At 67.8% G+C, this 56,624-nt stretch carries 49 protein-coding genes and 1 pseudogene (1 of these 50 running past the window's edge); 15 read left to right on the top strand and 35 right to left on the bottom strand.

Going from position 1 to position 56,624, the window contains the following annotated elements; genetic code table 11:
• On the top strand, window positions 1–266 hold the end of the coding sequence (locus AUL30_RS12775; protein ID WP_062228283.1) for an electron transfer flavoprotein subunit alpha/FixB family protein. Its footprint begins 664 nt before the window's first position; the window shows 266 of its 930 coding nt (coding positions 665–930); its start codon lies beyond the left edge, outside the window; the stop codon is at window positions 264–266.
• Window positions 267–331: 65 nt separating this feature from the next.
• On the top strand, window positions 332–1,210 hold the full coding sequence (locus AUL30_RS12770) for a 3-hydroxybutyryl-CoA dehydrogenase (protein ID WP_062228282.1): 879 nt from the start codon (window positions 332–334) through the stop codon (window positions 1,208–1,210).
• Window positions 1,211–1,264: 54 nt separating this feature from the next.
• Here the strand turns inward: AUL30_RS12770 and fabI are convergent, their stop codons facing one another.
• From fabI to fabA, 3 genes are read right to left on the bottom strand one after another with little or no spacing between them, the layout of a single operon-like run.
• On the bottom strand, window positions 1,265–2,122 hold the full coding sequence (gene fabI / locus AUL30_RS12765) for an enoyl-ACP reductase FabI (protein WP_062228281.1): 858 nt from the start codon (window positions 2,120–2,122) through the stop codon (window positions 1,265–1,267).
• Between the two features lie 26 nt (window positions 2,123–2,148).
• The gene (gene fabB / locus AUL30_RS12760; protein WP_062228280.1) at window positions 2,149–3,363 is read right to left on the bottom strand and encodes a beta-ketoacyl-ACP synthase I; all 1,215 of its coding nucleotides are present in this window, start codon (window positions 3,361–3,363) and stop codon (window positions 2,149–2,151) included.
• Between the two features lie 36 nt (window positions 3,364–3,399).
• The gene (gene fabA / locus AUL30_RS12755) at window positions 3,400–3,918 is read right to left on the bottom strand and encodes a 3-hydroxyacyl-[acyl-carrier-protein] dehydratase FabA (protein WP_062228526.1); all 519 of its coding nucleotides are present in this window, start codon (window positions 3,916–3,918) and stop codon (window positions 3,400–3,402) included.
• 201 nt (window positions 3,919–4,119) lie between these two features.
• On the opposite strand from fabA, the gene AUL30_RS12750 reads away from it, so the two are divergent.
• Window positions 4,120–4,563, top strand: coding sequence for a hypothetical protein (locus AUL30_RS12750; protein WP_157070137.1), 444 nt, complete (start codon window positions 4,120–4,122; stop codon window positions 4,561–4,563).
• Between the two features lie 120 nt (window positions 4,564–4,683).
• Window positions 4,684–5,136, top strand: coding sequence for an iron response transcriptional regulator IrrA (gene irrA, locus AUL30_RS12745; RefSeq protein ID WP_062228278.1), 453 nt, complete (start codon window positions 4,684–4,686; stop codon window positions 5,134–5,136).
• A gap of 36 nt (window positions 5,137–5,172) precedes the next feature.
• On the opposite strand, the gene AUL30_RS12740 is transcribed toward irrA, so the two are convergent.
• Window positions 5,173–5,751 (bottom strand): SH3 domain-containing protein, encoded by a 579-nt coding sequence (locus AUL30_RS12740; RefSeq protein WP_083507911.1) that lies wholly within the window; start codon window positions 5,749–5,751, stop codon window positions 5,173–5,175.
• A 132-nt stretch (window positions 5,752–5,883) separates the two neighbouring features.
• On the opposite strand from AUL30_RS12740, the gene AUL30_RS12735 reads away from it, so the two are divergent.
• Window positions 5,884–6,888, top strand: coding sequence for a 2-hydroxyacid dehydrogenase (locus AUL30_RS12735; protein WP_062228277.1), 1,005 nt, complete (start codon window positions 5,884–5,886; stop codon window positions 6,886–6,888).
• A 5-nt stretch (window positions 6,889–6,893) separates the two neighbouring features.
• On the opposite strand, the gene AUL30_RS12730 is transcribed toward AUL30_RS12735, so the two are convergent.
• The 5 genes from AUL30_RS12730 to AUL30_RS12710 all read right to left on the bottom strand — a co-directional run bounded on the left by AUL30_RS12730 (window position 6,894) and on the right by AUL30_RS12710 (window position 12,017).
• The gene (locus tag AUL30_RS12730) at window positions 6,894–7,658 is read right to left on the bottom strand and encodes a HesA/MoeB/ThiF family protein (protein WP_062228276.1); all 765 of its coding nucleotides are present in this window, start codon (window positions 7,656–7,658) and stop codon (window positions 6,894–6,896) included.
• A 7-nt stretch (window positions 7,659–7,665) separates the two neighbouring features.
• The gene (recF, locus tag AUL30_RS12725) at window positions 7,666–8,805 is read right to left on the bottom strand and encodes a DNA replication/repair protein RecF (RefSeq protein ID WP_062228275.1); all 1,140 of its coding nucleotides are present in this window, start codon (window positions 8,803–8,805) and stop codon (window positions 7,666–7,668) included.
• A gap of 19 nt (window positions 8,806–8,824) precedes the next feature.
• Window positions 8,825–9,949 carry a DNA polymerase III subunit beta gene (gene dnaN / locus AUL30_RS12720; protein WP_062228274.1) on the bottom strand — a complete coding sequence of 375 codons (1,125 nt, stop codon included), beginning with the start codon at window positions 9,947–9,949 and terminating at the stop codon, window positions 8,825–8,827.
• A 119-nt stretch (window positions 9,950–10,068) separates the two neighbouring features.
• Window positions 10,069–11,586: a chromosomal replication initiator protein DnaA gene (dnaA, locus tag AUL30_RS12715; protein WP_062228273.1), complete on the bottom strand. Its 1,518-nt coding sequence runs from the start codon at window positions 11,584–11,586 to the stop codon at window positions 10,069–10,071.
• Window positions 11,583–12,017, bottom strand: a complete 435-nt coding sequence (locus AUL30_RS12710) for a rhodanese-like domain-containing protein (protein WP_062228272.1) — start codon at window positions 12,015–12,017, stop codon at window positions 11,583–11,585. The genes dnaA and AUL30_RS12710 overlap by 4 nt, the downstream gene beginning before the upstream one ends.
• A 703-nt stretch (window positions 12,018–12,720) precedes the next feature.
• Between AUL30_RS12710 and rmuC the strand changes: the two genes are divergently transcribed.
• Window positions 12,721–14,091, top strand: coding sequence for a DNA recombination protein RmuC (gene rmuC, locus AUL30_RS12705; RefSeq protein ID WP_062228271.1), 1,371 nt, complete (start codon window positions 12,721–12,723; stop codon window positions 14,089–14,091).
• 36 nt (window positions 14,092–14,127) lie between these two features.
• On the opposite strand, the gene glpK is transcribed toward rmuC, so the two are convergent.
• From glpK to alr, 12 genes are all read right to left on the bottom strand, one after another.
• The gene (gene glpK, locus AUL30_RS12700; RefSeq protein ID WP_062228270.1) at window positions 14,128–15,639 is read right to left on the bottom strand and encodes a glycerol kinase GlpK; all 1,512 of its coding nucleotides are present in this window, start codon (window positions 15,637–15,639) and stop codon (window positions 14,128–14,130) included.
• 39 nt (window positions 15,640–15,678) lie between these two features.
• Window positions 15,679–16,842, bottom strand: a complete 1,164-nt coding sequence (locus AUL30_RS12695; RefSeq protein WP_062228269.1) for an acetate/propionate family kinase — start codon at window positions 16,840–16,842, stop codon at window positions 15,679–15,681.
• Window positions 16,839–17,819, bottom strand: a complete 981-nt coding sequence (locus AUL30_RS12690; protein WP_062228524.1) for a bifunctional enoyl-CoA hydratase/phosphate acetyltransferase — start codon at window positions 17,817–17,819, stop codon at window positions 16,839–16,841. The genes AUL30_RS12695 and AUL30_RS12690 overlap by 4 nt, the downstream gene beginning before the upstream one ends.
• Window positions 17,820–17,985: 166 nt before the next feature.
• Window positions 17,986–18,309, bottom strand: a complete 324-nt coding sequence (trxA, locus tag AUL30_RS12685; RefSeq protein WP_062228268.1) for a thioredoxin — start codon at window positions 18,307–18,309, stop codon at window positions 17,986–17,988.
• 97 nt (window positions 18,310–18,406) lie between these two features.
• On the bottom strand, window positions 18,407–21,979 hold the full coding sequence (gene addA, locus AUL30_RS12680) for a double-strand break repair helicase AddA (RefSeq protein ID WP_062228267.1): 3,573 nt from the start codon (window positions 21,977–21,979) through the stop codon (window positions 18,407–18,409).
• Window positions 21,976–25,077 (bottom strand): double-strand break repair protein AddB, encoded by a 3,102-nt coding sequence (addB, locus tag AUL30_RS12675; protein ID WP_244490818.1) that lies wholly within the window; start codon window positions 25,075–25,077, stop codon window positions 21,976–21,978. Before addB ends, addA begins: the two co-directional genes overlap by 4 nt.
• Before the next feature lie 10 nt (window positions 25,078–25,087).
• Window positions 25,088–25,819, bottom strand: coding sequence for a nucleotidyltransferase family protein (locus AUL30_RS12670; RefSeq protein ID WP_062228265.1), 732 nt, complete (start codon window positions 25,817–25,819; stop codon window positions 25,088–25,090).
• A 26-nt stretch (window positions 25,820–25,845) separates the two neighbouring features.
• A complete protein-coding gene (gene tsaE, locus AUL30_RS12665; protein WP_062228264.1) occupies window positions 25,846–27,369 on the bottom strand; it encodes a tRNA (adenosine(37)-N6)-threonylcarbamoyltransferase complex ATPase subunit type 1 TsaE in 1,524 nt (507 codons plus the stop codon).
• Window positions 27,370–27,372: 3 nt separating this feature from the next.
• A complete protein-coding gene (locus AUL30_RS12660) occupies window positions 27,373–29,751 on the bottom strand; it encodes a sensor histidine kinase (protein ID WP_244490817.1) in 2,379 nt (792 codons plus the stop codon).
• A 146-nt stretch (window positions 29,752–29,897) separates the two neighbouring features.
• A complete protein-coding gene (ahcY, locus tag AUL30_RS12655) occupies window positions 29,898–31,295 on the bottom strand; it encodes an adenosylhomocysteinase (protein WP_062228263.1) in 1,398 nt (465 codons plus the stop codon).
• A 100-nt stretch (window positions 31,296–31,395) separates the two neighbouring features.
• Complete coding sequence (locus AUL30_RS12650) at window positions 31,396–32,649, bottom strand: D-amino acid dehydrogenase (RefSeq protein WP_062228262.1); 1,254 nt, start codon at window positions 32,647–32,649, stop codon at window positions 31,396–31,398.
• A complete protein-coding gene (alr, locus tag AUL30_RS12645; protein ID WP_244490816.1) occupies window positions 32,646–33,818 on the bottom strand; it encodes an alanine racemase in 1,173 nt (390 codons plus the stop codon). The genes AUL30_RS12650 and alr overlap by 4 nt, the downstream gene beginning before the upstream one ends.
• A 131-nt stretch (window positions 33,819–33,949) precedes the next feature.
• On the opposite strand from alr, the gene AUL30_RS12640 reads away from it, so the two are divergent.
• Window positions 33,950–34,390 carry an Lrp/AsnC family transcriptional regulator gene (locus tag AUL30_RS12640; protein ID WP_062228261.1) on the top strand — a complete coding sequence of 147 codons (441 nt, stop codon included), beginning with the start codon at window positions 33,950–33,952 and terminating at the stop codon, window positions 34,388–34,390.
• Window positions 34,391–34,393: 3 nt separating this feature from the next.
• Here AUL30_RS12640 and AUL30_RS12635 read toward each other — a convergent pair whose 3' ends face one another.
• Window positions 34,394–35,398 (bottom strand): MBL fold metallo-hydrolase, encoded by a 1,005-nt coding sequence (locus tag AUL30_RS12635; RefSeq protein WP_062228521.1) that lies wholly within the window; start codon window positions 35,396–35,398, stop codon window positions 34,394–34,396.
• 226 nt (window positions 35,399–35,624) lie between these two features.
• Between AUL30_RS12635 and AUL30_RS12630 the strand changes: the two genes are divergently transcribed.
• Window positions 35,625–36,125, top strand: a complete 501-nt coding sequence (locus tag AUL30_RS12630; protein ID WP_062228260.1) for a GreA/GreB family elongation factor — start codon at window positions 35,625–35,627, stop codon at window positions 36,123–36,125.
• 27 nt (window positions 36,126–36,152) lie between these two features.
• Here the strand turns inward: AUL30_RS12630 and AUL30_RS12625 are convergent, their stop codons facing one another.
• From AUL30_RS12625 to denD, 7 genes are all read right to left on the bottom strand, one after another.
• Window positions 36,153–36,356 carry a hypothetical protein gene (locus tag AUL30_RS12625; protein ID WP_062228259.1) on the bottom strand — a complete coding sequence of 68 codons (204 nt, stop codon included), beginning with the start codon at window positions 36,354–36,356 and terminating at the stop codon, window positions 36,153–36,155.
• A gap of 158 nt (window positions 36,357–36,514) precedes the next feature.
• The gene (locus AUL30_RS12620; protein WP_062228258.1) at window positions 36,515–37,411 is read right to left on the bottom strand and encodes a carbohydrate ABC transporter permease; all 897 of its coding nucleotides are present in this window, start codon (window positions 37,409–37,411) and stop codon (window positions 36,515–36,517) included.
• A gap of 28 nt (window positions 37,412–37,439) precedes the next feature.
• Window positions 37,440–38,372 (bottom strand): carbohydrate ABC transporter permease, encoded by a 933-nt coding sequence (locus tag AUL30_RS12615; protein WP_062228257.1) that lies wholly within the window; start codon window positions 38,370–38,372, stop codon window positions 37,440–37,442.
• 83 nt (window positions 38,373–38,455) lie between these two features.
• Complete coding sequence (locus AUL30_RS12610) at window positions 38,456–39,772, bottom strand: ABC transporter substrate-binding protein (RefSeq protein ID WP_062228256.1); 1,317 nt, start codon at window positions 39,770–39,772, stop codon at window positions 38,456–38,458.
• A 76-nt stretch (window positions 39,773–39,848) separates the two neighbouring features.
• Complete coding sequence (locus AUL30_RS12605) at window positions 39,849–40,916, bottom strand: ABC transporter ATP-binding protein (protein ID WP_062228255.1); 1,068 nt, start codon at window positions 40,914–40,916, stop codon at window positions 39,849–39,851.
• 96 nt (window positions 40,917–41,012) lie between these two features.
• Complete coding sequence (locus AUL30_RS12600; RefSeq protein WP_062228254.1) at window positions 41,013–41,780, bottom strand: SDR family oxidoreductase; 768 nt, start codon at window positions 41,778–41,780, stop codon at window positions 41,013–41,015.
• Between the two features lie 44 nt (window positions 41,781–41,824).
• The gene (gene denD / locus AUL30_RS12595) at window positions 41,825–42,814 is read right to left on the bottom strand and encodes a D-erythronate dehydrogenase (RefSeq protein WP_062228253.1); all 990 of its coding nucleotides are present in this window, start codon (window positions 42,812–42,814) and stop codon (window positions 41,825–41,827) included.
• Window positions 42,815–43,222: 408 nt separating this feature from the next.
• Here denD and AUL30_RS12590 point away from each other — a divergent pair, with 408 nt between their 5' ends.
• Window positions 43,223–44,242, top strand: a complete 1,020-nt coding sequence (locus tag AUL30_RS12590) for a LacI family DNA-binding transcriptional regulator (RefSeq protein WP_244490815.1) — start codon at window positions 43,223–43,225, stop codon at window positions 44,240–44,242.
• 234 nt (window positions 44,243–44,476) lie between these two features.
• Here AUL30_RS12590 and copM read toward each other — a convergent pair whose 3' ends face one another.
• Window positions 44,477–44,899, bottom strand: a complete 423-nt coding sequence (copM, locus tag AUL30_RS12585; protein WP_062228251.1) for a CopM family metallochaperone — start codon at window positions 44,897–44,899, stop codon at window positions 44,477–44,479.
• Window positions 44,900–45,105: 206 nt separating this feature from the next.
• Between copM and AUL30_RS12580 the strand changes: the two genes are divergently transcribed.
• On the top strand, window positions 45,106–45,756 hold the full coding sequence (locus tag AUL30_RS12580) for a hypothetical protein (RefSeq protein ID WP_062228250.1): 651 nt from the start codon (window positions 45,106–45,108) through the stop codon (window positions 45,754–45,756).
• Here AUL30_RS12580 and hemN read toward each other — a convergent pair.
• Genes hemN through AUL30_RS12560 form a run of 4 tightly spaced genes read right to left on the bottom strand, consistent with a single transcriptional unit; the run spans window position 45,740 to window position 49,999 of the window.
• Window positions 45,740–47,071 (bottom strand): oxygen-independent coproporphyrinogen III oxidase, encoded by a 1,332-nt coding sequence (gene hemN, locus AUL30_RS12575; protein ID WP_062228249.1) that lies wholly within the window; start codon window positions 47,069–47,071, stop codon window positions 45,740–45,742. The genes AUL30_RS12580 and hemN overlap by 17 nt on opposite strands.
• Window positions 47,068–47,223, bottom strand: a complete 156-nt coding sequence (gene cydX / locus AUL30_RS12570) for a cytochrome bd-I oxidase subunit CydX (protein ID WP_062228248.1) — start codon at window positions 47,221–47,223, stop codon at window positions 47,068–47,070. Before cydX ends, hemN begins: the two co-directional genes overlap by 4 nt.
• Window positions 47,224–47,236: 13 nt before the next feature.
• Window positions 47,237–48,385 carry a cytochrome d ubiquinol oxidase subunit II gene (gene cydB / locus AUL30_RS12565; RefSeq protein WP_062228247.1) on the bottom strand — a complete coding sequence of 383 codons (1,149 nt, stop codon included), beginning with the start codon at window positions 48,383–48,385 and terminating at the stop codon, window positions 47,237–47,239.
• A 27-nt stretch (window positions 48,386–48,412) separates the two neighbouring features.
• Window positions 48,413–49,999: a cytochrome ubiquinol oxidase subunit I gene (locus tag AUL30_RS12560; RefSeq protein ID WP_062228246.1), complete on the bottom strand. Its 1,587-nt coding sequence runs from the start codon at window positions 49,997–49,999 to the stop codon at window positions 48,413–48,415.
• 156 nt (window positions 50,000–50,155) lie between these two features.
• Between AUL30_RS12560 and cydD the strand changes: the two genes are divergently transcribed.
• The 4 genes from cydD to AUL30_RS12540 all read left to right on the top strand — a co-directional run bounded on the left by cydD (window position 50,156) and on the right by AUL30_RS12540 (window position 55,192).
• Window positions 50,156–51,925, top strand: a complete 1,770-nt coding sequence (gene cydD / locus AUL30_RS12555; RefSeq protein WP_062228245.1) for a thiol reductant ABC exporter subunit CydD — start codon at window positions 50,156–50,158, stop codon at window positions 51,923–51,925.
• The gene (gene cydC, locus AUL30_RS12550; RefSeq protein ID WP_062228243.1) at window positions 51,922–53,586 is read left to right on the top strand and encodes a thiol reductant ABC exporter subunit CydC; all 1,665 of its coding nucleotides are present in this window, start codon (window positions 51,922–51,924) and stop codon (window positions 53,584–53,586) included. The genes cydD and cydC overlap by 4 nt, the downstream gene beginning before the upstream one ends.
• 96 nt (window positions 53,587–53,682) lie before the next feature.
• Window positions 53,683–54,414, top strand: a complete 732-nt coding sequence (locus AUL30_RS19430; RefSeq protein WP_083507909.1) for a DUF1428 domain-containing protein — start codon at window positions 53,683–53,685, stop codon at window positions 54,412–54,414.
• Complete coding sequence (locus AUL30_RS12540; RefSeq protein WP_062228242.1) at window positions 54,401–55,192, top strand: VOC family protein; 792 nt, start codon at window positions 54,401–54,403, stop codon at window positions 55,190–55,192. The genes AUL30_RS19430 and AUL30_RS12540 overlap by 14 nt, the downstream gene beginning before the upstream one ends.
• Window positions 55,193–55,214: 22 nt before the next feature.
• Here the strand turns inward: AUL30_RS12540 and AUL30_RS12535 are convergent, their stop codons facing one another.
• Window positions 55,215–55,961, bottom strand: a complete 747-nt coding sequence (locus tag AUL30_RS12535; RefSeq protein WP_062228241.1) for a Crp/Fnr family transcriptional regulator — start codon at window positions 55,959–55,961, stop codon at window positions 55,215–55,217.
• A 470-nt stretch (window positions 55,962–56,431) separates the two neighbouring features.
• Here AUL30_RS12535 and AUL30_RS12530 point away from each other — a divergent pair.
• Window positions 56,432–56,624 (top strand): annotated as a pseudogene (locus AUL30_RS12530) (outer membrane protein); the annotation flags it as partial.

Below are 56,624 nucleotides of genomic sequence, written 5' to 3'. Positions count from 1 at the left end.
CTGCCGTCGGCGCGTCGCGCGCGGCGGTGGATGCGGGCTTTGCGCCCAATGATTGGCAGGTGGGCCAGACGGGCAAGGTCGTGGCCCCCGCACTCTACTTCGCCGTCGGCATTTCCGGCGCCATTCAGCATCTGGCCGGAATGAAGGATTCGCGTATCATCGTGGCCATCAACAAGGATGGGGACGCGCCCATCTTCCAGGTGGCCGATTACGGACTTGTCGGGGATCTGTTCCAGATCGTTCCGGAACTGAAGGACAAGATCTAACGGCCATGGGCGAACGGGGCGCCGGCGGGGCGCCCGGCGGACACAGGCTCGAGGGGGCACGGACAATGCTGGAAATCCGCACGGTGGGCGTCGTCGGCGCGGGGCAGATGGGGATCGGCATCGCCCACGTCGTCGCCTTGGGCGGTTACGACGTTCTGCTCCTGGATGTCAGCCTGGAGCGTGCGCGGGCCGGCGTGGAGCGCGTCGGCGCCAATCTGGCCCGGCAGGTGGCCTCCGGCAAATTGTCGGAGGAACAGCGCGCCGCCGCCCTGGCGCGGATCACGCCGGCCGATGGCGCCACCGCGCTGAAGGATGCCGACCTCGTCATCGAGGCGGCCACGGAAGAGGAGGCCGTCAAGCGCCGGATCTTCCAGCAGATCTGCCCGGAGCTGAAGCCCGAGGCAATCCTGGCCACCAATACCTCCTCCATCTCCATCACGCGGCTTGCCTCGGCCACGGATCGGCCCGAACGGTTCCTGGGCATTCACTTCATGAACCCGGTCCCTCTCATGAAGCTGGTCGAGCTCGTGCGGGGCATCGCCACCGAGGATGCGACCTTCCAGGCGGCCCGGACCTTCGCGACCCGCCTCGACAAGGTGACGACCGTTTCGGAGGATTTTCCGGCCTTCATCGTGAACCGGATCCTCATGCCGATGATCAACGAGGCCATCTACACGCTGTATGAAGGTGTCGGATCGGTCGAAAGCATCGACAACTCGATGCGGCTCGGCGCCAACCATCCGATGGGGCCGTTGCAGCTCGCCGACTTCATCGGGCTCGATACGTGCCTGTCCATCATGCAGGTCCTGCATGACGGCCTGGCCGATTCGAAGTATCGGCCATGTCCGCTGCTAGTCAAATATGTCGAGGCCGGCTGGCTCGGACGCAAGGCGGGGCGCGGCTTCTACGACTATCGCGGGGCATCGCCCGTACCCACGCGCTAAGGCCGTGGCGGGTGCGGCCCGCCATGGCTTCGACAGGGCCCCGCTGAGCGGAGGCTACTTGACGGCGGGCGCCTCGGCGCTGGCCTCGACCTCGCCGGTCAGGACCGCGCGGCGCTCCTGTTCCTTTAACTCGTCCAGCGCCGGCATCGACATGATGTTGTAGCCGCTGTCGACGTAATGGATCTCGCCTGTCACGCCGTTGGCAAGATCCGACAGGAGGTAGAGCGACGCGCCGCCGACCTCGTCGATCGTCACGTTGCGGCGCATGGGCGCATTGCGCCGCTGATAGTTGAGCATCAGCCGGGCATCCGACACGCCCGCGCCCGCCAGGGTCCGGACGGGGCCGGCCGACACGGCATTGACGCGGATGTTGCGCGGGCCGAAATCGGCCGCCAGATAGCGCACCGACGCCTCCAGCGCCGCCTTGGCGACACCCATGACGTTGTAGTTCGGCATGACGCGCTGCGAGCCGTCATAGGTCAGTGTCAGGAGCGCGCCGCCATTGTTCAGGATGCGCGCCGCCCGCCTGGCGACCTCCGTGAAGGAGAAGCAGGAAATCACCATGGTCCGCGTGAAATTTTCACGCGTGGTGTCGGCATAGAGCCCCTTCAACTCGTTCTTGTCGGAGAAGGCCACGGCATGGACGACGAAGTCGATCCGGCCCCAGCGCCGCTCCAGCTCGTCGAACACGGCATCGACCGTGGCGACATCCTCCACATCGCAATTGATCAGGATGTCGGAGCCGATTTCCTGGGCGAGCGGGCGGACGCGCTTGCCGAAGGCTTCGCCCTGGTAGGTCAGGGCGATCTCCGCGCCATGGCCGGCCAGGGTGCGCGCAATGCCCCAGGCGATGGAATTGTGGTTCGCAACGCCCATGACGAGGCCGCGCTTTCCCTTCATCAGGTCGCCCATGGCCGATCCCTCACTTCCCATTCTCGTCAGACCCGGCGGAAGACCAGAGTCGCGTTTGTCCCGCCGAACCCGAAGGAATTGGACAGGACGGTGGTGAGACCGGCATTGTCGACCCGCTCCCGAACGATCGGCAGGTCGGCGAATTCGGGGTCGATCTCGTCGATATGCGCGCTCTTGGCGATGAAGTCGTCCCGCAGCATCAGGAGGCTGTAGATCGCCTCCTGCACGCCGGTGGCGCCGAGCGAGTGACCGGTGAGCGACTTGGTCGCCGAGATGGGCGGAACCTTGTCGCCGAAGACCTCGCGGATCGCCATGATCTCCTGCCGGTCGCCGACCGGCGTGGAAGTGGCGTGCGGATTGATGTAGTCGATCGGCGTATCGACGGTGGCGAGCGCCTGCTGCATGCAGCGCACCGCGCCCTCGCCCGAGGGGGCCACCATGTCGTAGCCGTCCGAGGTCGCGCCGTAGCCGATGATCTCGCCATAGATGCGCGCGCCGCGCGCCAGCGCATGCTCGTATTCCTCGAGCACCAGGACGCCCGCGCCGCCGGCGATCACGAAGCCGTCGCGGTTCTTGTCATAGGCGCGCGAGGCGACGGCCGGCCGGTCGTTGAAGCCGCTGGACATGGCGCCCATGGCATCGAACAGGCAGGACAGGGTCCAGTCGAGCTCTTCGCAGCCGCCGGCGAAGATGATGTCCTGGCGGCCGGCCATGATCGTCTCGTAGCCATTGCCGATGCAGTGGTTGGACGTCGCGCAGGCGGACGAGATCGAATAGTTCACGCCCTTGATCTTGAACCAGGTGGCGAGCGTCGCCGAGGCGGTCGAGCACATGGCCTTGGGCACGCTGGTGGGGCCGATCCGCTTGGGGCCGCCCTTGTTGCGCGTCACGTCGGCCGCCTGCACGATGGCGTGGGTCGACGGGCCGCCCGAGCCCATGATGATGCCGGTGCGCGGGTTGGAGACGAGATCCTCGCCGAGCCCGGCATCGGCGATGGCCTGGTCCATGGCGATATGGTTCCAGGCCGTGCCGCCGCCGTGGAACCGCATGGCGCGGCGATCCAGCACCGTGTTCGGATCGAGCGTCGGCATGCCGTGCACACGGCAGCGGAAGTTCAACTCGGCATAGTCTTCGGCAAAGCTGATGCCGGACCGCGATTCCTTGAGGGCGGTGGCGACCTCCTCGACATCGTTTCCGATGGACGAGACGATTCCCAAGCCTGTAACGACAACCCGCTTCATGATGCCGGCCTCCTGACGATATGCGCCGTTTCCGGCTTAAGCAGCGTCCGTATCCTGGAACAAGCCCACGCGCAGGTCGCTGGCCCGGTATATGATCTCGCCATCGGCCTTCATCCAGCCCTCGGCGATGCCGAGCTTCAGCCGCGAGCGCATGACCCGCCGGAACTCGACGCCGTATTCGACCAGCTTGACCTTGGGCGTGACCTGGCCGGAGAACTTCACTTCGCCCACGCCGAGGGCGCGGCCGCGTCCCGGCTCGCCCAGCCAGCCGAGATAGAAGCCCGTCAACTGCCACAGCGCGTCGAGGCCGAGGCAGCCGGGCATGACCGGATCACCCTGGAAGTGGCAATCGAAGAACCAGAGGTCGGGCGACACGTCGAACTCGGCGCGGATCGAACCCTTGCCGAACTGGCCCCCGTCTTCGGTCACCTCGGTGATGCGATCGAACATCAGCATGGGCGGCAGCGGAAGCTGGGCGTTGCCTGGCCCAAACAGTTCCCCCCGGCCGCAGGCGAGAATCTCCTCCTTGCCGAACTGCGTCTGTCTGGTCTGCATCATGCTGTCCGTTTCTCTTCCCGCTTCTTGATCCGGCATGCGTCGGCCACCCGGGACGACCGTTTCTGGAGTGCCCCTTACCATGCACGGGCCGCGTGGCAAATCCCGAGCCTTGGCCCCAAAGCCATATGTGCCGCCTTTTCTGCATCGCCCCCGCTGGCCGGATCCTGTAGATTGGCGGCGCGGGAGGCTTTCCAGGGCATGTGGCGCATCATCGTCTGCATTATCGGTTTTTTTACGATGGGGGCCGCCGTACCGGCCGAGGCCGCCGGCTGGCGCTTCGACGGGAGGCAGGGCGCCCTGTCCTTCGATGAGGGCGATTTCCGGCCGTCGCTGCGCTGCGTGGGGTCACGCCAGATCGCGATCCTGGTGCCGGGAAACGGCGCCCGCTTCGATCCCGAGCGGTCATATACGGTATCCCTGTCGGTCGACGGGCTTGCCTTCATCCTGTCCACCGCGCCCGCCTTCGGCTCCGGCGCACGCACCGACTTCATGGCGGTGGCGCCCATGACAGCCATCGAGCCGCTCCTTGCCGCGCTCGCGAAGGGCCGGGAGGTCGAGGTGGCCGGCCCGACCGGGCGGTGGCGGCTCCCCTTGTCCGGCAGCGCGGCCGGTGTGTCCAGGCTGCGCCAGGCCTGCGCGTAAGCCGCTTGAGCCATTGTTCCCGTTTGTCTTTCGCTTTTAGAAAGACTATCTCTTGAACAGGGATCGGAAACTCCGTAAAAGTGGATCATCCCAGTCAAGTTATTAGATGGTGTCTGAGTGATGGAACAGCGTGCGTTTGCGAAATCCGTAGCCGGTGGGCACGCGTCCTCCTTCTGCGTGTTCGAGCGCCTGCGCGCGGCGGGCCTGCGGCCGACGCGCCAGCGTGTGGCGCTGTGCAACCTCCTGTTCGGGGCGGGGGATCGGCACCTGTCGGCCGAAGAACTCCACGAGGAAGCGCACAAGGCCGGCGAGCCCGTGTCGCTCGCCACCGTCTACAACACGTTGCATCAGTTCACGGATGCCGGCCTTGTCCGGCCGCTCTCCGGCGAAGGGCAGCGCACCTATTTCGACACCAACACGTCCGACCATCATCACTTCTTCCTGGAAGAGGAAAACATGATGATCGACATTCCGGACGGCACGATCGCCATTGCCGACCTGCCGGCGCCGCCGGACGGTATGGAGATCGTCAATGTGGATGTGGTGGTTCGGCTGCGCCGCAAGCGCTCCTGACCGCCTAGGGCCTGCGGCTTCCCGCAGGCCGTCCGCTCAGCGGAAGCTTTCGCCCGGATAGACGCCCCAGAGCTGATTCTGGTCCATCCATCCTGTCCGATCGGCGACCTGCACCCGGCAGACCGTGCCCGTGCATTCTTCCACCCGCACGACGACGCCCGGCTCCAGCAGCGCCACCGGCGCACTTTCGGCCGCAGCCGCACGGCGGACATTGAGCTTCACGTCCTCGCCCTTGCGCCAGGGTGCGGCAAGCGCCGTGCGCTGGCCGGACAGGAGCGAGTAATAGACCCAGCCTTCTGATCCTTCCGAATCCCGCACGCGCCGCCACTGCTCGAACTCCTGGATGATCTCCATCGGCAGGCCGCGCTTGGCATAGCGCCAGGCAATGGGAAAGTCGCGGCCCGGGCCGACGCGCAGATTGACCGGCTCCGACTTGAAGGACACGAAGCGCGGCAGGGGGAGGCGGTCGGGATCGGCGGCATCCTCGTTCGCCTGCTGGGCGGCGACCGGCAGCGCGAGCGCCAGGACGCTCAAGGCGACGAGAAGAGGTTTGGTCAGGACACGGTTCCGGACGCGGAACCGAAGGGGCGCGAGCGCGCGGTGGATCAGGGACATTTCAGGCACGTCTGCGATTCATCCCGAAGCTTGTCCGGCGGGCCGGACGGTCTTTTCGCTGCCATTATCCAACGGTTCAGGTTAACAAGCTTTCACTGAGCAAGGCACGGCGAGGGAGGACAGGCGAGCGACATGACGACGGACCGTCCAGCATGGGTTGTTGCGCTGACACGTCGGCTGCCGGAGGAGATCGAGCGCCGCATGGCGGAGCTCTTCGAGGTGATCGTGCATCCGCACGACCGGCCGATGACGCAGCGGGAACTGGCCGCCGCCATGGACCGGTCCGACGTCCTCGTCACGACGCTCAGCGACAAGATCGACGCCCGCCTTCTGTCGGAGGCGCGCCCACGGCTGCGGCTGATCGCGCAGTATGGCGCGGGCATCGACAATATCGACATCGAGGCGGCGCATCGGGCGGGCATCACCGTCACCAACACGCCCAATGTCCTCAACGAGGACACTGCCGACATGACCATGGCGCTGATCCTGGCCGTGTCGCGGCGGCTGGTCGAAGGCAGCCGCGAACTTCTGGACAAGGGAACCTGGCCCGGCTGGGCGCCCGACGCCATGCTCGGCAGCCGCCTGTCCGGCCGGCGGCTCGGCATTGTCGGCATGGGGCGCATCGGCACGGCCGTCGCCCGGCGCGCCCGCGCCTTCGGGCTGGAGATCCACTATCACAACCGCTCGCGCGCCAGCGCCCGGACCGAGGCCGAACTCGGCGCCACCTATTGGGACAGCCTGGACCAGATGCTGGCGCGGGTGGATATCCTGTCGGTCAATTGCCCCTATACCCCGGCCACCTATCATCTCCTGTCGCGGCGCCGGCTGGCCCTGCTGCAGGCCGGCAGCTTCATCGTCAACACCGCGCGCGGCGAGATCATCGACGAGCCGGCGCTGATCGATATTCTGGAAGAGGGACGGCTGGCCGGGGCCGGCCTCGACGTCTTCGAGGCGCAGCCGCGGCTCGACGAGCGGCTCGTCCGCCTGGCCGCCCAGGACCGCGTCATCCTTCTGCCGCACATGGCATCGGCCACGCGTGAGGCGCGGCTGGACATGGGCGAAAAGGTCATCATCAACATCCGCACCTTCATGGACGGGCATCGCCCGCCCGACCGGGTCCTTCCCGGCCGCCCCTGACGCTGTCAGCCCTGCGTGCCCGGAGGGCCGGAGCGGCGGTAGCGGATGGTCGTGAACCGCATGGCCAGAACATCCACCATCAAGAGGCGGCCGATCAGCGGCTCGCCGATGCCGCAGACATGCTTGATCGCCTCGGCCGCCGCCAGCGTGCCGAGGATTCCGGTGGTCACGCCGAGGATGCCGGCCTCTGCGCAGCTCGGCACCGTTCCGTCCGGCGGAGGGGACGGGAAGAGATCCGTCAGCCGGGGCGCCGGGGCGCCATCGAGCGTGGCGAAGGGGGCCAGGAGGGTGAGCGAGCCCGAAAAGCGCTGGACGGCGGCCTGGACGAGCGGGCGCTGCATCCGCTCGCACAGTTCGGCCGCCGCATAGCGCGTGTCGAAATTGTCCGATCCGTCGATGACGAGGTCGTAACCCGCCAGAAGATCGGCGCCATTGTCCCGCGTCAGGCGCAGCGAATGGGCCACGACGCTCACATGCGGGTTCAGGGCCGCGATCCTGTCACGCGCGCTGTCGAGCTTGGAGCGCCCGACATCGGCCGTGCCGTGCAGGATCTGGCGCTGCAGGTTGGACAGGCTCACCGTATCGTCGTCCACCAGGCCGAGCGTGCCGATGCCGGCCGCGGCCAGATAGAGCGCGGCCGGGGAGCCGAGACCGCCGGCGCCGATCAGGAGGATGCGGGCCTTGCGCAGGGCCTGCTGGCCGGGCCCCCCGATTTCCGGCAGCATCAGGTGGCGCGCATAGCGCTGCAGTTCCGCGTCGGTGAAGCTCATCGCACCCTCATGTCAGCATGCCCTGCGACGCGGTCAGGATCTGCGCACGGCCTTCAAGGGCCGCGAACAGGGCACGATCGGTCCCGGTCATGAAGCTTTGTACGCCGAGCGCATCGAGTATGTCGAAAAGCGCGGCGCGCCGTGAGGGATCGAGATGGGCGGCGATCTCGTCCAGAAGCAGGATGGGCGGCAATCCGGACACCTGGCGTGTCAACGCCGCATGGGCAAGGATCAGGCCGATCAGAAGCGCCTTCTGCTCCCCGGTGGAGGCGAGCGCGGCGGGCATGGCCTTCATGAGATGCGTCACGATGAGGTCGGCCCGGTGCGGGCCTTCCAGCGTGCGCCCGGCGGCCCTGTCCTGGCCGCGGCCGGCGCGCAGCCGCGCCGCGATTTCGTCTTCCACATCGACCCCCGGCCGGGACAGGTCGAGGCCCTCATAGCCGCTCGCCAGATCCAGCCCCGCCTGCGGGAAGGTGCCGTCCACCGTGGGGCCGGAGCGGATGGCCATCGCCAGGCCATGCACCGTTTGCGCCCGCGCCAGCGCGATGGCAAGGCCGAGTTCGGCAAGCTGCAGCTCGATCCCGGTCAGCCAGGCATCGTCCATCCGGCCATCCGCCAGAAGGCGGTTGCGGCCGCGCATGGCCTTTTCGTAATCGAGCGCCCGGCGCCCATGTTCGGGATGCAAGGTCAGGACGAGCCGGTCCAGGAAGCGCCGGCGGTCGCCCGCCGGGCCGCCGAAGAGCCCGTCCATGGCCGGCGACAGCCAGATGAGACGGCAAAGCGCCAAAAGATCGTCGGCACTGCGGGCGGTGACATCGTCGATCCGCACCTGCCGCTGCCGCCCCTCGCCGGCATCGGCCCGCACCAGCGTCAGCACATCGGCCGGCGCATCGTCTTGCCGGTGAATAGCGGCGCGCACCGAAAAGCCGAGCTGGCCGCCGACGCGGGCCATATCGCCATAGGTGGCGCGGCGCATGCCACGCCCCGGATTGAGGAGCGAGATGGCCTCGAGGAGGTTCGTCTTGCCGGCGCCGTTGTCGCCCGCCAAAACCACGAAGCGCGAGGTGACGGGCAGGCGCAGGCTCGTATAGTTGCGGAAATCCGCCAGCCGGAGTTCGCCGATGGAGCCCGGCCAGAGCGCGTCCATGGCGTCACGTTCCGTAGGGTCAGACCCGCATGGGCATCAGCACGTAGAGCGTGCCGGTGTCGCCCCCGTCGCGGATCAGCGTGGGCGAGCCGGGATCGGCCAGCATGAAGACGGCCTCCTCGCCCGCGAGCTGCCCGGTGATGTCCAGGAGGTACCGCGCGTTGAAGCCGATTTCGATGTCGTCTGCCTCGTAGCCGACGGCCAGTTCCTCGGTGGCGGTGCCGGCATCGGGGGAGTTCACCGTCAGGACGAGCTGGCCGCCGCCGACCGCCAGCTTCACGGCGCGCCCGCGCTCCGACGAGATGGTCGATACGCGGTCGACCGCCTGGGCAAAGCTCTGCCGGTCCAGCGTCAGGGCCTTGTCGTTGCCGGTCGGAATGACGCGCTGGTAATCCGGGAAGGTCCCGTCGATCAGCTTGGAGGTGATGACCACGTCGCCGATGGTGAAGCGGATCTTGGAATCGGAGAGCTGGATCTCGACCGCGCTGTCGGCCGCGGCATCGCCGATCAGCTTCTGCAATTCACTCACCGTCTTGCGCGGCACGATGATGCCGGGCATGCCCTCCGACCCGCTCGGAGCGCGGGTCTCCGCCCGGGCGAGGCGGTGGCCGTCGGTGGCCACGGCGCGCAGCTGCAGATCGCCGCCGGATTCGATCGTGTGGAAGAAGATGCCGTTCAGGTAGTAGCGCGTTTCCTCGGTGGAAATGGCGAACTGGGTGCGCTCGATCAGCCGGGCAAGATCGACCGCCGGCACGGAGAAGCTGTGCGACATGGCCCCGGCGGTGATGTCGGGAAAGTCGACCTCCGGCAGGCATTGGAGGCGGAAGCGTGAACGGCCCGACGAGACGACGAGCTGGGCGCCGTCCTCGCTGGTGGCAAGGCTCACCTCGGAACCGTCGGAGAGTTTGCGCACGATGTCGTAGAGGAGATAGGCCGGCACGGTCGTGCCGCCCGGCTGCTCGTCGATCGCCGTCACGCGCTCGGTCACTTCGATGTCGAGATCGGTCGCCTTCAGGCGCAGGGCCCCGTCCTCGCTCTTCAGGAGAACGTTGGACAGGATCGGGATCGTGTTCCGCCGCTCCACGACACGGTGGACATGGCCAAGAGCCTTGAGGAGATTGGACCGCTCGATGATGATACGCATGACGTCAGGACAGACCGTTCGGTTCGGGCACCGGGCATCTGCGCCCGGCATGGCAGGAACCTGTATTAGAACAAGGGCGTGGCAATTGGAACCGTGATGGTTTCACGGCAGGGCAGCGCCTATTCCTCGATCATGCGGCGAATGATGTCGAGCTCGTCCGACAGCTTGGCGTCGCCTGCGCGCTCGGCTTCGATCTTGCGCACGGCGTGAAGCACGGTCGTATGATCCCGCCCTCCGAAACGCCGTCCGATTTCCGGCAGCGAGCGCGGCGTCATGGTCTTGGCCAGATACATGGCGATCTGGCGCGGCCGCACGATGGTGCGCGTGCGGCGGGCCGAGAGAATATCGGCGCGCGACACGTTGTAGTGGCGCGAGACGAACTTCAGGATATCCTCGATCCGCACGCGCTTCTCGACATTGTTGCGCGTAAGCTGGTTCAGAAGATCGTTCAGATGCTCGCTGGACAAGGGCTGTCCGACCGAGTGGCGGAAGGCGATCTGGTTGAAGGCGCCCTCCAGATCCCGCCCGGACCCGGTGATCCGCCGCGCAATGGTGTCGACCACCTCGTCCGGAATGTCGAAGGAAGCATCCTCGGCGCGCATGTCGCTGGCGCGCTTGTTCAGGATGGTGCGGCGCATCTCGTAGTCGGGCGCCGCGATCTCCACCGAAACGCCGCCCGTCAGGCGTGAGCGCACGCGCTGGTCGAGGGATTCCAGTTCGAAGGCCGGCCGGTCGGCCGCCACGATCACCTGCCGTGCGCTGTCGATCAGGGCATTGAGCAGGTGGCAGAATTCCTGCTGGATCGAGCGCCCTTGCAGAAACTGCATGTCATCGATGATCAGGATGTCGATGCCACGCAGGTTCTGCTTGAAATCCAGCGCCTGGTTGTCGCGGATCGCCGCCGCGAAGCGCCACATGAAATATTCGGCCGTCAGGTACACGACGCGCGGCCGGTCGGCGCGGGCGAGGGCCCCGTTGGCGATGGCCTGCAGGAGATGCGTCTTGCCGAGCCCGACCGAGGCATGGATGAAGAGCGGATTGAAGCGGACAGAATGCGGGCCGTTCTCGGCCACGGAGCGCGCCGCCGCCAGCGCCACGCGGTTGCTGGCGCCCTCCACGAAACCGTCGAAGACATAGCGCGAATCGAGCGGCGAGCCGAACTCGCTCGCCGGCCGCTCGATCGCGATGGCCGGCAGGGCCTGCGGGCGCGGCGCGGCGCTCGCATCGCCGTCATTGGCGGCGGCCGGCACGGGCATGATCGGCTGGACGCCGGCGGGCGGCGCGGCGCGGGCCGCACTGCGCACCTGGACATCCACCCGGATCGTACCCGGCACCTCCTCGGCGAAGATCTCCTGCAGGAAGTCCTTATAGTGGCCGTTGATCCAGGTCTTCAGGAAGGCGGTGGGAACCGAAAGCTGCACGGAGCCACGCTGGATCGCATCGAGTTTCATGCGCTGGAACCAGGAAGCGTAGATATCCTGCCCAAGCTGAGCCTTGATGCGCGCACGCACGCGCTCCATGACTTCGTCTTCGCTGCGCGCCGGCATCGTCCGCATCGAGCGTTCCGTTCCTTCGTGATGGCCCGCCGCAGCGGCCGGATGGGGGATGCGGCCAAAGCCGCCCGTCGCCAGACTCATTTCTGCACCCAGGACAGGCCGGCAGCCTTCCACCCGGCCACGCGGCCACGATGGCCTTCCTCGTCGGCCGGACCTTCGAAGCCATCCAGTATGTTGAACGCGTTCTGAAAGCCCGCTGCGGTCAGCGCGGCAGCGCTGGCCATGGACCTGGCCCCGGAGCGGCACAGGAAGTAGAGGCGGGAGGACTCCGAGCCGCCACGCTCGCGCACCGTCGCGGCGACACGTTCGGCGAAGGCGGGGTTCACCGACATGGTGGGAAAGCTCTGCCACTCCATGAAGATGGGCTCCTGCGCGCTGTCGGGCGCCAGCGGAAAGCCGACGAAATTCCATTCCGCCATGGTCCGCACGTCGATCAGGAACGCGTCCCGGCTGGCTGTGAGGTCGTCCCAGCATTGCTGGACCGTCACATCGTCCTTGTAGGCCTTGTTCACGGCGATAGTCTCCACGGGCCTGTCGACAGGGCCGACAGGCATGAAACAGAAAACAGAACACGGGTCGGCATCGCCGCAACGAAGCGCGGATGCCTGTTCGGGGATAGCGAGAGCTTATGCGACGGTTGGTTCAGACCTGGAGTTGTTCCAGATTTTGTACTTTGTTCTGGAAAACACGCGTTGTCCCCACACTTCGTTTTCGCCAGCTCTTGTCGCTGGGAGGAAGCTACGCATTGCGACAGGTTGGGGCAAGCTTCGAATCGCGCAAAGTGACTCGGCGGGGGTGGCACTGTGGCGGAGACGACAAAGCCACATTGCAGCCGGTTTGATTAATGGGCTGATTCCGCAACGGATTCGTTAGGGCGCCATCCCGATCTCGTCGCGGCGTGATTTTTTTGACTTTATTTCGCCGCCGCTTGCTTGACTCTCGTGAACCCGCTGGACGCCCGCAAGATGACAAAACAGAGTCGCGGCGACCTTCGGTAAACCATTGACACTGTTCGCTTATTTTTGCTGCGCGTGACGTGGGCAGAATCGTGCCGGATTCAACTTGTCGTATGTGTGACGCTTTGTTCCATGGCCTCGGACCCCCCGCTCGATTCGGCTGGACCGTCACCCACAGGAATCGCACTCCTTGACGCAGCAAGCGATCGGAGAGAGAACAAAACAGGATCAGATCGCGTCGAAGCCGGGGCCGCACTTTATGTCGTTTGTCGATACGGACCTTCTCGTTGCGGCGCTGGCCGGCGTGAACCTTATTCTCCTGTGCTGGATGATGGTCCGGCTGAGCCGACAGGAGACCGCAGCCGACAGCGTGGCCGAAGCGCTCGACCAGCTCGATGCGCGGATTGCCGAAACGCAGAGCGTCGTCCAGGCCGGGCTGACCGCGGTCCGGGAGGATGTCTCGCTCAATGCCGGGCATGCGCGCGGCGAAGGCCGCGCCCTGCGGGAGGAGGTCGGCGCCTCGCTCCACCGCCTCGGCACGCAGATGATGACCACACTGGATGCGGCGACGCTGCGGCAGGCCGAAGCGCTGCGGGCGGTGACGGGACGGCTCGATGCCCTGGCCGAAGGCAACGACCGCCGCCAGGAGGCTCTGCGCCAGTCGGTGGAGGCGCGGCTGGACAGCCTGCGCCACGAGAACGCGGCCAAGCTGGAAGAGATGCGCCTGACCGTGGACGAGAAGCTGCAGGGCACGCTGGAACAGCGGCTCGGCGCGTCCTTCAATACGGTCAACGAGAATCTGGAGCGCGTCTTCCGCTCGGTCGGGGAGATGCAGGCCATCGCCACTGGCGTCGGCGATCTGAAGCGTGTCCTGACCAATGTGAAGTCGCGGGGCGGCTGGGGCGAGGCGACGCTCGGCATGCTTCTGGAACAGGTCATGACGCCGGAGCAATATGCGCTGAATGTCGAGGTGCGCCCGCATTCGGGCCAGCGCGTCGAATATGCGATCCGCCTGCCGGGCGATGGCACGGAAACGGTCTGGCTCCCCATCGACGCGAAGCTGCCGACCGAGGATTACGAACGTCTGGTACTCGCCTCCGAACGCGGCGATGCCGCCGGGGTCGACGAGGCCGGGAAGGGCCTCGAGCGCGCCATTCGCAAGGCCGGCGCCGACATTGCCGCCAAGTATGTCCAGCCGCCGCATACGACCGACTTCGCCGTCATGTTCCTGCCGACGGAGGGGCTCTTCGCCGAGGTCGTGCGGCGCCCCGGCCTGATCGACCATCTGCAGCGCGAGTGCCGCGTGGTGGTGACCGGTCCGACGACGCTGATGGCGCTCCTGACCTCGCTGCGCATGGGCTTTCGCTCGCTTGCGATCCAGAAGCGCTCGAGCGAGGTGTGGCAGGTCCTGGCGGGCGTAAAGTCGGAGTTTTCGCGCTTCGGCGACGTGCTCGACAAGGTTCAGAAGAAGCTCGGCGAGGCGCAGAATGCCGTGGATGGCGCCCGGACGCGCGGCCGGGCCATGGACCGGCAGTTGCGCGCCGTCGAGGGCCTGCCGGAGGCGCGGGCGGCCGACCGGCTCCCCTATGCCACCGGCCTGATGGACGGGCTGGACGACGCCGCGGAATAACTCCGCAGTATTGCTAAAGGGCGCCTGACGCCCCGGTCAGGCTTCTGTCCGGGCAGAATCGGGACGGGACAAAGTGCGCCGGACCGCATCGCGCCAGCCGGCCAGGCGCGCGTTCCTTTGCCCGGCCTCCATGGCCGGCGTAAAGCGCTTCTGCAGCTGCCAGAGCTTGGAGAAGCCCTCCATGTCGGGCCAGACGCCGGCCTCGCGCCCGGCCAGCCACGCCGCGCCCAGCGCCGTCGTCTCCAGAATCATGGGCCTGTCCACCGGCGCGCCGGTGATGTCCGCCAGGAACTGCATGGTCCAGTCGGATGCCACCATCCCGCCATCGACGCGCAGCACCGTATCGGCCGCGGCGGGGAAGTCCCGGTGCATGGCCGAGATCAGATCGGCGGTCTGGTACGAAACCGCTTCCAGCGCAGCGCGGGCCAGTTCGTCGGGCCCGGTCTTGCGCGTCAGCCCGTAAATGGCCCCGCGCGCCTCCGAATCCCAATAGGGTGCACCGAGCCCGGTGAAGGCCGGCACCAGATAGACCGCTTCGTCCGGGTCCGAGCGGGCCGCCATCGGTCCGGTTTCGTCCGCCCGCCGGATCAGCCCCAGCCCGTCCCGCAGCCACTGGACCGAGGCGCCGGCCACGAAGATCGATCCTTCGAGCGCATAGGTGACCTTGCCGTCCAGCCGGTAGGCCACGGTGGACAGAAGGCGGTTGCCGGATCGGGCGCGCTTCTCCCCGGTGTTGAGGACGGCGAAGCAGCCGGTGCCATAGGTGCTCTTGACCATGCCGGGGGAAAAACAGGCCTGGCCGAGCGTGGCGGCGTGCTGATCTCCGGCCATGCCGAGGATCGGGATGGCGGCCCCGAACAGATCCTTGTCCGTCTGGCCGAAGCTTGCGGCGCAGTCCCGCACGTCTGGCAGAAGGGCGGGCGGAATGCGGAACAGGCGCAGGAGATCGTCGTCCCAAGCCTGCCGGTCGATGTCGAAGAGGAGCGTGCGGGCGGCATTGGTGGCGTCGGTCGCATGGACGCGGCCGCCGGTCAGCCGCCACAGAAGGAAGCTGTCCACCGTTCCGAAGGCCAGTTCGCCCGCTTGTGCCCGCGCGCGGGCCCCGTCCACATTGTCCAGAAGCCAGGCCAGCTTGGTTGCCGAGAAATAGGGGTCGAGCAAAAGGCCCGTCCGCTCCGTGACGTCCGCTTCGACCCCGTCCGCCGCCAGGTCACGGCACAGGCCGGCCGTGCGCCGATCCTGCCAGACGATGGCGCGGTGAAGGACCTTGCCGCTTTCCCGCTCCCAGAGAAGGACCGTCTCGCGCTGGTTGGTCATGCCGATTCCCGCCACATCGGCAGCGGTGATCGCCGCGTCGGCCAGTGCGGCGCGGATCGTGGTGCAGGCGCTGGCCCAGATGTCGTCCGCATCGTGTTCGACCCAGCCGGGGCGGGGGAAGTGCTGGGGAAATTCCTGCTGCCCGACGCCGCGCACGCGCAGGCGCCCATCGAAGACGATGGCGCGGGTGGATGTCGTGCCCTGATCGAGCGCGAGCACATAGTCGGACATGGCGTCTCTCCTCCTCCCATTTCGTGCGGCGGGCCGAGATTACGCCAGGCAGGCGTCCATCCCCTCCGCCACGACACGCTCCTCGTCCGTGCGCAGGACATGAAGCGCCGGCACACCATCGCGATGGCCAATATCCTCTAGCCCGGCGCGGTTCGCCGCAGGGTCCAGTTCGATCCCGAGCCAGCCGAGCTTGCCGGCGATCCGCGCCCGGACCTCGGGCGCATTCTCGCCGATGCCCGCCGTGAAGACGAGCCTGTCGACCCCGCCAAGCGTGGCCACAAGCGCCCCGATCTGGCGGCAGACGGTCAGGACGAAATAGTCCAGCGCCTCCTGCGCCTGTGGCGCATCGCTCGCGACGAGTTCGCGCATGTCGCCGGTCAGGCCCGACAGGCCGGCCAGGCCCGCCTGGCGATAGAGCATATCCTCCACCGCGGCGGCATCCATGCCCTGGCGCCGGATCAGGTGCAGGATGACGCCGGGATCGATGGCCCCGCACCGTGTGGCCATGACGGGCCCGTCCAGCGGGGAGAACCCCATGGTCGTGGCCATGCTGCGCCCCTCTGCCAGGGCGCACAGGCTGGAGCCGCCGCCGAGGTGCAGGACGATCACCCGGCCGCCGGCCGCCTCTCCGAACCGCGTTCGCAGGCGCCCGGCAATGGCATCGAAGGACAGGCCATGGAAGCCGTAGGATTCCACCCCCGCCTCCAGGATCGCGCGGGGCAGGCCGTAGAGGCGCTGGAGCGGCGGCCGCGTCGCATGGAAGGCCGTATCGAAGGCGCCCACCTGGGGCAGGTCCTTGAAGCGGCCGCGCGCGGCGTCCACGATGGCCAGATTATAGGGCTGATGCAGCGGGGCCAGTGGCGCCAGGGACCGCAGATAGGTCAGGACAGCGTCGTCGAGCAGCGTCGGCGCGGTGAGCTTGCGCCCGCCATGGACGATGCGATGGCCAATGGCCCCGAGCCCGTCCAGCGCGCCGGCCCGGCCGAGTTCGGCAAAGACGAAATCGAGCGCCTCATCCATGTGCAGGGCAGTGACGTCGAAGCTGTGGCGCAGCGCTTTATCGCTGCCCGCCCACTGGAATTTGAATGCCGGCTCGTGGCCGAGGCCGGTCAGGGCGCCGCGCCCGACCTCGACGGCGCCTTGATCGAACAGCGCGACTTTGAGGCTGGACGATCCGGCATTGAGGACGAGGCGACGGGTCATGCGGGGCGGTCCTCATTGTTCAGCCCTTCCCGCCGGCGGCGCGCCACCAGAAGCGCGGCAGCGGCGGAGGCCAGGCGCGACATGCGCCCATCGGCCCGGCTGGTCAGCATGATCGGCACGCGCGCGCCCATGACGATGCCCGCCGATTCCGCCCCGGCCAGGTAGAAGAGCTGCTTGGCCATCATGTTGCCCGACTCGATGTCCGGCACGATCAGGATGTCCGCAGCCCCCGCGACGGGCGAGCGGATTCCCTTGCGCTCGGCGGCTTCCGGCGAAACCGCATTGTCGAAGGCCAGCGGCCCGTCGAGGATGCCGCCAGTGATCTGCCCGCGATCGGCCATCTTGCAGAGCGCGGCGGCATCGAGCGTCGCCGGCATGCTGGCATGGACGGTTTCGACCGCGGCCAGAAGGGCGACGCGCGGCATGCCGACGCCCAGCGCCCGGGCGCAGTCGATGGCGTTGCGCACGATGTCGGCCTTGGCGGCCAGATCGGGAGAGATGTTGATGGCCGCGTCCGAGATGAAGAGCGGGCGGGGATAGGTCGGAACGTCCATGATGAAGACATGCGACATGCGCCTGTCCGTGCGTAAGCCTTGGCTGCGGTCGACCACGGCGCCGAGCAACTCGTCGGTGTGCAGGCTGCCCTTCATCAGGGCCTCCACCGCGCCGGACCGCGCCAGACGACAGGCGGTTTCCGCCGCCGCGTGGCTGTGCTCGACATTTTCGATGGGCAGTGCGGATATGTCGATTCCCGCATCCTCGGCGGCGCGGACGATGCGGCTTCGCGGGCCGACGAGGATAGGCTCGATCAGCCCGATCCGCGCCGCTTCCACCGCGCCTTCCAGGGAAACGGCGTCCACCGGGTGGACGACAGCCGTGCGTGCCGGTGCGGCGGCATCGGCCAGGCCCAGCAGCCGATCGAGCTGCGGTACGCGCGAGGGCGTGGCACTCCTGTCCGGCATCGCTATTCCCTTCATGACAGCCCGGCGATCCGCGACCGCGATGGCCTGCAACTTGCCGTTGCCGGGGCCGGCGCACAAGCCATGATCGTTCGGCCAACGCAAGCGTTAGGGCCATACGACAAGGCCCCCGCATCCGGCCTGGATGCGGGGGCCCTGATGACAGCGTGAAGGCGGCGAGCCCTCAGGCGGCGAGGTTGGAGTTGATCCAGGCCACCAATTTGGACTTGGGCGCGGCGCCGACCTGGACCGAAGCCTGCTGGCCATCCTTGAACAGCATCAGCGTGGGGATGGACCGCACGCCGAACTGGGCCGCGAGATCGGGATTCTCGTCGATATTGACCTTCACGATGGCCACGGCGTCGTTTTCCTCGGAAATTTCCTCGAGGCTCGGCGCGATCATCTTGCAGGGGCCGCACCACTCCGCCCAGAAATCCACGACGACGGGCTTGGAGGACTGGAGGACGTCTGCCTGAAAGGAGGTCTTGTCGGTTTTCTTCGTTGCCATTTGGGGCTCCGCTATCGCACGCCCGCAGAGTGCGGCGTGCCGGTGAATGCGCATTCGGCCGTCTGGCGATTCCTTGTGGACGCCCGGCCATTCTGCCTCAATATCTAGAACCTTCGACGGTCGCATTCAAGCTGAGCGCCTCCTGCGGCAGCGGCATCAGGACAGGCCCTTCGGTATAGAGGAGCGCCGGTTCGATCCGGGCCTCGGGGTAGAGCGGCGCAAGCAGCGCCGTATAGAGCGCCATCTGGCGCAGATGCGCCGGCGGCACCTCTGCGAGCCGTTCCGGCACAGGGCGGCTCGTCTTGTAATCCACCAGAAGAACCCTGTCCCCGTCGATGGCGAGCCGGTCGATCAGGCCGTTGACCGGGACGGAGCGCGTGTCGATCGTGACCATGCCGGTGATCGCCACCTCGGCCCGGCTGCCCGGGCGGAACAGGTCGGCATAGTGCGGCGCGGCCAGAATATCGAGGATGCGTGCGGCCAGAGCGTCGCGGTCGGCGACCGTCCAGTCCGGTGCGGAACGGGACAGGAAGCGCGCCGCGGCGGCTGCGCGCGCCGCTTCCGGCAGGTCCGGCAGGACCTGCAGGAGGCGATGGGCCATCTGCCCGCGCCGGATCGCACGGCTGGAGTCCTCCTGCGGTTCGAGAACCGGCGAGCGCCAGGCGCGCCCCCCGAAATCGACGATGCTCTGCGGCCCCGGCCCCGACGGGACCAGGGGGCGCGGGCCGATCTCTTCCGGCGGCAGGGGTGTCAGATCGATGGCGCGGGGTGGCAACTGCGGGGCGGCCGGTGCCGCTGCAGGCCCCAGCGGCTCGATCTGCGCCAGCGCCCCGAAGCGCAGCGCGATCACCTCTCCCGATGCATCGTGGACGGGGGTGCAGTCGGGCCCCAGCGCTTCATGGACATGGCGGGCCCAGGTATCGGGCCCCGGATCGCGCGAGCCGGCGGTGCCGCAGACGACCAGCCGGTCCGCCGCGCGGGTCAGGCCGACATAGAGAAGGCGGCGATACTCGTCCTCGGCACGGTCCCTTTCCTGCGCCCGCAACCCATCGACCACGCGGTTGCGGCAGGCGGCATCGGGGCACCAGAGAAGGCCCGGGGGCGCCTCGGACGGCAGTCCCGGCATCCCATCCCAGCTCATCAGCCGCGCCGCATGCGTGGCCGAAAAAGGCTCGGAGCCCGGATCGACCAGAAAGACCACCGGCGCCTCGAGCCCCTTGGCGGCATGTACGGTCATGATCCGGACCTCGCCCGGCTGGGCCGTCATTTCCCGGCGGATCACCGGCGGGTTGGCGGCAAGATCGGCCAGGAAGGCGTCGAGGCCCCGGCGGCCGTCCGAATCGGATGCGAGCGCCAGGTCCAGAAAGGCGTCGACAACCTCTGCCGTGTCGCGACCGAGCCGCGCGGCCAGGGCGGCCCGCCCGCCTTCGGGGCCGAGAAGCCGGGCATAGAAGCCATAGACACCGAGATAACCCGCCCTGTCGCGCAGTTCCTCGAAGCGTTCGACGGCCCGGCCGATGCGCTCGGCCAGGCCTTGCCGGTCGGCCAGGGTGTCGGCAAGGAGCGCGGCGCCGTCCGGCTCGGCCAGGCGGCGAAGCTGGCGATAGAGTGGCCCCGGCTGCGGCCCGGTCCGCGACAGGGCGATGGCCATGAGTTCGTCGTCGCTGAAGCCGAAGAGCGGGCTCTTCAGGACGGCGGCGAGCGAGAGCTCGTCTTCCGCATTCGACACGGCCCGCCCCAGGGCCACCAGATCCTGTACGGCCAGATGCTCGGTGATGGTCAGCCTGTCGGCGCCCGCCACGCGGATGTCCGGTGCACCGAGCGCGCGCAGGGCAGCGCCCATGGCCGCCACGAAGGCCGACCGCTTGCGCACCAGGATGATGATGTCGCCGGCATCCAGCCGCCGGACGCCGTCGCGTGCGGCGATCGGCGTTCCGACCCAGTCCCGCACGGTCTGGGCGATGCGGGCCGCCAGGCGATGGATCGGCGCATCCTGAGGCTGGTGGTCGATGGGCGCGAGCCAGTCATCCTCTGCCGCCACGGGAAGCGGGCGGACCGTCGGCCACAGTTCCACAAGGCCCGGGGCCTGCGCTCTGGCCGAAACATGAACCGGCGGCTGCCCTTCGCTGGACAGGCCGCGGCGATGCGCATCCTGATGGAAAATGCGATCCACCGCCGCCAGGATATCGGCGGCCGAGCGGAAGGACTGGTGCAGTCCGACATGATCGAAGGGCTTGCCCGACTGGCGCGCCATGGCTTCGAGCCGCCGCCGCTCGGCGGCGAACATGGCGGGCGAGGCACCCTGGAAGGAATAGATGGACTGCTTCTCGTCGCCCACGGCGAAGACCGTCCGCCTGCGCCCGGTCTCCTCGGCATCCTGGAAGAATTCGTCGACCAGGGCCCGCACGACCTGCCACTGGCGCCGGCTCGTATCCTGCGCTTCGTCCACCAGCACATGGTCGATCCCGCGGTCGAGCTTGTAATGGACCCAGGCCGAGGCTTCGCGCCGCAACAGAAGTTCCGCGGTGCGTACGATGAGATCCTCGAAATCCAGCCGGCCGCGGCGCTGCTTGAGATCGCGGTAATCGCGCTCCAGCCGGTCGGCGATGGTCAGGGCCGCGCGGCTGGCCGCAAAGAGCCGGGCCGTCGCTACGCGGTCGGCGACGTCCTCCAGCGCATCGGCAAGGGCCCCCACGCGCTCCACCAGATCCGGGAACCGGTCGACGACGGCCTTGGTGGCGACGCTGCGCAGACTGCAGCGCTCCCCCTTCTGGGTGAAGACGATGGCGCTGAGCGCGGCGCAGCGCGCTTCCCCGTCGCGCGCAGCCGCAAAGGCAGCGAGCTTTTCAACCAGTTTGGCGTCGGTGGACGCGTGGCTCCGCGCAGCCGCGTCAGCCAGTTCCGCACGGAACTCGGCGTCGAAGCCGGGGGGCGTGTCGATCCCGGCATAGGGGTCGGCGGCCGGGTCGACGCCGAGCGCTTCCTGCAATAGATCGATCGCATCGGGCAGGCCGCCGCAAACGGCGATGAACTCGCCGATCCGGTCACGCGCGGCGATGCATTCGCCCACCAGCCGATCGAGGCCGGCTTCGCCGCCATGCGCCAGCGCATCGGCGAAGGCTTCGGCAAGGCCCGCATCCTCCGGCCGAGCGGTGCCTGGGCGGGCATTGACGATCAGCATCCGCCGCGCTTCGGCCAAAAGCAGCGCACTTTCGCTGTCGTCCAGCACCTCGAAATGGCCGGGCACGTTCGCTTCCAGCGGGAACTGGTGCAGGATCGCCTCGCAAAAGGCGTGGATGGTCTGGATCTTCAGGCCGCCCGGTGTTTCCAGCGCGGTCGCGAAAAGCTGGCGCGCACGGGCAAGCGTGACAGGCTCGTCCGCCCCGCCAAGGGCGGCCAGCTCCGCCTGCAACTCCGCATCCGAAAGGCGCGTCCAGCGCGACAGGCGCGCGAAGACGCGGGCCTGCATCTCGGCGGCCGCGGCCTTGGTATAGGTCAGACACAGGATGCGGCCGGGCTCCACGCCGGACAGGAGCAGCCGCACCACACGCATGGTGAGGACATGCGTCTTGCCCGAGCCGGCATTGGCGGCCACGAAGACCGACCGGCCGGGATCGGAGGCGCGGTCCTGCGCATGCTGCGTCTCGCGGGAAACAGAAAGCGGGCTCATGCCTCGTCCTCGCCGCCATCCTCGACGACCGCCCATTCGCGGGCCCGGGCCAGATGGTCGTAATCGCCGTCCATCACGCCGGCGCGGAAGGGGCGCGCGCGTGACAGATAGCCCTTGTCGGGATTGCGGTAGGCGGCGGCAAGGCCGCGGAAGCGGGCCAGTGCGTCATCGGCCAGCATATCGACGCTGATGGCTTCGCTGCGCGCCGTGCCGGGCTTGTCCAGCCCTTCCTCGTAGAGGTCGCGCTCGCGCAGCCGCACATAGGTCAGCGCGCCGAGCGGGGTTTGCGCCGGAATACCCTCGAAGGCGCCGAGCCGCAGCATCGCACCCTCCAGCGGCAATTGCGGCGCCATCAAGCTGCGTGCCTGCTTGATCGACGGCTCGGTGCCCGTCTTGAAATCGATGATCTCGGCAGAGCCGTCCGTCTGGATGTCGATGCGGTCGGCATAGCCGGTCAGCGTGATGCCGAGATCGGCGAAAGCGTGGCGCCCCCCGGCCTCGGCGATGCGCGCCGCCACGCGCTCGTCGCGGGAGCGCTCCCAGTCGAGATAGCGGGCCGCCATGGCCTCCATGCGCGGCCACCAGACTGCCTCGACCTCGGGCGGCAGGTTGGCTTCCGTGAACCCCTCCCGGGCGGCGGCCAGGAGGCGCTCGAGCGCGTCGTCCTGCTGCGGCGATATGCCAAGCGCCACGGCGCGGGCGAGAATGTCGTGGAAGAGCGTGCCGCGTTCGGCCGCCCCCGGCGCGCGGATCAACGGCTCCAGCGGTTCCAGATGCAGGATGCGGCGGGCGTGGACGGCGTAGGGATCGCGCACCAGCCGCTCCACCTCCGTCACCGACAGCGTGGCCGGCCGCGCTGCTAGGGGCGGACGGGGCTCCGGGCGCGGATGGCGGGGTGCTTCCGCCGTCCGGTCCAGGCGCGCTGCGGCCGACAGGATGGCCGCGCCGTCCTGGCGTGCCCGGGCGATGGCCGCCTCGTCCGCCACCGCCAGGAGGCGCTGGAGCCAGCGCGAGGCGATGGCCGGCGCACCGCCCTTGCGTTCGGCGCGCGACAGAACGAGCCGCCGGCTGCCCAGCGACATCCAGATATCGTGCGCGGCCAGCCCGATCCGGCGTTCGGGCGGGTCCAGAAGAATTTCCGCACGCATGAGGCGTGACAGGAACGCGTCGGCGCGGGCCGCCTGCGGCCAGCTCCCTTCGTTCAGGCCACCCAGGATCAGCGTATCGGCATGCTGCAGCCGCGCTTCCAGGGCACCCCAGATGAAGACCCGCCGGGACAGGCCGCCCCGTGGCGCCACCCGCATATCGGTCATCAGCGCGGCGGCGACGTCAGGTAACTCGTCCGGGCTGAAGGGAAACTCCACGCTGGGCGCTGCGATCAACCCACGCAGCCAGTCGGCGAGCGCGATGCCGGCCTCTTCCGCATAGAGCACATCCGGCGCGCCGTCGGTGCCCGCCGCCAGGGCTTCGAGGGCCAGCGTCAGCGCGCGGGCCTGCGGACCGACCTCCAGCGCCGGCTCGTGGCGCAGCGCGATCAGCGGCTGCAAGGCCGCAGCGAGCCCTTCGGCCATGCGCTGGCCGAGGGCGAGGTCATCGGCACCGAGCAGTCGAACGGCACGGGGCATGCGGCGGCCCTGTGCCTGGCGCGCCGACAGGCGCCGGGCATAAAGGGCGGGGAGCTCGGCCGCGTCGGCAACGCCCGTGCCGCCGCGCAGCGCCACGAGCTCGATGGCGCGGGCACCGCGCCGCGCCGCCGCGGGGTCGAGGCCCATGCGCGTCAGCGGGTGCTTGAGGAGCGAGATCAGCACCACCGGATCGCCGGGGCGGAGCGCCGCCTCCAGCGCCAGCCGCGCCAGCTCGCCGGGCGGCGTCGCCCCGAGCGGCCGGCCGGCCGAGTCATTGGCCAGGATGCCGAAGCGCTCCAGCTCGGCCGCCACGCGCTGGGCCAAAGCGCGGTCCGGCGTGGCGAGCGCCACCACCGTATCGGCTGCTGCCAAGGCATCGCGCATGGCGACGGCGATGGCCCGGGCTTCCGCCGCCTCGTCGGGGGCTTCCATCAGGACCACGCCGTCGAGCGCCGCGCGGGTGGCGTCGTCGATCAGGCGCCAATGGTCCGTCGTCTGCGCGGGGCGCATCGCTTCCGAAAATAGCGTCTGGCGCGCTGTCAGGAGGGGATCGGGCGGCGGGCCGATCTCGGCCACGTCGGCCCGGTCGATCCCCATTCCCGCCAGCATGCGCGACAGCGCATATTGCGGATGCCCGGCCGCCGCCGGCGCCGCGCGCAGGGCGATGGCCCGGAAGCTTTCATCGTCGAGCCGCGTGTCGAGGCCCGGCAGCACGACGGCGCCGTTGGTCAGCTGCGCGACCGCCCGCATCAAGGACAGGGTCGGGCCGACCGTCGTCAGCGCGCCGGCGATCACGATGGGCTCGGCGCTGCCTTCGGCATCGAGCCGGGCGGCCATCCGCTCCGCGCCGGCCAGGCGCAGGCGCGCGGCATCGGCAAGGCCGAGCCGCTCCAGCTCGGCCGGCCAGTGCTCGGTGACGATGCTGAGGAAAGTCCGGGTGAGCTGCCACCAGCCGGTCAGGCGATCTTCCAGATCCAGCCGGGCGAGCGCGGCCAGATCGACGCCCTCGTCGGTCGCCTCGTCCATCAGCGTCGCCAGATCGCCGGCCAGCCACAGCGCGTCGGAGGCCGAGGCCGGCAGCACGATATCGGCATCCCCGAACATGTCGAGTGCGGCGCCGGCCAGTTGCGCCTTCCAGAAGCGGATGAGCCGCGCCAGGATGAGGCGGCGGTGCAGCGGCGTCATGGCCGGCAGGAGGGCGTCCGCCGCAGGGCCGAGGAAACTGTCCTGTTCGTCTTCCTCGCTTAAGGTGCGGATGCGCGGCAGGATGGCGGCAGCGCCGCCCAGCCGGGCGGAGAAGGCTGCGGCGAGCGTGCGGCCGGCACGGCGTGTGGGGACATAGACGGTCAGCGCGGCCAGCCGCAGCGGGTCGGCCTGTGGCCCCGGAAAGCCCGGCAGGAGCCTGCCGCTGAGGATCTCCTCCGCCAGGGTCGGCAGAAAGGGCAGGCTCGGCGGGATGGAGGTGACGCGCAAGGCCGGCGCCTCAGGCCGCACTGGCCATGAGCACGCGCTCCGCATCGACGATGGCAGCCGGCGTGCCGACCGTCAGCCACAAGCCGTCCAGGCGCACGCCGAACAGGCGGCCTTCTGCGATGGCGCGGTCGAAGATGCGGTTGAGGGAAAAGGTCTCCACGGCCTGGCCGGCAAAGACGCGCGGATGGATGATCGCCGCCCCGCCATAGATAAAGGGCGACATATCCCGTTCGCCCACCCGGGTCAGCCGGCCTTCCACGTCCATATGGAAATCGCCCCGCCCCTCATAGCCGGTCGAACGCTTCATATCGGCGATCAGAAGCAGCACGTCCATGCGGGACGCGTCCCACATCTGGGCCATGAGGTCCAGATTGTCGCGGTAGCCGTCGATCCAGAACGTATCGCTGTTGATCACGTAGAACGGGTCCGGCCCGAGCTCCGGCAGGGCCTTGACGATCCCGCCGCCGCTTTCCAGGAGCATGTCGGTTTCGTCCGAAATGACGATCTCGGCCCCACGCCGCTTGCGCATGTGCGCACGCAGGAGATCGGGCAGGTAATGGACATTGACCACGATGCGGCTGACGCCGTTGCGCAAGAGCGCGTCCACGCCATAGTCGATCAGCGCCTTGCCACCCACCTCCACCAGGGGCTTGGGGATCATCGCGGTGACCGGGCGCATCCGCTTGCCCAGCCCTGCCGCCAGCACCATCGCCGTTCGCGGCTTGCCTTGCTTGTGTTCCATGTGTCGACTGTCTTTTGCCGGCGCCGTCAGACAACGCCCCATTCGTCATAGATCGCCTTCAAGCCGGCATTGACCGGATGGGCGAGCGATCGGCTCAAGTAATCCTGAATACGCGGAATGTGACGCAGATATTGCGGTTTTCCGTCACGTTCATGGAGCCGCACGAAAAGACCGAGAAGCTTGGTCGCGCGCTGGGCGGCCATGATGGCGTATTGTGCGGTGAAGGCATCCCTGTCCAGCGGGGTGCCGATCCTGTCGCATTCCGCGATATAGGCGTTCACCACGTCCTTTTCGAGATCGGCCGGCACGTCCACCCGTGCGTCCTGCGCCAGCGAGGCGAGGTCGTAAGCCGCAGGACCGATCATGCTGTCCTGGAAGTCCAGGAGGCCGATCCGCGCGGCGCCGGCCTTGTCGGCCTGCCAGATGATGTTGGGCGAATGAAAGTCCCGCAGGACCAGCGTCTGACGCCCTTTCGCCGCCTTCTCGAACAGCGCCGCCCAGGCCGTGCGGAAAGCTTCCCGATCGGCCGGGGCCGGGCTTTGGCCGCGGGCCCGCGGCCAGAACCATTCGGGCAGAAGCTCCACCTCGATGGACATGGCCGCCCGGTCGAAGGGGGGGATCTGCCAGTCAAAGCCGTGGCGGGTGGCGATGGGCCGGGTGAAGTCCCGTGCGTGGATCTGCGCCAGCGCCTGCGCACTGGCCAGGTAACGCTCCGGCAAGGGCCGGCCTTCCTGCGACAGGATGCCCTCGGTCCCGAGATCCTCCAGGAGGAGAAGCCCGTTCTCGATGTCGGCGGACAGGATGGCAGGCGCGGTGAAGCCTTCACCCGCCAGGGCTTGCGCGACGGCGACGAAGGGGCGCACGTCGCGCGCGATATGGGCGATCTGCGTATAGGCCAGCCCATCGCGGACGGGCGGCCCGGGCTCCTGGGCCGGCGCATCCATCAGGATCATGGAGCGGGGCCCGGCCAGGATGCGCTCATAGCGCCGCACGCTGGCATCGGCCGGAAAGGGCCTGCGCACGGCGTCCATGTATCCGGCGCGGTCGAGGAAGCGGCGGATCGACAGGCTGTGTCCGAGCCGGAGCGCCAGCTCCGGCGTCGTCTCCAGCTGCGCCACGCGGCCGCCGCCCGGCGCCATGTCGAGGGACAGGCGCAGATTGGCGTCTTCCAGAATGGCCGGCGCCCGCTCGGGCCATTCGACGATGACGATGCCGGTTTCCGCAGCTTCCTCAAAGCCCAGTTCTTCCAGCTCCGATGCATCGCCAAGGCGGTAGAGATCGAAATGGGTGATCTTGGGCTGCGTCTCATAGGTCTGCGCCAGCGTATAGGTGGGCGAGGGCACCTCGAGCTCCGGCTCGCCGGCAGCCTGCCGGATCAGGGCGCGGGCCAGCGTGGTCTTGCCGGCGCCCAGATCGCCCGACAGGGCCACGATGTCGCCGGTGCGCAGGATCGAGGCCAGGTCCGCAGCCAGACGCGCGGATGCCGCCTCGTCGGGCAGTTCGATGGTGCGGCCGGTGGCCGGCTCGGCGACAGCGGCGTGAAAACGCATGTTTCAGGCCTCCTCGATGGCGGGGAACCGGCAGGTCACGATGGTGCCGCTGCCCTGGCTGCTGTTGATCTCGACCTCGCCCTGGTGCAGCTCGACGAAGCTCTTGACGATGGAGAGGCCGAGGCCCGCGCCCGACTTTCGGCCGCCCACGGCGTTCTGCTCGAAGCGCTCGAAGGCGCGCGCCAGGGCATCGGGCGCCATGCCCGGCCCTTCGTCCGCCACGGCGAACTCGGTCACGCCGCCGGACTGGCGCACCGTCAGGCGCACCGTGCCGCCGGCCGGCGTGAAATTGACCGCATTGGACAGAAGGTTGAACAGGATCTGGACCACGCGCTTGCCGTCGGCGCGCATGGTGGTTCCCGCGCCGGCAAGATCGGTTTCGATGCGGATGTTGTTGTGCTGGAGCTTGTCCTCCACCGCTTCCACGGCCTGTTCCAGCGTGCGCGCAATATCGACGTCGGACAGGTCGAGCTGGAGCGTGCCGGCATCGATGGAGGCAAGGTCCAGAATGTCGTTGACGATGGTCATCAGCGCGCGGGTCGAGGTGATGATGTAGTCCAGATACTCGCTCTGGCGCGCGTTCAGGGGGCCCGTATCGAAGGAGCGCAGGAGCTGCGAGAAGCCGATGATGTTGGTCAGCGGCGAGCGCAGCTCGTAGCTGACATGCTGGACGAAGTCGTTCTTGATCCGGTCGGCTTCTTCCAGGGCTTCGTTGCGCTCGCGCAGCATGCGCTCGGCCTGGCGCGCCACCGACACGTCCGAGAAGGTCAGCATGGTCTGCCCGTTGGGCAGCGGCACGATGCCGTAGCTCTGCATGCGCCCGTCATCCAGGGCGAACTCGCCGCTTTCGGTCAGGCGCGCGCCTTCCTCGAAGGCGGTGACGGAATTGGCAAAGCGCCCCCAGGACACCGCCTCGTCGCGGATCGCGTAAGGGGTGGCCGCGGCAAAGGCCCGGATATGCGGCTTGGCCGCCAGGAACTCGCGCGAGAAGTCCCACATTTCGGCGAAGGTCGGGTTGGACAGGCGCAGCCGCCCGTCCTGGCCGAACACCGCGACGGCTTCCTTCAGATAGTCCAGCGTTTCGCCCTGCAACCGCACCAGGGCGTTGAGGCGGCTTTCGAGCTGGAACTTCTCGGTCAGATCCTCGAAGACCCAGGTCGCGCCGCCCTGCGGCTCGGGGCTGGCAAAGACGCGCAGCGTCCGCCCGTCGGCCAGGTGCCACAGCGCGTCGGTAGGCCGAGCCGCACGGTAGGCGGCCATGATCTCGTCCTTCAGATCCCGCAGCGGCCGGTCCTCGGGCATGATGCCGCGGGTGCGGAGCTGATCCATGATGGCGACATGGTCGGGCTTGCCGTCCAGGTAGGATTCGGACAGGTCGAACAGCTTCTGGAACTCGGCATTGTAATAGGTGAGCTGCGTCCTGGCATCGAAGCGCGCCACGGCCGTGGTCAGATGGTCGAGCGTTTCGGAATGGCTGCGCAGCGTCTCCTTCAACTCGCGCCGGACGGCCTCCACCGCCGATACGTCCACCGCCAGCCCGGCCGAGCCGAGCGGGCCGGCAGCCTCGATCACGTCGAAGTTGCGGCGGTCCCCCTCCACGACGGCGGTGAGTCCGCCGCGAAAGGCGCCTTTGCCGCCGACTGCCGAGGCGATGGCGGCCCGGTCCTGGGCATTGAAGAACTCGACCTGGCGGTCGATCGCGGCGTCCACGCTTTCGGCCTCGACGCTGCGGGCGAAGGCCGTGTTGACCCAGACGAGCGCGTTGGTGCGTGCGCGCAGCCACATGGGCATGGGCGCGGCATCGAACAGGCTTTGCATGGTTTCGATGGTGGCGGTCGTGCGCTGGCGCTCGATGCGCAGCGAGGCCAGCTCCTCCCGCATGCCCGACATGGGCGTGAAGCGGACCACGGCCAGCGCCCCGACCGTGCGCCCGACCACTTCGAGCGGGCGGCCATTGGCAAGCTCGACCTCGCGGCGGAAGGGCTCGGCCGCGGCGCGCAGACGGTCGATCTCGCGCTCCAGCGCCATAGCGTCATAGGCCGGCATCCAGTCGCGGAAGGACAGGAAGGCGGCCGGCTCGCGCGGGGCATCGTATTCCCGCGGGATCTGGCCGAGGACTTCGGGCGCCGTGCGGCCGGCATAGGCCACGACACGCTGTTCGGCGGTGGCGATGATGCCGGCCCGCAGCTCGGCCAGGCTCTGCGCATCGGCCAGCTCGCCGCGCAGCCGCTCCGCCTCTTCCAGGAGGCGGGCGCGCTGGCGGATATGCCAGACGGCCATCAGCAGGGCCCCGGCGAGGACCAGCGCCGCCAAGGCGAGCGCAAGTACCATCTCCGGGCTGGCGTTGGCCGCCAGTTGTCCCGCCTGCGTCTGACCCTGCATTCACCGACCCCTTGCGCCGCGTCCCCGTGCGATGATCATGGCGCCGCGCGAGGGGCCCCATGATTCGACGATCCTAGACGGTTTCCCGGCAGGGTGGAATCGCTGGCGCCCCATGTCGTCGACAAGGTTCGCCCGAGCGCGGGCGATCAGTAGCGGTACTGGTCGCTCTTGAACGGTCCCTGCGGCGAAACGCCGATATAATCGGCCTGTTCCTGTGACAGTTCGCTCAACCGCGCGCCGAGCTTGGCCAGGTGCAGCCGGGCCACTTTCTCGTCCAGGTGCTTGGGCAGGACATAGACCTGGTTCTGGTAGACATCGCCCTTGGTGAAGAGCTCGATCTGCGCGAGCGTCTGGTTGGTGAAGCTCGCCGACATGACGAAGGACGGATGGCCCGTCGCATTGCCGAGGTTCAGGAGCCGCCCTTCCGACAGGAGCAGGATGCGCTTGCCGTCGGCAAACTCCACCAGATCGACCTGCGGCTTCACGTTGGTCCACTTCAGGTTGCGCAGGGCGCCGACCTGAATCTCATTGTCGAAATGGCCGATATTGCCGACGATGCACATGTCCTTGAAGCTGCGCATATGCTCCAGCCGGACGACGTCCTTGTTGCCCGTCGTGGTGATGACGATGTCGGCGGTGGGGCCGGCCTCTTCCAGCGTGACGACCTCGAAACCGTCCATCGCCGCCTGCAGGGCGCAGATCGGGTCGACCTCCGTCACCTTGACGCGCGCGCCGGCGCCGGCGAGCGAGGCAGCGGAGCCCTTGCCCACATCGCCATAGCCGCAGACGATGGCGACCTTGCCAGCCATCATCACGTCGGTGCCGCGGCGGATGCCGTCCACCAGGGATTCCTTGCAGCCATACTTGTTGTCGAATTTCGACTTGGTCACGCTGTCATTGACGTTGATGGCGGGGAAGGGCAGGAGGCCCTTCTTCTGCAGCTGGTAGAGGCGGTTGACGCCGGTCGTCGTTTCCTCGGTCACGCCCCGGATGGCATCGCGCTGGCGGGCGAAGAAGCCGGGTGTCTCGGCCATGCGCTTGCGGATCTGCCGGAAGAGGATTTCCTCCTCCTCGTTGCCGGGATTGGACAGGACGTCCTCCCCCGCCTCGGCGCGGGCGCCGATCAGGATGTACATGGTGGCGTCGCCGCCATCATCCAGGATCATGTTGGCGGGCTGGCCGTCCGGCCACTGGAAGATCCGGTCCGTATAGGTCCAGTATTCTTCAAGGCTTTCGCCTTTGATGGCGAAGACGGGCGTGCCCGTGGCGGCAATGGCCGCCGCGGCATGGTCCTGCGTGGAAAAGATGTTGCAGGAGGCCCAGCGCACATCCGCACCCAGGACTTTCAGCGTCTCGATCAGGACGCCGGTCTGGATGGTCATGTGCAGCGAGCCGGCGATGCGGGCGCCCTTCAAGGGCTGATCGGCACCGAACTCGTCGCGGCAGGCCATCAGGCCCGGCATCTCGGTCTCGGCGATGGTGAGTTCCTTGCGGCCCCAGTCGGCGAGCCCGATGTCGTGGACGACGTAGTCTTGTGCGGTCATGGCGAATGAATCCCGATCTTGAAACTGGACCGTGCCTACCAGACTCCGAGACCGACCCGCAAGCCGTATATAACAAAATCCTTATGTCTTTGAGCGCTCGTCAGCGCCCGTAGCGGGCAATCGCCAGGTCCCGGCTGTCGATATCCGTCGGGCGGCCGTCGATGACATCGGCGATCAGCCGGCCGGACCCGCAGCTCATGGTCCAGCCGAGCGTGCCGTGGCCCGTGTTCAGGTAAAGATTGCGGATGGCCGTGGCGCCGATCACCGGGGTGGAGTCCGGCGTCATCGGGCGCAGGCCCGACCAGAAGCGCGCCGCGGCAAGGTCGCCGCCGGGAAACAGATCGCCGACCGAATGCTCCAGCGTGCGCCGCCGGGCCGGCGGCAGATCGGTCGAAAAGCCGGAAATCTCGGCCATGCCGCCCACGCGGATGCGATCCCCGAGCCGTGTGATGGCGATCTTGTAGCTTTCGTCCATGACGGTGGAGACCGGCGCCAGCGCCGCATCGCGGATGGGAATGGTGAGCGAGTAGCCCTTGACCGGATAGACCGGCAACCGGATACCGAAGGGGCGCACCATGCCGGGCGAGTGGCTGCCGAGTGCCACCACCACGGCGTCGTGATCTTCCGCGCCCCGGTCGGTCGTCACGCCGGTGACCGTGCCGCCCGCCTGGCGGATGGCGTGGACCGGGGTGGCGTAGTTCAGCGTGACGCCCCGCTGCTCGGCCATCGCGGCCAGCGCCGTCGTGAAGATATGGCAATCGCCCGTTTCGTCCTGCGGCGTGCGCAGCCCGCCGGCGATCTTGTGCGCCACCCGCGCCAGCGCGGGCTCGGTGGCGATGCAGCCTGCCGGATCCAGGATCTCGTATGCGACGCCGTCGGCGGCCAGCGCCTTGACGTCCTTGGCCGATGCATCCACCTGGGCCTGCGTGCGGAAGAGCTGGAGCGTGCCCTTCTGTCCCGCATCGTAGGCGATGCCTGTCTGCCCGCGCAGTTCGGCCAAGCACTCCCGGCTGTAGCTCGCCAGCCGCAGCATGCGGCTCTTGTTGATCGCGTAATCGCGTGCGTTGCAATTGGCGAGCATGCGCAGCAGCCAGTTCAGCATGGCGAGGTCTGGCTTGGGCCGCAGGATCAGCGGCGCGTGCTCCATGAAGAGCCAGGTCAGCGCCTTGCGCGGAATGCCGGGCGCTGCCCAGGGCGAGGCATAGCCGAAGGAAACCTGGCCGGCATTGGCGAAGCTCGTCTCCAAAGCCGGCCCGGCCTGACGTTCATAGACCGTCACCGTATGACCGGCCGCATTGAGGTACCATGCGGTGGTGATGCCGACGACGCCGCCGCCGAGAACTGCGATCTTCATGGCCTGGCTCCTTGCGGATCGACGAAGCGGCGCTGGAAGCGCGATCCCAGCGACGTCAGGATTTCATAGGATATGGTGCCGGCATCCTGCGCAACGGCGTCGAGGCTGCGCCCCGGGCCGATCAGCTCGACCATGTCGCCGGGTTGCAGATCGGGCGCGTGCGTCGCATCGAGGATGATGCTGTCCATCGAGACCCGGCCGATGAAATCCAGCCTGCGGCCCTGCCACAGGGCGGCGCCGCAGTTCGACTGGCTGCGATGCCAGCCATCGGCATAGCCGACCGGAATCGTCGCCAGGCGCATGGGGCGCTCGGCCCGCCGCGTGAAACCGTAGCCGATCCCCGCGCCGGCCGGCACCGTGCGCAGCTGCGTGACGGGCGCCTCCACGGTGACGACCGCCTCCATGGGATTGCCCACCCCTATGGCAACTTCGGCGCCCGGATGGGGTGCGCCGCCATACAGCGCGATGCCCGGCCGCACGAGGTCGAAGCGATAGTCGGGCCCCAGGAAAAGGCCGCCCGAATTGGCCAGCGAGCGCCGGGCAGGCGGAAAGCGGCCTGCAATCTCGCGGAAGGTGTTGAGCTGCGCATCATTGGCCGGGTGGTCCGGCATATCGGCGCAGGCCAGGTGGCTCATGACGAGGGTCAACTCCAGCCCGTCCAGCCCGTCCAGCCCGTCCGACTGCGCCGCCAGCCATGCGGCGTCCTCGGGCGGGAGGCCAAGGCGCGACATGCCACTATCCAGCTGGATCACCGCGGGAAGGCGCTGCCCGTGCCGGTGCGCCAGGCGGCGCCATGCGGCGATCTGGTGGAGGGCGTTCAGGACGGGCGTGACGCCGGCCCGGTAGGCAAGCTCCTCCGCGCCCGGCTGAAGCCCGTTCAGGACAAGGATTTCCGCCGATCCGCCCAGCGCCTCGCGCAATGCGATGGCCTCGCCAAGCTGTGCCACGAAGAAGCTGGTGCAACCTTCCCGGACAAGCGTCTGCGCCACCGGCACCGCGCCCAGCCCATAGGCATCCGCCTTGACGATGCCGGCGACAGCGGCCCCATGCGCGGCCTGGACGAGCCGCCGGTAGTTGCGGCGCAGCGCCGACAGATCGACCGTCAGGCGGCCCGCACCCGTCACGACGTCAGGCGTCTCGCCCTGTGGCATGTCGCTTGGAATGGCCATGACCCGAACCCCGACCAACGGTTGCTGCACGGGACAGAATGACGGAAGAAGCGGCGAATGTTTTGCCTTCCATGCGACGATTCATCGAATATGATGAGCCAAACGCAACAGTCTGCGAAAGCTGCACAAGAATGGCCCAACTCGACCGGATCGACCGGGCAATCATCCGGGCCCTGCGCCAGGATGGGCGCATGACCAACGCGGCCCTGGCCCAGACGGTCGGCCTGTCGGCATCTGCCTGCCTGCGCCGGGTGCAGCTTCTGGAGGAGCGGCGGATCATCCGGGGCTATACGGCCCTGGTGTCCGGCCCCGCTGCGGCCGATACCCATGTGGTGATCGTCCGCATCAGCCTGGAGCGGCAAACGGAGGATGTGTTGAACCGCTTCGAGGCCGAAGTCCTGAAACATCCGGAAATCCGCGAATGCTACCTGATGACCGGCGAGGAAGATTACCTGATCCGGCTGGAGGTCGGCGGCGCGGGCGATTATGAGCGCGTCCACAAGGAGATCCTGTCCCGCCTGCCGGGCGTGACGCGCATCAACTCGGCCTTCGCGATCCGCAGCGTACTGTAGCGTTCAGGCGCGGGGCGGCACGTCCCAGCTTTCGCCCGCGAGCATGGGCCGGAAACGTGACGCGGCAATGTCACGGGCCGCCAGCGCCGCCAGAAGCGCTTGGCGGGGCGCGTCGATGGCTTCGTCCGTTAACTGGAAGGTGGACCAGTGGTGCCCGGCGGCAAAGGCGGCATTGCACAGGACCATGCCCTCCACCGCTTCTTCCGGCCCCTGGTGCTGGCCTTTCATGAACCAGCGCGGCTCATAGGCGCCGATCGGCAGCACGGCCAGGCGGAAGCTGCCATATAGGCGGGCGGCCTCCCGGTAATTGATGCCGTCGTGAAAGCCGGTATCGCCGATATGGTAGATCCGGCCGGCCGGCGTCTCGACCACAAAACTCGCCCACAGCGCCATGCGGCGGTCCCGCGTGCCGCGGGCCGACCAGTGATGCGCCGGTTCGATATGAACGGTCGCCCTTTCGTTCACCGCAACCTTGTCGCCCCAGTCGCCCGTGATGACGCGCATGCCCGGCACGGAATCGGCGAGGATCGTATCGTTGCCGAGCGGCGTGACGACCAGCGGATCGTGCGCGGCATGGAGCTGGCGCAGCGTCTCCACGTCCAGATGATCGTAGTGATTGTGGCTGAGGAGGATGAGGTCGATCTTCGGCAGGGCGCCGAAGGCGATACCGGGCTCGATGACCCGCTTCGGGCCGGCGAAGCGGACCGGGGATGCGCGTTCAGACCAGACGGGGTCGGTCAGAATGTTGAGGCCCGCCACCTGGATGAGCATGGTCGCGTGGCCGACCATGGTGATCCGCAGATCGTCGATGCGCGGTTGCGGAACGGCGGAGGGGTAGGGGCTCTCGACCCGGCTCGGCCAGGTGGCGCGCGCGCCGTTGAAGCGCCAGCGCAGAAGGTCCAGGAAAGCGCGGGGCTCTTCGCCGCCGGGATTGAAGAAGCGCGTCCCGTCGAAATGGTCGCTGACGGGCCCCGAATAATAGCGGTTGCCCGCTTGCGCATGTCGCATGCCGAGCCCCATCGTGGCGGCAAGGGCCGAGAAGCCCGTCAATCGGATCAGTTGTCGTCGGTTCATCGCCCGCACGTTAGGCGAGCGGCGGCGCCACGGATAGTCTTGCCGAACGCAGATCAAGCAGCCGTGTGAAGACGGCTCGTCCATGGGATATCGATACGGGCGGACCTATATATATGAGCATGGGCCAGCGCGGCCACAGACCATCGGAAGGTTGAATGAGATGAGCGTCGCCTTCGTGAAGGAGCCGAACGAGGACCAGGTCGAGGCGCTGCCGGAGCGCGAACTGGGAAGCGAGCCGAATTTCGTGACCCCGCGTGGCCTTGCCCTCCTGGACGCGGAGATCGACGGCAACGAGGAAAAGCTGGACCTTGCACGCGCCGCCGGCGACAAGATCGCCATGGCCATGATCAACCGGGACCTGCGCTATTTCCGCGCCCGCCGCTCCACGGCCCAGCCCGTCACGCCGCAGCCGGACAGCGACACCGTCCAGTTCGGGCATCGCGTGTCGATCGGCCGGGCCAAGGGCACGGTGCAGACCTTCCAGATCGTCGGGATTGACGAGGCCGATCCGGCGCGGGGGCTGATTTCCTATCTGTCGCCGCTGGCCCGCCAGCTCGTCGGCAAGGAAGAGGGCGAGACGGTCCGCATCGGGCCCGACACGGCGCGCATCCTGGCGATCGCCCTTCCGGAAGACGCGCCGGAACCGTCGCGACACGGCTGATGTGGCGCGCCTGAAAGGCACCGGCGTTCAGCCGGTCGATCCCATGTCGCTCTCCTCATCACCCTCCACCGGCGGGAGCGCACCGCTGCCGGGCGTCGCGTCGGGATTGGTGAGTTCGGGCTTTGCATGCGGCCCGGCCGCAGGCGGGGTGTCGCCTTCGTGCGGCGTCTGCCCATCGGATGCGGTGTCCGGTTTGACCTTGTCGTCCGGGGAGGGGTGTTCCTGAGCCATGCAGCTTTCCTTTCCTGTCCAAGGCCAAGAATAGGAAGCTGGACGGCGGCGGACAGGCGGGTGCAGCGCTTTACCCGAACCGGCCCAGAGCAGGCCCAATGCGAGGCCGGTGGGCCGGGCCTGTCCGGTCGGGGGTCTTATTTCGTCAGCCGCCCGGCCTATTCCTTCACGGCGCCCGTCATGGACGAGACGTAATAGTCCACGAAGAAGGAATAGAGGATCACGACCGGGAGCGAGCCGAGCAGCGCGCCCGCCATGAGCGAGCCCCATTCATAGACGTCGCCGCGCACGAGTTCGGTCAGGACGCCGACCGGGATGGTCTTGTTCTCGGACGACTGGATGAAGGTCAGCGCGTAGATGAACTCGTTCCAGGACAGGGTGAAGGCGAAGATGCCGGCCGAAATCAGGCCGGGGATCGCCAGCGGCAGGACGATCTTGGTCAGGATCTGCCAGCGCGTCGCACCGTCGACCAGCGCGCTTTCTTCCAGCTCGAAGGGGATGGAGCGGAAATAGCCCATCAGGAGCCAGGTGCAGAAGGGGATGAGGAAGGTCGGGTAGGTGAGGATAAGGGCCAGGCGCGAATCGAAGATGCCGACCTGGAAGACGATGAAGGCGAGCGGGATGAACAGGATGGATGGCGGCACGAGATAGGCCAGGAAGATCATAAGGCCCGTCACCCGGGCGCCCGTGAAGCGCACCCGCTCGATGGCATAGGCCGCGAAGACCGACGCGCCGAGCGACAGGAACGTGGAGGCCACCGCGACGATCATCGTGTTCCACAGCCAGCCCGGATAGGAGGTCTCGAACAGGAGGTAGCGGATGTGGTCGAGCGTCGGGCGCACCACCCAGAAGGGGCTGTAGGCCTGGTAATTGGTGAGCTGATCGTTCGGCTTCACCGCCGTGATGGCCATCCAGTAGAAGGGGAAGAGCAGCACGAACAGGAAGACGACGAGCGGCAGGTAGATGACGAGGATGCGTCGTGCCAGCGTATCGTGATGCGACATGCCGACGATGTCGTCGACGACGACGGGGCTGTTCTGGGTCGTATCGGTCATAATGGAAAGAGCCTCTCGCGCGTCTGGATCAATCGGAGCCGCCCTGCTGCCACTTGCGGCGCTGCAGGCCGAAGAAGCTGAACAGGATGGCGGCGAGCAGGAAGGGGATCATCGCCACGGCGATGGCCGCGCCCTCGCCGAGCTGACCCCCCGGAATGCCGCGCTGGAAGGACAGGGTGGCCATCAGATGCGTCGCATTGACCGGGCCGCCGCGCGTCAGAACGTAGATGAGCTGGAAGTCTGTGAAGGTGAACAGGACCGAGAAGGTCATGACCACCGCGATGATGGGGGTGAGGAGCGGCAGCGTCACGTTGCGGAACCGCTGCCAGGAGGTGGCCCCGTCCAGCGCGGCTGCCTCGTGCAGGGATTGCGGGATGGTCTGCAGTCCGGCCAGGAGCGAGATCGCCACGAAGGGAATGCCGCGCCAGACATTGGCGGCGATGACCGAGGCCCGGGCATTGGTCGGATCACCCAGGAAGTTGATGGGCGCGTCGATGATGCCCCACTGCATCAGCACCCAGGAGATGATCGAGAACTGGCTGTCGAAGATCCACCAGAAGGCCAGCGCCGACAGGACGGTCGGCACGACCCACGGAAGCAGGATGATGGCCCGGACGAGGTTCTTGAACGGCAGATGCTCGTTCAGGATGATGGCGAGCCACAGGCCGAGGCCGAACTTCAGGACCGAGGCGACGAAGGTGTAGAGGATGGTGTTGAAGACCGACATCCAGAACACGGAATCATCGAGAAGATAGGCGTAGTTCTCGAGCCCGATGAAGATGCCCGGCCGGCCGATCCGCGTATCGGTGAAGCCCAGCCACACGCCCAGACCCAGCGGGTAGGTCAGGAAGCAGAGAAGGAAGACGGCCGCCGGCAACATGAACATGAGCCCGAGGCCGTTTCGGCTTTGCGAAAGGCGCTCGAGGAATGAGGGTCTGGCGGCACTCTGCGTATCGGACATGGTGGTCACTTCCCGTTGATGGGGCAGGGGTGGCCGGGCCCCTGGCGGGGCCCGGCCATCGACGCGTCGTCGTATGGGTCAGGTCAACGGTAGTAGCGGCTGGCCCGGCGCTCGGCGTTGGACATCGCCTCTTCCGGGCTGCGCTGGCCGGTCACCGCTTCGGCGAACATGTCGACCAGCACGTAATCGGCCATGGTTCCGGCCGAGGCGGAGCCGAGCGGGCCGGCATAGCCGTTCGGCCGCAGGCTGGCCGACGCGCGCGAATACGGCACATGGATCGGGTTCGACGTCCAGACCGGATTGCTCTCATAGGCCCGGAGCGGCTGGCAGCAATAGGCGTTAGCGCCCTGCACCCAGGCGTTCATCTGGTCATTGCCGTAGATGAACTTCAGATAGGCCTTGGCAGCTTCCGGATACTGCGTGTGCTGGAAGACCGACATGGTCGATGCCTGGTGCAGCTCCACCGACTCGCCCACCGGGCCGATCGGCAGGTTGACCGAACGCATGTCCGCGGCAAGCTCGGCGAGCGCCGGATCCTTCAGCGCGGCGTAGTACATGGACACGCCATTGGCCGTCAGCGACACCTGGCCGGCCAGGAAGGCGCGGTTGTTGTTGACGTCCAGCCAGCTTTCCGTGCCGGGGATGAAGGTCTTGTAGAGCTCCTGCGCGTAGCGGATGGCCGCCAGGGTCTCCGGGCTGTTGATGGTCACGTTGCCCTGTTCGTCGACCATCTTGCCGCCATGGCTCCACAGGAGCCAGTGGGCGTAGTTGTTGCCATCGCCCACAGCCTTGCCGTGCGGGAAGCCGGCCGGCGTTCCCTTGGCCTGCATCGCCTTGCAAAGTTCCAGGAAGCCGTCCGTGTCCTTGGGGAACTCGCTGAAGCCGGCGGCCTTCATGTGGCTGTCGCGGTAGCAGATGGCGTTGCCGATGGCGCAGAGCGGCAGCGCGATGAAGGTGTTGTCGCGCTTGGCATAGCCTTCCAGGCCGGGGTACCAGCCGCCATCCCGCGCGCCGAGATACTCGCCGAGCTCGGTCAGGTCCAGGAGCTTGTCGGGGTACTGGTGCGGATCGTCGAACCAGCTCATCACGATGTCCGGGCCGGAGCCGACATTGGCCGCGACGGCCGCCTTCGGACGGACGTCCTCCCAGCTTTCCTTGTCGATGCGCACCTCGACGCCCGTCGCCTCCGTGAAGGCCTTCGTATTGGCCAGGAAGGCTTCTTCCTCTGCCGGTACGAAGGGCACCCAGCGCAGGACGCGCAGCGAGGCGCCCGCCTCGGGCGTGTAGGTGGGTTCCGCCGCCTGGGCGAAGGCATTGCCGATAGTGAAGCGCCCGCCGAAGGCCGCTCCCGCGGCCAGGCCCGCCGTTCCGGCGAGCACGTTTCTGCGCGTGATCTTCATGGTTCGTTTCCTCCCAGTCTCCGGGTTTCCTCCCAGAGGGTCCCGCGCACCCGAAGCGACGCGGTGCCCCGTATCGTCAATCGACCAGGCGCTTGCCGCTGGCCGCATCGAAGAGATGGATCGCGGCCGGATCGACCCGGACGTGGATCGTTTCGCCGGGGGCGACCATGACGCGCTCGCGGAACACGCAGCTCACCTCGGCCTGGCCGAGCCTGGCGACGACCTGGCTCTCGTAGCCCGTGGGCTCGATGACGACGACCTGCAGCGGCACGCCCTCGGGTGCGAGGGTCATGGCCTCCGGGCGCATGCCGTAGACGAGTTCCTTGCCGGCGGCCGAGGCGGGAACGCGCCCGACCGGCAGGACGACGCCGTCTGCCGTCACGAAGCGGCTTTGATCGGACGGGTCGATCCGGCCGGTGATCATGTTCATGGCAGGCGAGCCGATGAAGCCGGCCACGAAGAGATTGGCCGGCCGGTCGTAGAGCTCCAGCGGCGCGCCGATCTGCTCGACGATGCCGTCATGCATGACGACGATCTTGTCGGCCATGGTCATGGCCTCGATCTGGTCGTGCGTCACGTAGACCGTCGTCGTGGTCAGCCGCTGGTGCAGGTTCTTGATCTCGGCGCGCATGGAGACGCGCAGCTTGGCGTCCAGGTTGGACAGGGGTTCGTCGAAGAGGAACACCTGTGGATCGCGGACGATGGCCCGGCCCATCGCCACGCGCTGGCGCTGGCCGCCCGAAAGCTGGCGCGGGAAGCGGTCGAGAAGATGCGACAGGCCCAAAATCTGTGCCGCCGGCCGGACTTTCTCCTCGATCTGGGCGGACGAGGCGCCCTTCAGCTTGAGCGAGAAGGCCATGTTGTCGGCCACGGTCATATGCGGGTAGAGCGCGTAGTTCTGGAACACCATGGCGATGTCCCGATCCTTGGGGGGCAGGTCGTTGACGACCTTGTTGCCGATCCGCACCTCACCGCTGGTGATGTGCTCCAGCCCCGCCAGCATGCGCAGGAGGGTGGATTTGCCGCAGCCGGACGGGCCGACCAGGATGACGAATTCGCCATCGGCAATGTCGATGTCGACGCCCTTGATGACCGGGTGCGAGCCGTAGTTCTTCCGCACGTCGACGATATCGACTGATGCCATTTACGTTTCCTCCCTCGCGGGCGGCGCGCCATGGCGCGTCCCGTCTCCGCTTAACTTCGCTCCCCTTGCCGCGGCGCCCTCGAAGGGCGCAGCGTCTCAGCCGCGCCCGACGAAGGGCATTCTGTTGGCCATGACGGTCATGGTCAGCACATTGGCGCTCAGCGGCAGCCCGGCCATGTAGACGACCGCTTCGCCGACCAGGCGCGGGTCGATCGTCGGCTCGGCCGCATAGCCGCCATCCGCCTGCAGGACGCCCTTCGACATGGATTGGGTCATGTCGCTGGCGGCATTGCCGATATCGATCTGGCCGCAGGCGATGTCGAAGCTGCGGCCGTCCAGCGAGGTCGCCTTGGTCAGCCCCGTGATCGCATGCTTGGTCGCCGCATAGGGCGCCGAGTTGGGGCGCGGCGTCGTCGCCGAGATGGAGCCGTTGTTGACGATGCGGCCGCCTTGGGGCGACTGCGCCTTGAACTGCCGGATCGCGGCCTGTGTGCACAGGAAGGCGCCCGTCAGATTGGCGGCGACCACGGTGTTCCACTCTTCGAAGGTCAGGTCCTCGATCATCTTGGACGGGGCGTTCACCCCGGCATTGTTGACGAGGAGATCCAGCCGTCCGAAGCGCTCGACCACGCTGGAAAAGAGCGCCGCGACCGCATCGGGCCGGGTGATGTCTGCGGCGATCGCCGCCACCTGGCCGACGTCCGACAGTTCCTGTGCGGCCGCTTCCAATACGTCGATGCGCCGTCCGGTGATCACGACGCCGTAGCCGTCGCGCGCCAGTTCCCGCGCGATGGCCTTGCCGACCCCGGTTCCCCCGCCGGTGACGATGGCGATCTTGCCCGTGCCCCTGCGCTCCTGCGCCATCGATACGCTCTCCATCTCTGTCCCGCTCATGCCCTGCCTTGCGCCTATGCCGCGACCTTGCCGCCGAGCTCATCCTCGATATGGGCGCGGATGATGGCGTCGAAATCGGTCTCGGCCGTGAAGCCGAGTTCGCGGGCGCGGCGCGCCTCGAAATTGGTGGCCCAGCCCGCGACGATACGCTGGATGGTGGCGTCGGGCTCGTGGCGGATCAGCCGGACGGCCTTGTCGCCCGCCACGCGGCGCAGCGCTTCGATCTCCTCGCCCACCGTGGCCGACAGGCCGGGCATGGTCAGGTTGATGCGCGGTCCGACGGGCGCCAGGTCCATGGTCGCGGCATGGATGAAGAAGCCGACGGCAGAGCGCGGGCTGGCGAACCAGTGGCGGACGCTCTCGTCCACCGGCAACACGGCCTCCTGGCCGACCAGCGGCTCGCGCAGGATGTTGGAGAAGAAGCCCGACGCGGCCTTGTTCGGCGTGCCGGGACGGATGCAGATGGTCGGCAGGCGGATGCCGATCCCCTGCAGGAACCCCTTGCGGGAATAATCGGCCAGGAGCAGTTCGCCGATGGCCTTCTGGGTGCCGTAGCTGGTGAGGGGGTAGAGCGCGAAATCCTCCGCGATCGTTTCCTCGAACGGCGCGCCATAGACGGCGATGGAAGATGCATAGACGACGCGCGGCTGGTAGGGCGCCTTCAGGCCCTCCTGGCGGATTGCCTCGAGCAGCGCCTGGGTGCCGGCCAGGTTGACGCGGTAGCCCTTGTCGAAATCGGCCTCGGCCTCTCCCGACACGACCGCTGCCAGATGGATGATCAGGTCCGGCCGGCCGGCGATCAGCCGTTCCGCCACGCCGGCATCCGACAGGTCCGCCGCCTCGCAGGCCGCTGTCGCGGCCAGGGATGCGGGGGCCGTCGGGGCCACCACGTCCACCAGAGTGAACCGCTCGACCGGCTGGCCGAGAACGGCCGGCTCGGCCGCGATCTTGTCCAGGATCTTGCGGCCGACCATGCCTGCCGCGCCGATCATCAGTAGATGCATCGCTTCTATCCGCTCCTTGCCCGGGGCACCGCCGCCGGGGCACTGCTACGATCTTGCGTGGTCTGGGGAGGGGTCAGCCCGCGGGGGCTGCGTTCGCACGGCGCCGCGCGGCTTGCGAGCGCAGCATATGCCAAACGTGCCGACGGTCATGGACTGACATCGTTTCCCCCCATCATGGTCCGGCGAAGCCCGCTTTGCGGGTCCTGCGACCGGGCCGTGTCTCCTGCAGGGCCGCCTGTTGCGGCCTTCTTGCACATGCGCCTTGGCAGCGCTTGCATTAGGCCTAGCGAATTGCGATCACTCTGCCAAGCGTCATCTGGCAGCGCTGCCAAAAAAAGTATGATGATAAGGATCGGCCGATCAGGCCGGCCTTCGGACGCCACGTCGTCCGCTCCTGGGGAGGGGCCGTTGAGCAGGAAGGACCGTGGGTTGCGCGGGCTGGAAACAGCCGCCGTGACGTTGCAGGATGTCAGCCTGGAGGCCGGCGTCGGCGCCAGTACAGTGTCACGCGTGGTGCGCAAGAAGGGGTCTGTTTCGCCCCCGACGCGCGACCGTGTCATGGCCGCCATCCAGAAGCTCGGCTACGTGCCCAACCGCCTCGCGGGAGGGCTGGCTTCGGCCGGATCGAACCTTGTCGGCATCGTCATTCCTTCGCTACACAATGTCGTGTTTCCGGACCTCCTCCAGGGCGTGACGCGCCAGCTCGACCAGACCGGGCACCAGGCGGTGATCGCCGTCACGGATTATTCAAAAGAGCGTGAGGAAGCGCTCATCGCCTCCATGCTCGCCTGGCGGCCTGCGGCCTTGATGGTCGTCGGGCTCGACCATACGCCGGGCACGCGGCGCATGTTGGCGGCATCTCATATCCGCATTGCCGAACTGCTCGACCTGGACGGGGAGGGGATCGACATCGTCATCGGCTTTTCCCATGCGCAGGCAGGGCGCGAGTCGGCCCGTCACCTTCTGTCGCGTGGGTACCGGCGCATCGCCTTTATCGGGCGTGATTTTGCCAACGACACGCGCAGCGGCAAGCGCTGCGAAGGGTTCCGTTCGGTCCTGCGCGCGGAAGGGCTGGATTTCGTGGCGATCGAACAGCTGGAGGGCGAATCCTCGACCGAGGCAGGCCGGGCGGCAGCCGGGCGGCTCATCGAACGCCACCCGTCCATCGACGCCTTCTTCTGCTCCAACGATGACTATGCCGTCGGAGCACTTTTTCATTGCATGGCAAAGGGAATCGCCGTGCCGGGCCGTCTCGGCATCATGGGGTGCAACGGGCTGGATATCGGCCGCTCGGCCCCGCTCCCGCTGACGACGCTGCTGACCCCGCGCGTCGAGGTGGGCGAAATGGCCGCCCGGCTGGTCTTTGCGCAGGGGCCGGCGCAGCGCGTCGCGGTGGGCTTCACCCTCGTTCCGGGCGCCACCGCCTGATCAAACGAGAAAGGCTCCGGCCTGATGGACCGGAGCCTTCTCTATCATCCCGGCGCAGAGTGCACCGGCATCCCCCGATCCTGTATCAGGCGAGACCGAGGAAGCTGAGAATGGCAATGACGACGACGATGACGCCGATGATGTAGAAGATATTCACCGCGATACTCTCCTGTTTGTGTCGGATCATGCAACGCGGTGTGCGGCATTCTGTTCCATGCGGCGATCGGCCCGGCCTTACTGGGCGGCAGCGTCGGGCACCGTGATCCCGCGTGCGGCAAGCCAGTCGCGCATCTGGCCGATCTCCTGTTCCTGCGCGGTGATCACCTCCTGCGCGAGATGGCGGGTGAACGGATCCTTGCCGTGCTTGAGGACGATCTGTGCCATGTCGATGGCGCCCTGATGATGCGGGATCATCCCGAGGACGAAGGCGACATCGGGGTCGGGATTGGCGATCCCCTCCATCATCGGCCCATGCATCCGCTCCATGGCCGCCGCATAGTCGGCTCCGGCCTCGTCCCCGACCCCGGCCCCTGGCGCTGCCACCTCGCTATCGGCCATGGCGCCGTGGCCGGCATGGTTCTGCTCCGCGGTCTGAGCCGCGCCGGGGCCAGCCAGGGCACCGAGGACGAGAAGGGCGAAAAAGGCTTTGCGGGACATGAATCATCTCTCCTGAAAGTTCGGTCCGTCAGATCGGACGCAGGCCCCGAGCTGCACCTTGCCATGATGGTAAGGTCAAGAGAGCGGAGCATGGCCTGCGAGGAGGCCGGGGCGCCGGTAACCTTCGGTTCAGTATACGCTCCTAAAAAAACAACTTGCGCCACTTGCGGTGATGGGTTCAGAACATCCCATCTTAAGGGTGTCTTATGAATACGTTCCATGTCGGCCGCCAGTTTGCCGGGCGCCTCGCCATCGTCCTGACGGGTATCGTCCTTCTGGCTCTCGCCATCGCCGCGACGATCGGCTTCGGGCCGTCCTCGATCGAGGAAGGGCCGCTGGAGCGCGGGCAGGAGATCATCCTGGGCGCGACGGTCGTGTTCTTCATCGGCGCGACCATCTGGCAACGGGGCGCGGGGCGGCTGGCGAGCTTTGGATTGGTGCTCCTGGGGATCGTCTTCTTCCTGCGCGAGCTGGAGCTTCCGGTCCGTGGCCCGGTGACGGCCTATCTGAACACCGATGCGTTCCGGCTGCACGAAACCATCGCCATCCTGGCGCTGCTCCTGCCCTATCTTGCCTTGCGCCTGCGGCTTCTGCCCGAATTCTGGTCCTATGCCGTCAAGCTGCGCGGCTGGCCCTTCGTCGTCGCCGCCGTGCTCGTGCTTCTGGGCGCTGCCGCCGAAGCGTCGGTCCCGCATCTGCCCATGCCGGAGCTCGGCGTCTTCCTGGAGGAGACGTTCGAGACGCTGGGCTATGCGGTTCTGCTTTGCCTCAGCGTCCATGTCTTCGGCGCCGCCCTGCGGCAGAATGCCGGCGCGGCCGAGGATCCGCGTTCCTGCCTGGCTACACCGCGCCGCTGAAGCGGCGCGTGGCTTCGAGCCGGAAGCGGTCGAAGACGGCCGAGACGAGCCGCACGAAGGGCCGGCCCGCCCTGGTGACGGCAATGACCCCGTCCGCAATCTCCACCAGCCCGTCCAGGACGAAGGGGCGCAGCAGCGCCATCTCGTCCGCGAAGCCGCTTGCCAGGCTGCCGAGATCCGCCCGGAAATTGCACATGAGTGCCTCGATGATGGCGGCGCGGCGCCGGTCGTCCAGGCCGAGCGCATGGCCGCGCCGGGTTGCGAGCGTGCCGCCGGCAATGCTGCGTCCATAGGCGCCGATCTCCGGCTCGGATTGGGCGAAGCCGCCGGGAAGCTGCGAGATGGCCGAGGCGCCCAATCCGATCAGCGTCGGCCGATCGTCATCCGTATAGCCCTGGAAATTGCGATGCAGCCGGCCGGAGCGGGCGGCCTTGGCCAAGGGGTCGCAGAAGCGTGCGAAATGATCGATCCCGATGGGTACGTAGCCGAAATGGGCGAGCCGGGCCGATACCGTATCGTGCAGCTTCAGGCGTTCCGCCGGGCCCGGCAGACGGGCCGCATCGATCAGGCGCTGATTGGCGCGGCGTTCCGGCAGATGCGCGTAGCCGTAGCAGGCAATGCGGTCGGGCGACAGCGCGGCGACCGCCTGGCACGTGGCGTCGAGGCTTTCGACGCTCTGGCCGGGCAGGCCGTAGATCAGGTCCATGTTGATCCGGGAAATGCCGACGCCCCGCAGCATGGACACCGCCGTCGCAACCGTCTCCATGGGCTGGAGCCGGCCGATCGCTTCCTGCACGGCGGGGTGCGTATCCTGCACGCCGAGGCTCGCCCGGTTCACGCCCATGCGGGCCAGCCCGTCGCAAAGGAGCGGCGTCACCTGGCGTGGGTCGAGCTCGATCGCGTGCTCGACCAGCGCGCCGAAATCGAAGGCCTGCGCCAGGGCAGCGTGGACATCGGCCAACCCTTCCGGGCCCAGGATGGACGGCGTGCCGCCGCCCCAGGCGATGCGCGCCGCCGGGATGCGGCCGGGCAGGGCGTCGGCCACCAGCCCGATTTCCGCGACGAGGTGCCGGCGGTAGGTCTCGATCACGTGGTCACGCCGCGCCACCTTGGCGTGGCATCCGCAATAGTGGCAGAGCTGCCGGCAATAGGGCACGTGGAGGTAAATCGAGACGGCCTCGCCCAGCGGCAGGGCCGACAGCCAGCTGCGGTACTCGGCCGGCCCCACGGCGGCGCTGAAATCGGCTGCCGTGGGGTAGGAGGTATAGCGCGGCACGGACTGGCCGGCGTAACGGGCGGCCGGATCCGGGCTCACGCGGGACGCCCTGTGCCACGCCCGCCCGGTTCGACGGTGGGCTGCGGAAGGGCGGAGGCGGCCCGGTCCTCCCGCATCTCGAACCACATCGCGTTCAGGATGGCGAAGGCGCAGGCAAGGCCGACGCCCAGGATCCACGAAAAATACCACATGTTCGGTCCGTCCTCAGTAGGCGTTGGGGTTGCGGGCGATCGAGTCCGCCGTGACGGGTCCGCGCATCACGCGGTAGACCCAGGCGGTGTAGACGAGCACCAGCGGCAGGAAGACGATGGTCGCGGCCAGCATGATGAAGAGCGTGAGATGGCTGGACGAAGCGTCCCAGACGGTCAGGCTCATGGCCGGATCGAGCGAAGACGGCAGCAGGAACGGAAAGATCGACAGGCCGACCGTCGCGATGATGCCGAAGATCGACAGGCTGGAGGCGAGGATGGTGAGGACCGTCTGCCGGCTGCCGATCAGCAACAGGCCGAGCACCGCGCCGGCAAAACCCAGCGCCGGGGCGGCCAGCATCCAGGGATGGGCGGCGTAATTGGCGAGCCAGGCGCCGTCCTGCACCGCGACCGTCTTGGCAAGCGGGTTGGAGGGAAGTGCGGCCATGACGGCGCTGGTCAGGCTGTAGCCGGAAATGCCGTAGGCCACCCACACGCCACCGAGGGCGAAGAGCACGATGGTCGCCACCGCGGCCATGCGGCCATAAAGAGCGGCGCGGCGCGCCACGGGACCTTGCGTGCGCGCGGCGATGATGCCGCCCGCATGCATGACGAGCATGGAGACGCTGACGAGGCCGCACAGGAGCGCGAAGGGCTGCAGCAGCCCGAAGAAGCTGCCCGTATAGCGCGGGCGCAATGCCGCATCGAGCCCGAAGGGGACGCCGGTTATCACGTTGCCCACGGCCACGCCGAAGATCAGCGCCGGCACGAAACCGCCGATGAAGAGCGCCCAGTCCCAGCTTTGCCGCCAGCGCGCGCCGGGCATCTTGCCCCGGAACTTGAAGCCGACCGGGCGCAGGATGAGCGCCAGGAGGACGGTGATCATGGCAAGGTAGAAGCCGCTGAAGGAGACGGCGTAGAGCATCGGCCAGGCCGCGAATATGGCGCCGCCGCCGAGCACCAGCCAGACCTGGTTTCCTTCCCAGGTCGGGCCGATCAGGTTGAGAAGGATCCGACGTTCGGCATCCGTGCGGGCGACGAAGGGCAGGAGCGCTCCGACGCCGAGGTCGTAGCCGCCGGCAATGGCGAAGCCGATGAGCAGGATGCCGAGCAGCGCCCACCAGATGAGCCGCATCGTTTCATAGTCGAGAGGGATGGATGTCATGTCCGTGACGTCTTTCGTGGCGGGTTTTTAGTGGCGGTCGGGCGCGGCGGCGGCGGTCTGCGGCAGGTGCGCGCCGCCCGTCAGCCCGTCGATCAGCGGGTTGCGATCGCCTGGGCCGGCCTTGATGACCTTCAGCATCAGGAAGACCATGATGATCGCCAGCGCCGTGTAGAGCGTCACGAAGAAGGCGAGGCTGATGGCAAGGCTGGTGACCGACAGGTCGGACGCCGCATAGAAGGTGGGCAGCACGCCCTCCACGGCCCAGGGCTGGCGGCCATATTCGGCGATGAACCAGCCCGCTTCGATGGCGACCCAGGGCAGCGGCAGCGTGACGACCGCCAGCCGCAGGAAGCGCCGGCTTTCCACGATCTGATGCTTGCAGGCGAGGAAGAAGGCGAAGGCGAAGAAGCCGATGAAGAAGAAGCCGAGCGCGACCATGATCCGGAAGGACCAGAAGAGCGGCGCGACGCCGGGGACGGTATCGAAGGCTGCCTGCGTGATCTCTTCCGGCGTGGCGTTGAGGATGTCGGAGCGGTAGCGCTTCAACAGGAGCGCATAGCCGAGATCCTGCCAGCTCTGCGCAAAGCGCGTGCGCGCCGCTTCGTTGCTGCCATCGGCCCGGATGTCCTGCAGCGCGCCATAGGCGTTCAGCCCGCTGCGGATCCGCTGGCCGGCCACCTCGACGAGATCGAGAATACCGGGCACCTCGCCGCTCAAGGAGCGCGTCGCGATGATGCCGAGAGCATAGGGGACCTGCAATTCCCAGCTATTGTGCCCCTGGCCGGGAATGGCGAAGAGGTTGAAGCCGGCCGGGGCCGCCTCGGTGTGCCACATGGCCTCCATAGCGGCCAGCTTCATCTTCTGGTGCTGGGTCGCGGCATAGCCGCTTTCGTCGCCCAGGACGACGACCGACAGCGACGCGGCAAGGCCGAAGCTGGCCGCCACCGCGATGGAGCGCTTGGCAAGATCCAGATGGCGTCCGCGCAGGATGAACCAGGCGCTCACCGTGATGACGAAGACCGCGCCGGTGACATAGCCCGCGCTGACCGTATGGACGAACTTGGCCTGCGCGACCGGGTTGAAGATGACGGCCATGAAATCCGTGATCTCCATGCGCATCGTGTCCGGATTGAAGACCGAGCCGACGGGATTCTGCATCCAGCCATTGGCGATCAGGATCCACAGCGCCGAAAAGTTGGCGCCGAGCGCCATGAGCCAGGTGACGCAAAGGTGCTGGACGCGGCTGAGCCGGTCCCAGCCAAAGAAGAAGAGGCCGATGAAGGTCGCCTCCAGGAAGAAGGCCATGAGGCCTTCGATGGCCAGCGGGGCGCCGAAGACGTCGCCGACATAATGGCTGTAATAGGCCCAGTTCATGCCGAACTGGAACTCCATCACGATGCCCGTGGCCACGCCCATGGCGAAGTTGATGCCGAAGAGCGTGCCCCAGAACATGGTCATGCGGCGCCAGATCTCCCGGCCCGTCATCACGTAGACGCTCTCCATGATGGCCAGGAGGAACGCCAGGCCCAGGGTCAGCGGCACGAACAGGAAGTGGTACATGGCCGTGGCCGCGAATTGCAGCCGCGACAGGTCGACGACCGTCATATCGATCATTGCAGGGTTCGCCTTCTTCAAAGGTCGGGCCGGCGCCATTTGCCGGTTCTCCATCCAGCCTTTGGCCCCGGAACGCGGTGCCCGCATTGATTGAGATCAATGATGTCCGGGCGGGGCCGGCCTAAAGCCCATCGACATGGCTGGAGACGAGGTTCGATGAGCACGCTTGGGGCAGGGCACGCGCAGCGGCGCGAACATGGACGCTGGCTGCGGCGCCTTTCCCGGGGCGGCGGGTTCGCCCTTCGGCTCGCGACGGTCCTGCCGGTCCTGTCCGGGCTCCTGCTCATCCCGCAGGCCTGGCTCCTGGCGGGGATCGTGGATGCCGTCCTGCGCGAGCCCACCGATCCGGCCGCGCTGGCGGCCCCGATCGCAGGCGTCTTTGCGCTGTTCGCGGCGCGTGCCGGGCTCGCGCTCATCGGTGAACATGCCGCCCTGGCGGCGGCCGAGCGCATCAAGCGCGCGCTCAGGCTGTCGCTGATGGCCGGCGTGCTGCAGGACCCGCCCCGCGCCGATGCCGACCGGTCCAGCGGCGCTGTGGCCGCGCTCCTCGTCGATCAGGTGGATGCGCTGGACGGCTTCCTCGTGCGCTTCCTGCCGGCCATGACGCAGGCGGCCGTCCTGCCGCTTGCCTTCGCGGCCGTGGTGGCGCCCCTCGACTGGGTCGTCGCGGTGATCTTCGTCCTGACGGCGCCGCTCATCATTCTCTTCATGGCGCTGGTCGGCTGGGGGGCGCAGGCCGCCAGCGATACGCAGGCCACCGCCCTGACCCGCCTGTCAGCCTATTTCGCCGACCGCCTGTCCGGCCTCGTCACCCTGGCGCTCATGCGGCGCGGGGAGGACGAGGTCCTGGCCATGCGCCAGCGGAGCGACGAGCTGCGCGCCCGAACCTTCCGGGTCCTGCGGATCGCCTTTCTGTCCTCGGCCGTCCTGGAGTTCTTCGCGGCGCTCGGCGTGGCCGGTGTCGCACTGTATATCGGGCTTGCCTATCTCGGCATGGTCGGATCTGCGGGAGCGGGCGCAACGCTCTCCGCCGGGCTGTTCTGCCTCCTGATGGCGCCGGAGGTTTACCAGCCCCTGCGGCTTCTGGCCGCCCACTACCACGACCGCGCCGGCGCACTGGCCGCCGTGGCGCAGATGGAAGCGGCGCTGACCCGCCTGCCGGAGGCCGGGCCGGACCTTCCCCGCTTTGCGGGCCAGGCCGCCGCGGGCCTGCCCGCGGGGCCGCTCGCCATCGATGCGGACGCGCTTTGCCTTGCAACGCCGACGGGCCGGATCCTCCTGCGCCAGACGGCCCTGCATATCGAGGCCGGGCGCCATGTGGCGCTGGTCGGGCCGAGCGGCTGCGGCAAGACCAGCCTGATCGAAACGCTGGCGGGTCTGCGTCCTGCCGAGGGGTGCCTGCGAATCGGCGGGGTCGAGCTTTGCCTGCAGGCGCCGGCGGAGCGCGCCGGGGCCATCGCCTATATCGGGCAGAAGCCACGCCTGTTCCGCGGCACCATCGCCGACAACATCCGCTTCGGCCGCGAGGATGCCGATGCCCGCGCGGTGCAGGAGGCGGCGCGGCTTGCGCTCGTTACCGCCTTCACCGACGGGTTGCCGGACGGGCTGGACACCATGGTGGGCGAGGGCGGGTACGGCCTGTCGGGCGGGCAGGCCCACCGGGTCGGCCTGGCGCGGCTGTTCCTGCGCGATCCGGGCCTGGTGCTCCTGGACGAGCCGACCGCGCATCTGGATGCGCAGACCGAAGCGCAGCTCATCGACAATCTTATGGAATTTGCAAAGGGGCGCACGATGATCGCCGCCACCCACTCCGCGGCCCTGACGCAGCGCCTGTCCTTGCGTCTGGGCATGAGCGGCCACCGTCTGCAACCCTTCGGCCCTGCGGCGCGTGATGCGATCCGCCTGATCCGGGCGCAAGCTGCATGAGTGCCCTGTCGCGTTTCCTGCCGCTCTTTGCGCGCCATCGCGGCGCCTTCCTGGCGGCCTTGAGCCTGTCTCTTATCACGCTGGCGGCCGGGATCGGGCTTCTGGCGGTTTCGGGCTGGTTCCTGACGGCGGCCTTCCTGGCCGGCGCGGCGGCGAGCTTCAACCTGTTCGGTCCCTCCGCCGCTGTGCGCGGCCTGTCCTTCCTGCGCATCGCCGCCCGCTATGGCGAGCGGCTGAGCGGCCATGACGCGACTCTGAAACTGCTGACGGACATTCGTGCCTGGCTCTTCGCGCGGCTTCTGCCCCGCGCCGGCCCTGTCGGCAGCGGCCTGAAGCGCGGCGAGCTCGTCGCGCGGCTGACCGCCGATGTGGATACGCTCGATGTCGTGTTTCTGCTCGCCTTCGGACCCATGCTCACCGCCCTCGTGGCAGGGCTCGGCATGACGGTCATCCTGGCGTTTCTCCTGCCGCTGGCCGCCCCCGGCTTTGCGCTCGCCTTCCTGGCTGCGGCCTTGGGGGTGCCGCTGCTTCTCGTGCGGGCCACCCGGCGGGCGGGCGCTGCGGCCGTGGAGGCCGCGGGAGCCCTGCGTGGCGAGGCGCTGGACGGCGCCGCCGGCCGGACCGACATTCTGGCGCTGGGCGCGCAGGACCGGTTCTTCGAAGGCCTCGACGGCGCTGCGCAGGCGCTTGCACGGGCGCGTCTTTCCATCGGGCGGCGCGCCGCGCTGGCCCAGGCCGGGGTCCATATCCTGACCGGGGCCGCGCTGGTGGCCGTCCTCGTCCCGGGCATCCTCGCCGTTTCGGCGGGTCAGCTCGGCGGCCCCGGCCTGGCCGGTCTGCTGCTCGCCACGATCGGCAGTTTCGAGGCCACGGCCACGATCACCCGCAGCGTGGCGCGCCTCGGCGCGGCGGCCGCAGCCGCACAGCGCCTGTCCGACATTGCCGACGCGCCCCTGTCACGCAAGCTGCCGGGCCGGCTGACCGACGTGCCGTCCGGCGCACTGCGCCTCGAGCGCCTGTGTGTCGGCCATGCCGGGCGGGCCGCCCTCGGCCCGGTGACGCTGACCGTCCGGCCCGCCGCGCTCGTTGCCGTAAAGGGCCCGAGCGGCAGCGGCAAGTCGACGCTTCTCCTGTCCATCCTTGCGCTACTGCCGCCGTTGGAGGGGCGGGTCACGATCGGCGGCGTCGATATTGCCGAACTGTCTGCCGATACGCTTTACGGAACGGTCGCGCTTCTGGAGCAGGACGCGCCCGTCTTCATCGGGACGATTCGCGACAATCTCGCTCTGGCCGCGCCACAGGCGCCGGACGACGCCCTGTGGCAGGCGCTCGAGCGTGCGCGCCTGGACCAGCTCGTGCGCAGCCTGCCGGGTGGTCTGGATGCGCCAGTGGGGGAAGCCGGCCACACGCTGTCGACCGGCGAGGGGCGCCGCCTTGCCCTGGCCCGCATTCTGTTGACGCCGGCGCGGATCCTGCTCCTGGACGAGCCGACATCGGGCCTCGACGGGCAGGCGGAAGATGCCTTCCTGCGCGATCTTCGCCGCGCCTGCGCCGGGCGCACGGTGGTGCTCGCCACCCATGCCGAGCTTCCCGCACATGCGGTGGATGCGGTCTGGACCTTGCGTGACGGGCGGCTGGACGCCGAAGCCATGGATCGCTGACGCCCGAACGAGACGGATGCATACAGGTGCTAACTCAATAGGTTGACATCAACCCATAGCCTGTGGGACAAGGGGGTAAAGAGGAGGCTCCCGGATATGTCCTACATCGTCGGATGCGTGTTCCCGATCGACGCCGCGCGTCAGGATCATTTCATCGAGCAGGCCCGAAAGGCCGTTCCAGCCATGCGCCGGCACGGCGCGCTCGCCGTCGTCGATGCCATCGGCGACGATGTTCCGCCGGGCAAGGTCACGGATTTCTACCGTTCCGTTGCGGCGCGGGAGGGTGAGAGCATCGGCTTCGGCTGGATCGCATGGCCCGACGCGGCGGCGCGCGCCGAGGGTGAGGCGGCCATGATGGCGGATCCGGGCATGGATATGTCGGACATGGCCTTTGACGGGCAGCGGATGATCTTCGGCGGGTTCGAGCCCGTGGTGGAGGAAGGGCCGGGTGGCGATTTCGGTTATGTGGACGGGTTCGTGCTGGCCGTGCCCACGGCCAACCGCGACATCTTCATACGGCACTGCCGCCAGGCGGCGCCGCTCTTTCTGGACAATGGCGCCACACGCCATGTCGAATGCTGGGGCGTGGATGTGCCGCAGGGCAAAGTCACGGATTTCCAGCGCGCGGTCCAGGCCAGACCGGACGAGACGGTCTGTTTCTCGTGGATCGAATGGCCGGACAAGGCCACCCGCGATGCCGGTCTGAAGCAGGTCTTCCAACAGATGGAATCGGGCGGGGACGACAATCCGATGCCCTTTGACGGCCAGCGCATGATCTATGGCGGCTTTGCCGTCGTGCCGCAGGGGAACAGCCATGGCGACGCCTGAAGGCCGGCCGGTCTGGTACGAACTGGTTTCGGAAGAGCCGGCCGCTGCAGAGGGCTTCTATGCCGATGTCCTGAACTGGCGGTTCACCACGCCGCCCGGCGCCGGCCCGTCCGGCTATCGCATGGCGCTGGCCGGCCAGACCCCGGTGGCGGGCATGATGCCGCTGGGGCAGGACACGTCGATGATGCCGCGCTGGCTCATCTACTTCGCGGTGGATGATGTCGATGCACGCGCTGCCGCCGCATCCGGTCTTGGCGCGGCTGTCCATGTGCCGCCCACCGACATACCGGGCGTCGGGCGGTTCGCCTTCCTGACCGATCCGCAGGGGCAACCCTTCTATCTGCTGCGCAGGGATGACGGGGCGGCGGCGGACGCCTTTGCCTGCGGCCTCGACGCCGCGCCGGGGCATGCCGCATGGAACGAACTGTGCGCCCCGGAGCCGGATGCCGCGCTCGGCTTCTACACTTCTCTCCTGTCCATCCGCGCCGAGGGCGCAATGCCGATGGGTGACCTCGGCATGTACCGCTTCATCCATGCCGGCGCCGATTGCATCGGCGCGATCATGGGGCCGGTGCCGGGGAGCCGTCCGGGTTGGCAGGTCTATTTCGTGGTGGACGATATCGATGCCGCGCTGGCCCGTGTCACGCAGAGCGGTGGCAGGGTCGTTCAGGAGCCCCTGGAGATTCCGGGCGGCGCTTTCTCCATGGTCGCGGAGGATCGGGAAGCGGCCCGTTTCGGCCTGGTCGGGCCGCGTCACGGCGCGCCCATGGCGATGTGAGGCGGATCGGGTCTGCCGCCGCCTAGCGCGGGTTCACTCCCGCCACGGCCGACAGCGCCCGCAGATCGGGGATATGGACCATATGCGCGTCGGTCAGGCTGATGAGGCCCTGATTGCGCAGTTTGGTGAAGCTGCGGCTGACTGTCTCGATGGTCAGGCCAAGATAATCGGCAATATCCGTGCGGGACATCGGAAGATGAACCGGGCTCGCGCCGAGCCCGCGCTCTTCGGCGCGCGCCGACAGGAGCAGAAGAAAGCTCGACAATTTCTCGACCGGGGCCAGGCGCCCCAGCATGATCTGCCCCTCCCGCGCCTGGCGCAGCGCCGTGCGGGTCAACTGCAACAGGCGTGCGCCGAGTTCGGGGCGGCGGCTCATCAACCGGTCCATGTCGGCCACGGTGAAGCTGCACAAGGTGCAGGCCGTCACCGCTTCGACATCGGATGCGTAGGTTTCGTCGTCGGCAAGGCCCAGGAAGTCGCCCGGCATCAGGAAGCCGGTAATCTGCCGGCGCCCATCGGCGAGAAGGCTGGACAGGCGCAGCACCCCTTCCGTCAGCGTATAGACGCGCAGGCGCTTGTCGCCTTCCTGATACAGAATGTCGTCGGGATCGAGCCGGCGGGTGCTGGCGATGCTCTGTAACATCTCCGCCTCGTGGCAACCGAGCGCGCCACACAGGGCGATCGAACGCACGGCGCAACCGGTGCAGGTGCTGTCCTTCAGCGCAAGGGGGGCAGGCCGGTCCCGGCCGAGCGGGATGATATGGGCCATGTCAAACGTCCGCATGGTTGCGCCGGGCCAGCGCCGCAGAGGTACCCTCGGGGTGCCGGTTCGGCACCGTGGCGCATTGGGTGCCGCCCCACGCCTTTTAATACAGGCGCGCAAAGGAATAAACCGCAATACCCGGTGTGCGCCTCCCGCCGCGCCGACCCGTCCGGGGACAGCGCCCACGTAAAGCTTTGCTTAACTTTGTTGTAAATGAAACCGTATTCCGACCCTGTACTGCGACAGGCCGCCACAGGCGCATTGTATTTCGGTAACGGTATTTTAAACACTGTTATGCCTGCCGCCTAACAACTTGTGATTGTTGTGCAACACCCGCTGCAGTTCTCCTGAAGACCCCTTTTTTCAACTGGCGGCAGGTACAAATTGTCGGTACGCAACGATCAAGAGTAACGGCCTGGCTCGGCGAGAGACCAAGCGCTCCACCGCGAGCAGGCCATCAACAAGGGGTTTCAGAGATGAACCGTTTCGCGCTTCTTCTGGCTTCGGCCGCTTTCGTAACGCCGGCTGTTGCCGCTGACGTCATCTATGAGGAGCCGGTTGCAGCGGCGCCGGTCGTCGCTTTCGAGCCGGCCTTCACCTGGACCGGCTTCTATGTCGGTGGCCAGGCTGGCGTCGCCTTCAACCGTGACTCGGGTCTCTTCTCGACCT

Source organism: Aureimonas frigidaquae (assembly GCF_001463905.1).
Lineage (GTDB): Bacteria > Pseudomonadota > Alphaproteobacteria > Rhizobiales > Rhizobiaceae > Aureimonas > Aureimonas frigidaquae.
This window is presented reverse-complemented; position numbering and strand designations above follow the sequence as displayed.

Coding starts and splice junctions, on each gene's coding strand:
- tsaE (WP_062228264.1), bottom strand. CDS start 27,369: ATGCGTTTTCACGCCGCTGTCGCCGAGCCGGCCACCGGCCGCACCATC.
- cydC (WP_062228243.1), top strand. CDS start 51,922: ATGAGTGCCCTGTCGCGTTTCCTGCCGCTCTTTGCGCGCCATCGCGGC.
- AUL30_RS12650 (WP_062228262.1), bottom strand. CDS start 32,649: ATGAAGATCGCAGTTCTCGGCGGCGGCGTCGTCGGCATCACCACCGCA.
- AUL30_RS12610 (WP_062228256.1), bottom strand. CDS start 39,772: ATGAAGATCACGCGCAGAAACGTGCTCGCCGGAACGGCGGGCCTGGCC.
- AUL30_RS12615 (WP_062228257.1), bottom strand. CDS start 38,372: ATGTCCGATACGCAGAGTGCCGCCAGACCCTCATTCCTCGAGCGCCTT.
- AUL30_RS12580 (WP_062228250.1), top strand. CDS start 45,106: ATGAATACGTTCCATGTCGGCCGCCAGTTTGCCGGGCGCCTCGCCATC.
- cydX (WP_062228248.1), bottom strand. CDS start 47,223: ATGTGGTATTTTTCGTGGATCCTGGGCGTCGGCCTTGCCTGCGCCTTC.
- AUL30_RS12605 (WP_062228255.1), bottom strand. CDS start 40,916: ATGGCATCAGTCGATATCGTCGACGTGCGGAAGAACTACGGCTCGCAC.
- AUL30_RS12635 (WP_062228521.1), bottom strand. CDS start 35,398: ATGCGACATGCGCAAGCGGGCAACCGCTATTATTCGGGGCCCGTCAGC.
- rmuC (WP_062228271.1), top strand. CDS start 12,721: ATGTCGTTTGTCGATACGGACCTTCTCGTTGCGGCGCTGGCCGGCGTG.
- AUL30_RS12740 (WP_083507911.1), bottom strand. CDS start 5,751: ATGTCCCTGATCCACCGCGCGCTCGCGCCCCTTCGGTTCCGCGTCCGG.
- AUL30_RS12535 (WP_062228241.1), bottom strand. CDS start 55,961: ATGGCCCATATCATCCCGCTCGGCCGGGACCGGCCTGCCCCCCTTGCG.
- alr (WP_244490816.1), bottom strand. CDS start 33,818: ATGGCCATTCCAAGCGACATGCCACAGGGCGAGACGCCTGACGTCGTG.
- AUL30_RS12600 (WP_062228254.1), bottom strand. CDS start 41,780: ATGGCGCAGGAGCGCAGGGGCACGGGCAAGATCGCCATCGTCACCGGC.
- AUL30_RS12540 (WP_062228242.1), top strand. CDS start 54,401: ATGGCGACGCCTGAAGGCCGGCCGGTCTGGTACGAACTGGTTTCGGAA.
- AUL30_RS12770 (WP_062228282.1), top strand. CDS start 332: ATGCTGGAAATCCGCACGGTGGGCGTCGTCGGCGCGGGGCAGATGGGG.
- dnaN (WP_062228274.1), bottom strand. CDS start 9,949: ATGCGTATCATCATCGAGCGGTCCAATCTCCTCAAGGCTCTTGGCCAT.
- irrA (WP_062228278.1), top strand. CDS start 4,684: ATGGAACAGCGTGCGTTTGCGAAATCCGTAGCCGGTGGGCACGCGTCC.
- AUL30_RS12625 (WP_062228259.1), bottom strand. CDS start 36,356: ATGGCTCAGGAACACCCCTCCCCGGACGACAAGGTCAAACCGGACACC.
- fabB (WP_062228280.1), bottom strand. CDS start 3,363: ATGAAGCGGGTTGTCGTTACAGGCTTGGGAATCGTCTCGTCCATCGGA.
- fabI (WP_062228281.1), bottom strand. CDS start 2,122: ATGGGCGACCTGATGAAGGGAAAGCGCGGCCTCGTCATGGGCGTTGCG.
- AUL30_RS12730 (WP_062228276.1), bottom strand. CDS start 7,658: ATGAGCTTCACCGACGCGGAACTGCAGCGCTATGCGCGCCACCTGATG.
- AUL30_RS12690 (WP_062228524.1), bottom strand. CDS start 17,819: ATGAAGGGAATAGCGATGCCGGACAGGAGTGCCACGCCCTCGCGCGTA.
- ahcY (WP_062228263.1), bottom strand. CDS start 31,295: ATGACCGCACAAGACTACGTCGTCCACGACATCGGGCTCGCCGACTGG.
- cydD (WP_062228245.1), top strand. CDS start 50,156: ATGAGCACGCTTGGGGCAGGGCACGCGCAGCGGCGCGAACATGGACGC.
- glpK (WP_062228270.1), bottom strand. CDS start 15,639: ATGTCCGACTATGTGCTCGCGCTCGATCAGGGCACGACATCCACCCGC.
- AUL30_RS12640 (WP_062228261.1), top strand. CDS start 33,950: ATGGCCCAACTCGACCGGATCGACCGGGCAATCATCCGGGCCCTGCGC.
- AUL30_RS12620 (WP_062228258.1), bottom strand. CDS start 37,411: ATGACCGATACGACCCAGAACAGCCCCGTCGTCGTCGACGACATCGTC.
- AUL30_RS12695 (WP_062228269.1), bottom strand. CDS start 16,842: ATGACCCGTCGCCTCGTCCTCAATGCCGGATCGTCCAGCCTCAAAGTC.
- AUL30_RS12660 (WP_244490817.1), bottom strand. CDS start 29,751: ATGCAGGGTCAGACGCAGGCGGGACAACTGGCGGCCAACGCCAGCCCG.
- cydB (WP_062228247.1), bottom strand. CDS start 48,385: ATGACATCCATCCCTCTCGACTATGAAACGATGCGGCTCATCTGGTGG.
- recF (WP_062228275.1), bottom strand. CDS start 8,805: ATGGACGCGCTCTGGCCGGGCTCCATCGGCGAACTCCGGCTGGCGGAT.
- AUL30_RS12670 (WP_062228265.1), bottom strand. CDS start 25,819: ATGGAACACAAGCAAGGCAAGCCGCGAACGGCGATGGTGCTGGCGGCA.
- AUL30_RS12735 (WP_062228277.1), top strand. CDS start 5,884: ATGACGACGGACCGTCCAGCATGGGTTGTTGCGCTGACACGTCGGCTG.
- AUL30_RS12630 (WP_062228260.1), top strand. CDS start 35,625: ATGAGCGTCGCCTTCGTGAAGGAGCCGAACGAGGACCAGGTCGAGGCG.
- fabA (WP_062228526.1), bottom strand. CDS start 3,918: ATGCAGACCAGACAGACGCAGTTCGGCAAGGAGGAGATTCTCGCCTGC.
- AUL30_RS12750 (WP_157070137.1), top strand. CDS start 4,120: ATGTGGCGCATCATCGTCTGCATTATCGGTTTTTTTACGATGGGGGCC.
- addA (WP_062228267.1), bottom strand. CDS start 21,979: ATGAGCCCGCTTTCTGTTTCCCGCGAGACGCAGCATGCGCAGGACCGC.
- copM (WP_062228251.1), bottom strand. CDS start 44,899: ATGTCCCGCAAAGCCTTTTTCGCCCTTCTCGTCCTCGGTGCCCTGGCT.
- denD (WP_062228253.1), bottom strand. CDS start 42,814: ATGCATCTACTGATGATCGGCGCGGCAGGCATGGTCGGCCGCAAGATC.
- dnaA (WP_062228273.1), bottom strand. CDS start 11,586: ATGAGTCTGGCGACGGGCGGCTTTGGCCGCATCCCCCATCCGGCCGCT.
- AUL30_RS19430 (WP_083507909.1), top strand. CDS start 53,683: ATGTCCTACATCGTCGGATGCGTGTTCCCGATCGACGCCGCGCGTCAG.
- trxA (WP_062228268.1), bottom strand. CDS start 18,309: ATGGCAACGAAGAAAACCGACAAGACCTCCTTTCAGGCAGACGTCCTC.
- AUL30_RS12560 (WP_062228246.1), bottom strand. CDS start 49,999: ATGATCGATATGACGGTCGTCGACCTGTCGCGGCTGCAATTCGCGGCC.